At 74.6% G+C, this 55861-nt stretch carries 51 protein-coding genes (1 of these 51 cut by a window edge); 29 read left to right on the plus strand and 22 right to left on the minus strand.

Annotation, left to right across the window (positions count from 1 at the left end; translation table 11 throughout):
• Positions 1 to 312: 312 nt before the first annotated feature.
• Positions 313 to 1095 (plus strand): glucosamine-6-phosphate deaminase, encoded by a 783-nt coding sequence (locus AB0R04_RS21630; protein ID WP_063350602.1) that lies wholly within the window; start codon positions 313 to 315, stop codon positions 1093 to 1095.
• A gap of 77 nt (positions 1096 to 1172) precedes the next feature.
• Here AB0R04_RS21630 and AB0R04_RS21635 read toward each other — a convergent pair whose 3' ends face one another.
• The 3 genes from AB0R04_RS21635 to AB0R04_RS21645 form a co-directional block, all read right to left on the minus strand.
• Positions 1173 to 2303 (minus strand): aminotransferase class I/II-fold pyridoxal phosphate-dependent enzyme, encoded by a 1131-nt coding sequence (locus AB0R04_RS21635; protein ID WP_363373502.1) that lies wholly within the window; start codon positions 2301 to 2303, stop codon positions 1173 to 1175.
• A gap of 7 nt (positions 2304 to 2310) precedes the next feature.
• On the minus strand, positions 2311 to 3045 hold the full coding sequence (locus AB0R04_RS21640) for a PAS domain-containing protein (protein WP_363373504.1): 735 nt from the start codon (positions 3043 to 3045) through the stop codon (positions 2311 to 2313).
• A 155-nt stretch (positions 3046 to 3200) separates the two neighbouring features.
• Positions 3201 to 4850 (minus strand): YncE family protein, encoded by a 1650-nt coding sequence (locus AB0R04_RS21645; protein ID WP_363373505.1) that lies wholly within the window; start codon positions 4848 to 4850, stop codon positions 3201 to 3203.
• 266 nt (positions 4851 to 5116) lie between these two features.
• On the opposite strand from AB0R04_RS21645, the gene AB0R04_RS21650 reads away from it, so the two are divergent.
• The 5 genes from AB0R04_RS21650 (at position 5117) to AB0R04_RS21670 (ending at position 9797) form a co-directional block, all read left to right on the plus strand.
• Positions 5117 to 5560, plus strand: coding sequence for an Rrf2 family transcriptional regulator (locus tag AB0R04_RS21650; RefSeq protein ID WP_363373506.1), 444 nt, complete (start codon positions 5117 to 5119; stop codon positions 5558 to 5560).
• An 88-nt stretch (positions 5561 to 5648) separates the two neighbouring features.
• On the plus strand, positions 5649 to 6827 hold the full coding sequence (locus tag AB0R04_RS21655) for a globin domain-containing protein (RefSeq protein WP_363373508.1): 1179 nt from the start codon (positions 5649 to 5651) through the stop codon (positions 6825 to 6827).
• 86 nt (positions 6828 to 6913) lie between these two features.
• Positions 6914 to 7675 carry a (Fe-S)-binding protein gene (locus AB0R04_RS21660; RefSeq protein ID WP_363373509.1) on the plus strand — a complete coding sequence of 254 codons (762 nt, stop codon included), beginning with the start codon at positions 6914 to 6916 and terminating at the stop codon, positions 7673 to 7675.
• On the plus strand, positions 7672 to 9117 hold the full coding sequence (locus tag AB0R04_RS21665) for a lactate utilization protein B (RefSeq protein WP_363373510.1): 1446 nt from the start codon (positions 7672 to 7674) through the stop codon (positions 9115 to 9117). Before AB0R04_RS21660 ends, AB0R04_RS21665 begins: the two co-directional genes overlap by 4 nt.
• Positions 9114 to 9797 carry an LUD domain-containing protein gene (locus AB0R04_RS21670; protein ID WP_363373511.1) on the plus strand — a complete coding sequence of 228 codons (684 nt, stop codon included), beginning with the start codon at positions 9114 to 9116 and terminating at the stop codon, positions 9795 to 9797. The genes AB0R04_RS21665 and AB0R04_RS21670 overlap by 4 nt, the downstream gene beginning before the upstream one ends.
• Positions 9798 to 9812: 15 nt before the next feature.
• Here AB0R04_RS21670 and AB0R04_RS21675 read toward each other — a convergent pair whose 3' ends face one another.
• From AB0R04_RS21675 to AB0R04_RS21685, 3 genes are all read right to left on the minus strand, one after another.
• A complete protein-coding gene (locus AB0R04_RS21675; RefSeq protein WP_363373513.1) occupies positions 9813 to 10670 on the minus strand; it encodes a hypothetical protein in 858 nt (285 codons plus the stop codon).
• Positions 10671 to 10803: 133 nt separating this feature from the next.
• The gene (gene ddaH, locus AB0R04_RS21680; protein WP_363373514.1) at positions 10804 to 11631 is read right to left on the minus strand and encodes a dimethylargininase; all 828 of its coding nucleotides are present in this window, start codon (positions 11629 to 11631) and stop codon (positions 10804 to 10806) included.
• Positions 11632 to 11859: 228 nt separating this feature from the next.
• Positions 11860 to 12753: an MBL fold metallo-hydrolase gene (locus tag AB0R04_RS21685; RefSeq protein ID WP_363373516.1), complete on the minus strand. Its 894-nt coding sequence runs from the start codon at positions 12751 to 12753 to the stop codon at positions 11860 to 11862.
• Between the two features lie 220 nt (positions 12754 to 12973).
• Here AB0R04_RS21685 and AB0R04_RS21690 point away from each other — a divergent pair, with 220 nt between their 5' ends.
• The gene (locus tag AB0R04_RS21690; RefSeq protein WP_363373517.1) at positions 12974 to 13756 is read left to right on the plus strand and encodes an SGNH/GDSL hydrolase family protein; all 783 of its coding nucleotides are present in this window, start codon (positions 12974 to 12976) and stop codon (positions 13754 to 13756) included.
• 7 nt (positions 13757 to 13763) lie between these two features.
• Here the strand turns inward: AB0R04_RS21690 and AB0R04_RS21695 are convergent, their stop codons facing one another.
• On the minus strand, positions 13764 to 14213 hold the full coding sequence (locus AB0R04_RS21695) for a DUF2809 domain-containing protein (protein WP_363373520.1): 450 nt from the start codon (positions 14211 to 14213) through the stop codon (positions 13764 to 13766).
• A gap of 107 nt (positions 14214 to 14320) precedes the next feature.
• Here AB0R04_RS21695 and AB0R04_RS21700 point away from each other — a divergent pair, with 107 nt between their 5' ends.
• Positions 14321 to 14758 (plus strand): ribonuclease domain-containing protein, encoded by a 438-nt coding sequence (locus AB0R04_RS21700; protein ID WP_363373521.1) that lies wholly within the window; start codon positions 14321 to 14323, stop codon positions 14756 to 14758.
• 42 nt (positions 14759 to 14800) lie between these two features.
• Here the strand turns inward: AB0R04_RS21700 and AB0R04_RS21705 are convergent, their stop codons facing one another.
• Together AB0R04_RS21705 and AB0R04_RS21710 are read right to left on the minus strand one after the other, a co-directional pair.
• Positions 14801 to 15052 (minus strand): hypothetical protein, encoded by a 252-nt coding sequence (locus AB0R04_RS21705; RefSeq protein ID WP_363373523.1) that lies wholly within the window; start codon positions 15050 to 15052, stop codon positions 14801 to 14803.
• A gap of 99 nt (positions 15053 to 15151) precedes the next feature.
• Positions 15152 to 15643, minus strand: coding sequence for a DUF5994 family protein (locus tag AB0R04_RS21710; protein WP_363373525.1), 492 nt, complete (start codon positions 15641 to 15643; stop codon positions 15152 to 15154).
• Positions 15644 to 16249: 606 nt separating this feature from the next.
• Between AB0R04_RS21710 and AB0R04_RS21715 the strand changes: the two genes are divergently transcribed.
• The 4 genes from AB0R04_RS21715 to AB0R04_RS21730 all read left to right on the plus strand — a co-directional run bounded on the left by AB0R04_RS21715 (position 16250) and on the right by AB0R04_RS21730 (position 21222).
• Positions 16250 to 18112 carry an APC family permease gene (locus tag AB0R04_RS21715; RefSeq protein ID WP_363373710.1) on the plus strand — a complete coding sequence of 621 codons (1863 nt, stop codon included), beginning with the start codon at positions 16250 to 16252 and terminating at the stop codon, positions 18110 to 18112.
• A gap of 144 nt (positions 18113 to 18256) precedes the next feature.
• A complete protein-coding gene (locus tag AB0R04_RS21720; protein ID WP_363373527.1) occupies positions 18257 to 19276 on the plus strand; it encodes a LysR family transcriptional regulator in 1020 nt (339 codons plus the stop codon).
• 69 nt (positions 19277 to 19345) lie between these two features.
• Complete coding sequence (locus tag AB0R04_RS21725; RefSeq protein ID WP_363373529.1) at positions 19346 to 20017, plus strand: DUF3592 domain-containing protein; 672 nt, start codon at positions 19346 to 19348, stop codon at positions 20015 to 20017.
• Between the two features lie 140 nt (positions 20018 to 20157).
• Positions 20158 to 21222: a substrate-binding domain-containing protein gene (locus tag AB0R04_RS21730; protein ID WP_363373531.1), complete on the plus strand. Its 1065-nt coding sequence runs from the start codon at positions 20158 to 20160 to the stop codon at positions 21220 to 21222.
• A 251-nt stretch (positions 21223 to 21473) separates the two neighbouring features.
• On the opposite strand, the gene AB0R04_RS21735 is transcribed toward AB0R04_RS21730, so the two are convergent.
• Entirely contained in the window at positions 21474 to 22268 is a 795-nt protein-coding gene (locus tag AB0R04_RS21735) for a TIM barrel protein (protein ID WP_363373533.1), read from the minus strand.
• A gap of 9 nt (positions 22269 to 22277) precedes the next feature.
• Positions 22278 to 24317 carry a DUF2264 domain-containing protein gene (locus tag AB0R04_RS21740; protein ID WP_363373535.1) on the minus strand — a complete coding sequence of 680 codons (2040 nt, stop codon included), beginning with the start codon at positions 24315 to 24317 and terminating at the stop codon, positions 22278 to 22280.
• A 210-nt stretch (positions 24318 to 24527) separates the two neighbouring features.
• On the opposite strand from AB0R04_RS21740, the gene AB0R04_RS21745 reads away from it, so the two are divergent.
• The 8 genes from AB0R04_RS21745 (at position 24528) to AB0R04_RS21780 (ending at position 33893) form a co-directional block, all read left to right on the plus strand.
• On the plus strand, positions 24528 to 25862 hold the full coding sequence (locus AB0R04_RS21745) for a sugar ABC transporter substrate-binding protein (protein WP_363373538.1): 1335 nt from the start codon (positions 24528 to 24530) through the stop codon (positions 25860 to 25862).
• Between the two features lie 83 nt (positions 25863 to 25945).
• Positions 25946 to 26809 (plus strand): sugar ABC transporter permease, encoded by an 864-nt coding sequence (locus AB0R04_RS21750; protein WP_363373713.1) that lies wholly within the window; start codon positions 25946 to 25948, stop codon positions 26807 to 26809.
• A gap of 2 nt (positions 26810 to 26811) precedes the next feature.
• The gene (locus AB0R04_RS21755; protein WP_363373715.1) at positions 26812 to 27708 is read left to right on the plus strand and encodes a carbohydrate ABC transporter permease; all 897 of its coding nucleotides are present in this window, start codon (positions 26812 to 26814) and stop codon (positions 27706 to 27708) included.
• A gap of 65 nt (positions 27709 to 27773) precedes the next feature.
• A complete protein-coding gene (locus AB0R04_RS21760; protein WP_063351656.1) occupies positions 27774 to 28754 on the plus strand; it encodes a hydroxyacid dehydrogenase in 981 nt (326 codons plus the stop codon).
• Between the two features lie 79 nt (positions 28755 to 28833).
• Positions 28834 to 29985: a Gfo/Idh/MocA family oxidoreductase gene (locus tag AB0R04_RS21765; RefSeq protein ID WP_063350581.1), complete on the plus strand. Its 1152-nt coding sequence runs from the start codon at positions 28834 to 28836 to the stop codon at positions 29983 to 29985.
• A complete protein-coding gene (locus AB0R04_RS21770) occupies positions 29985 to 31157 on the plus strand; it encodes a dihydrodipicolinate synthase family protein (protein ID WP_363373540.1) in 1173 nt (390 codons plus the stop codon). The genes AB0R04_RS21765 and AB0R04_RS21770 overlap by 1 nt, the downstream gene beginning before the upstream one ends.
• Entirely contained in the window at positions 31154 to 32035 is an 882-nt protein-coding gene (locus AB0R04_RS21775; protein ID WP_363373542.1) for a sugar phosphate isomerase/epimerase, read from the plus strand. The genes AB0R04_RS21770 and AB0R04_RS21775 overlap by 4 nt, the downstream gene beginning before the upstream one ends.
• Before the next feature lie 52 nt (positions 32036 to 32087).
• A complete protein-coding gene (locus AB0R04_RS21780; protein ID WP_363373545.1) occupies positions 32088 to 33893 on the plus strand; it encodes a beta-galactosidase family protein in 1806 nt (601 codons plus the stop codon).
• Between the two features lie 99 nt (positions 33894 to 33992).
• On the opposite strand, the gene AB0R04_RS21785 is transcribed toward AB0R04_RS21780, so the two are convergent.
• The gene (locus AB0R04_RS21785) at positions 33993 to 34784 is read right to left on the minus strand and encodes a methyltransferase domain-containing protein (RefSeq protein WP_363373547.1); all 792 of its coding nucleotides are present in this window, start codon (positions 34782 to 34784) and stop codon (positions 33993 to 33995) included.
• 200 nt (positions 34785 to 34984) lie between these two features.
• Between AB0R04_RS21785 and AB0R04_RS21790 the strand changes: the two genes are divergently transcribed.
• A complete protein-coding gene (locus AB0R04_RS21790; RefSeq protein ID WP_363373548.1) occupies positions 34985 to 35959 on the plus strand; it encodes a DUF2690 domain-containing protein in 975 nt (324 codons plus the stop codon).
• 66 nt (positions 35960 to 36025) lie between these two features.
• On the plus strand, positions 36026 to 36586 hold the full coding sequence (locus tag AB0R04_RS21795; RefSeq protein WP_363373550.1) for a DinB family protein: 561 nt from the start codon (positions 36026 to 36028) through the stop codon (positions 36584 to 36586).
• A 38-nt stretch (positions 36587 to 36624) separates the two neighbouring features.
• Here AB0R04_RS21795 and AB0R04_RS21800 read toward each other — a convergent pair whose 3' ends face one another.
• Together AB0R04_RS21800 and AB0R04_RS21805 are read right to left on the minus strand one after the other, a co-directional pair.
• A complete protein-coding gene (locus AB0R04_RS21800; RefSeq protein ID WP_363373552.1) occupies positions 36625 to 39075 on the minus strand; it encodes a polysaccharide lyase 8 family protein in 2451 nt (816 codons plus the stop codon).
• A gap of 101 nt (positions 39076 to 39176) precedes the next feature.
• Positions 39177 to 40184 carry a LacI family DNA-binding transcriptional regulator gene (locus AB0R04_RS21805; protein ID WP_363373554.1) on the minus strand — a complete coding sequence of 336 codons (1008 nt, stop codon included), beginning with the start codon at positions 40182 to 40184 and terminating at the stop codon, positions 39177 to 39179.
• 250 nt (positions 40185 to 40434) lie between these two features.
• Here AB0R04_RS21805 and AB0R04_RS21810 point away from each other — a divergent pair, with 250 nt between their 5' ends.
• Positions 40435 to 41883 carry a DUF2252 domain-containing protein gene (locus AB0R04_RS21810; protein WP_363373556.1) on the plus strand — a complete coding sequence of 483 codons (1449 nt, stop codon included), beginning with the start codon at positions 40435 to 40437 and terminating at the stop codon, positions 41881 to 41883.
• Positions 41884 to 42009: 126 nt separating this feature from the next.
• Here the strand turns inward: AB0R04_RS21810 and AB0R04_RS21815 are convergent, their stop codons facing one another.
• The 3 genes from AB0R04_RS21815 to AB0R04_RS21825 are packed head-to-tail and all read right to left on the minus strand — an operon-like array spanning position 42010 to position 44773.
• A complete protein-coding gene (locus tag AB0R04_RS21815) occupies positions 42010 to 42696 on the minus strand; it encodes an alpha/beta fold hydrolase (RefSeq protein WP_363373559.1) in 687 nt (228 codons plus the stop codon).
• A 38-nt stretch (positions 42697 to 42734) separates the two neighbouring features.
• The gene (locus tag AB0R04_RS21820; RefSeq protein WP_363373561.1) at positions 42735 to 44213 is read right to left on the minus strand and encodes an MFS transporter; all 1479 of its coding nucleotides are present in this window, start codon (positions 44211 to 44213) and stop codon (positions 42735 to 42737) included.
• Entirely contained in the window at positions 44210 to 44773 is a 564-nt protein-coding gene (locus tag AB0R04_RS21825) for an XRE family transcriptional regulator (RefSeq protein ID WP_063350572.1), read from the minus strand. The genes AB0R04_RS21820 and AB0R04_RS21825 overlap by 4 nt, the downstream gene beginning before the upstream one ends.
• A 280-nt stretch (positions 44774 to 45053) precedes the next feature.
• Between AB0R04_RS21825 and AB0R04_RS21830 the strand changes: the two genes are divergently transcribed.
• Positions 45054 to 46391, plus strand: a complete 1338-nt coding sequence (locus AB0R04_RS21830; RefSeq protein WP_363373564.1) for a DUF5685 family protein — start codon at positions 45054 to 45056, stop codon at positions 46389 to 46391.
• 187 nt (positions 46392 to 46578) lie between these two features.
• Here AB0R04_RS21830 and AB0R04_RS21835 read toward each other — a convergent pair whose 3' ends face one another.
• Positions 46579 to 46746, minus strand: a complete 168-nt coding sequence (locus AB0R04_RS21835; RefSeq protein ID WP_363373566.1) for a hypothetical protein — start codon at positions 46744 to 46746, stop codon at positions 46579 to 46581.
• Between the two features lie 187 nt (positions 46747 to 46933).
• Between AB0R04_RS21835 and AB0R04_RS21840 the strand changes: the two genes are divergently transcribed.
• The gene (locus AB0R04_RS21840) at positions 46934 to 48130 is read left to right on the plus strand and encodes an alginate lyase family protein (protein WP_363373569.1); all 1197 of its coding nucleotides are present in this window, start codon (positions 46934 to 46936) and stop codon (positions 48128 to 48130) included.
• 141 nt (positions 48131 to 48271) lie between these two features.
• Here AB0R04_RS21840 and AB0R04_RS21845 read toward each other — a convergent pair whose 3' ends face one another.
• The gene (locus tag AB0R04_RS21845) at positions 48272 to 49111 is read right to left on the minus strand and encodes an HAD family hydrolase (protein ID WP_363373571.1); all 840 of its coding nucleotides are present in this window, start codon (positions 49109 to 49111) and stop codon (positions 48272 to 48274) included.
• Between the two features lie 248 nt (positions 49112 to 49359).
• On the opposite strand from AB0R04_RS21845, the gene AB0R04_RS21850 reads away from it, so the two are divergent.
• Positions 49360 to 50625, plus strand: a complete 1266-nt coding sequence (locus AB0R04_RS21850; protein WP_363373574.1) for an ROK family transcriptional regulator — start codon at positions 49360 to 49362, stop codon at positions 50623 to 50625.
• Between the two features lie 15 nt (positions 50626 to 50640).
• Here the strand turns inward: AB0R04_RS21850 and AB0R04_RS21855 are convergent, their stop codons facing one another.
• Positions 50641 to 51210, minus strand: a complete 570-nt coding sequence (locus tag AB0R04_RS21855) for a TetR/AcrR family transcriptional regulator (protein WP_063350567.1) — start codon at positions 51208 to 51210, stop codon at positions 50641 to 50643.
• Positions 51211 to 51311: 101 nt separating this feature from the next.
• On the opposite strand from AB0R04_RS21855, the gene AB0R04_RS21860 reads away from it, so the two are divergent.
• Positions 51312 to 51782, plus strand: a complete 471-nt coding sequence (locus AB0R04_RS21860) for a nuclear transport factor 2 family protein (protein WP_363373577.1) — start codon at positions 51312 to 51314, stop codon at positions 51780 to 51782.
• A 141-nt stretch (positions 51783 to 51923) separates the two neighbouring features.
• Positions 51924 to 53012, plus strand: coding sequence for a hypothetical protein (locus tag AB0R04_RS21865; RefSeq protein ID WP_363373578.1), 1089 nt, complete (start codon positions 51924 to 51926; stop codon positions 53010 to 53012).
• A gap of 75 nt (positions 53013 to 53087) precedes the next feature.
• On the opposite strand, the gene AB0R04_RS21870 is transcribed toward AB0R04_RS21865, so the two are convergent.
• Positions 53088 to 53414, minus strand: a complete 327-nt coding sequence (locus tag AB0R04_RS21870) for a hypothetical protein (RefSeq protein ID WP_363373579.1) — start codon at positions 53412 to 53414, stop codon at positions 53088 to 53090.
• 360 nt (positions 53415 to 53774) lie between these two features.
• On the opposite strand from AB0R04_RS21870, the gene AB0R04_RS21875 reads away from it, so the two are divergent.
• The gene (locus AB0R04_RS21875) at positions 53775 to 54971 is read left to right on the plus strand and encodes a hypothetical protein (protein ID WP_363373582.1); all 1197 of its coding nucleotides are present in this window, start codon (positions 53775 to 53777) and stop codon (positions 54969 to 54971) included.
• Positions 54972 to 55074: 103 nt separating this feature from the next.
• Here AB0R04_RS21875 and AB0R04_RS21880 read toward each other — a convergent pair whose 3' ends face one another.
• Positions 55075 to 55861, minus strand: the 3' portion of a protein-coding gene (locus AB0R04_RS21880) for a phospholipase (protein WP_363373584.1). The gene runs 209 nt beyond the window's last position; only the last 787 of its 996 coding nucleotides appear in the window; its start codon lies off the right edge, out of view; it ends in the stop codon at positions 55075 to 55077.

Raw genomic sequence — 55861 nt, forward strand, 5'->3', positions numbered from 1 at the left:
GATCTTGGCGGATCAGCCCGCGGCGTTGGGCGCCCGGCTGGGCGTGCGCCCGGATCGCCCTCGTACTGGACGTACTTGGGCGATTCGGGCGTGCGGCCAGGCGGGATGCCCGGCGTCGCGGGCCCGCCAAGATCGGCCGGACAGGGCCTAAGGCCGGCCGCCAGCGCACCCGGCGGCCGGCCCGTCGGCATGTGCAGCCCCGCAGAGCGGCTCCGACCAGGGCCCGAGTGGACCTGGGGCACCCGTTCACGGCAAACTGGTCTAGACCTCAAGGGTCTAGACCAAGCACCCGGCTCAGAACGGTGGACCAGTATGGAAATCGTGATCGTCCCTGACGCCTCAGCGGCCGGCGAACTCATCGCCGCGGCGATCACCGATCTGCTGACCGGCAAGCCCGAGGCCCTGCTCGGCGTGGCGACCGGCTCGACGCCGCTGCCGATCTACCAGGCCCTCGCCGAGCGGGTCCGCGACGGCCGGCTCGACGCCTCCCGGGCGCGCATCTGCCAGCTCGACGAGTACGTCGGCCTTCCCGCCGGCCACCCCGAGTCCTACCGTTCGGTGGTGCTGCGCGAGGTCGTCGAGCCGCTGGGCCTGACCGAGGACTCCTTCCTCGGCCCGGACGGCAACGCGACGGACATCGCCGCGGCGGCCGCCGCCTACGACCGCGCGCTGGCCGCGGCCGGCGGCGTGGACCTCCAGCTGCTCGGCATCGGCACCGACGGCCACATCGGCTTCAACGAGCCCTGCTCCTCGCTGGCCTCCCGAACCCGGATCAAGACGCTCACCCGGCAGACCCGCGAGGACAACGCCCGGTTCTTCGACAGCCTCGACGAGGTCCCGCACCACGTCATCACCCAGGGCATCGGGACCATCCTGGAGGCGCGCCACCTCGTCCTGCTCGCCACCGGCGAGGCCAAGGCCGAGGCCGTCGCCCTCTCCGTCGAGGGGCCGCTGTCCGCCGCCGTCCCCGCCTCGGCGCTGCAGCTCCACCCGCACGCCACCGTGGTGGTCGACGAGGCCGCCGCCTCCGGCCTCAAGCTCGCCGACTACTTCCGCGACACCTACGCCGCCAAGCCGGCCTGGCAGAAGCTCTGAGGCCGGCGGGCCCGTGCGGGAGGCGACTGCCTCCCGCACGGGCCCGAACCACATTCCTTTCCAGCAGCACCCGGCGGTCAGCGCCCGCGGAGCCAGTCGCCGAAGGCCGCCAGGGCCGGGCCCGGGTCGCGGCGCCCCAGGCCGATCCGGAAGCGGTCGACGGGGGCGGGTGTCAGGTCGGAGTGGAACATGCTCGCGGGCAGCAGCAGGACGCCCGCCTGCTCGACCAGCGCGGTGCAGAAGTCCTCGACCCCGTCCGCCCCGAGGTAGCGCGGGTAGGCAACGCAGCCGCCGTCCGGGGCGCGCCACTCGAAGAGGTCGCCGAACTCGGCGAAGAACGCGTCGAACCGCGGCAGGTTCTCCGCGATGATCGCGCGGTTGCGCGCCAGGATCTGCTCGCGGGCGTTGATCGCGATCCGGGCCAGCACCTCGCTCGGCGCCGAGTTGCAGATCGTGGTGTAGTGCTTGGCCCGCTCCAGCCGGGAGCGCAACTCCCGGTCGCGGCAGGCGATCCAGCCGATCCGCAGGCCGGGCAGGCCGAGCGACTTCGAGGTGACGTTGAGCGAGAGGGCGCGCGTGGAGAGGTCGGCGGCCTGCGGCAGCGCACGGTCTGGGTCGCGCTCCAGACCGCGGTAGACCTCGTCGGAGAAGAGCCGGATGCCGCGCTCGTCGCACAGCTCCACCAGACGCGTGAAGTCGGCCGCGTCGATGACCTTGCCGGTCGGGTTGTGCGGGAAGTTCACCGACAGCACCCGGGTGTTCGGGCGCAGCGCGGCCGTGACCGCGTCGAGGTCGAGCGCCCAGTCGTCCTTCTCGTCCAGGGCGACGCCGGTGACCTCGCAGAGCGAGAGCGGGATGGTCTCGGCGGACTGGTAGTTGGGGGTCACCACCACGGCGTGGTCGCCCCGGTCGAGGAGCACCTGCATGGCGAGGTTGAGCCCCTCCTGCGCGCCGCCGAAGCAGAGCACGTCGTCGGCGTCGACCTCCTGGTACATCCCGGCGATGGCGCGGCGCAGCTCCGGATCGCCGTAGGTCTCGGTGTAGCCGAGGGCGAGGCCGTCCCAGGCCCGGCGGTCCTCGGGGCCGGCCAGGGCGAGGAGTTCGGCCATCGTCATGGTCTGGGCGTCGGAGGCGGCGAGGTGGTGGCGGGCGCTGAACTCCCAGCGCGAGAAGTAGGTTTCGAGCCGGAAGTCGGGGAGCCTGGTCATCTCTCTGTCACTCGCTCTCGTCGGCGCCGGCGTCGGCGTCGGGGTGCCGGTGCTGGGGCTCGGGGGCTTGCTGGTTCTCAAGGGCCTGCCAAGGCTCAGGGGCTTGCCGGGGCTCGGGGGCCTGCTTGAGCTCGGCGAGCAGGGTGTAGGCGGTCGAACGGGAGACCCGCAGTGCGGTGGCGACGGCCGGGACGGCGCGGCGGACGGCGAACACCCCGGCCTGGTCGAGTTCGCGCAGGACGGCGAGCCGGTCCTCGCGGCCGAAGCGTTCGAGCGGGCGGCCGTGCGCGCGGACGTAGCCGCCGATCACGTCGTTCATCCGCTCCGTCCAGTCGCGCTCGAAGAGCGGTTCGGGGCGGGGCGCGGTGGGCGCGGCGAAACCCGCCAGCAGGGCGGCGGCGTGCTCCAGCGGGCCCCGGTCGAGGTTGACGCAGAGCACCGCCGAGGGCCGTCCGGCGTCGTCGCGCAGCACAGCGCTGACGGAGGAGAGCCGGCGCCCGTCGGGCAGCAGCTTCTCGTAGGGCCCGTAGACGTCGGGGGCGGACGGGTCGAGGGTGTCCAGTTCGCCGAGCAGCGACGGGTCGCCGGGGGTGCGGGGGGTCATCGGGTTCCAGATGGCCAGCACCTGGTCGGCGGTGGCGTCGTGCAGCACCACCTCGGCGTACGGCCCGAGCAGCAGGGCCACGGCGCGGCAGACCGGTGTCCAGGTCCGGACGCGCGGGTCGGGGGTTTCGGTGGTCATGTTCGGACTGTACGTCCAGACCAGACGTTTGGTCCAGATCTTTCGTTCAGGCGTTTCGTTCAGGCGTTTCGTCCGGTCGTCCGGGCATCCGGCACCTGCGGCGACGGCGAAGGCCCCGCCGTGACGCCGGCGGGGCCTTCGGTGCTCGGGGAGGGTCAGTGGCAGGTGATCAGCAGTCCGAGGACGGCGGTGCAGCTGCGGGTGTCCCGGCTGGTGGCCGGGGTCGGGTCGGCGGGCACGCCGGCGGTGCGGGCCACCGTGACGTCGAAGCTGCGGATCAGGCTGAGCAGGCCGACCGAGATCGAGAAGTGCCGGGTGGTGCTCGCCCCCTTGGCGAGCGGCCCGGTGAGCTTGCAGGTGAGCTTGGTGCCCGCGATGGTGCAGTCGCTGGAGGTCGCCGCGAGGCCGGCCGGGAGGTCGGCGGAGACGGTGCCCGAGGTCAGCGTGTCGGGGCCCTGGCCGGTCAGCGTGACGGTGTAGTCGACCCGGCCGCTCAGCAGGTTGGACACCGGCGTGGCGGTCAGGGCGACGCCGAGGTGGGCGCTGGGGGCCGTGTAGCTGAAGCGGTCGGCGGCGACGGCGGCGCTGGTGCCGCCGGGCGCGGTGACCCGGACGTCCACCGGCCCGGTCACCGTGGTGGCGGGGGCGGTGGCGGTGCAGCTGGTCTTGGTGCAGTTGAAGGCGGTGGCGGCGCCCGCCGCGCCGAAGGTCACGGCGGTGGCGCCGTTCAGGTCGGTGCCGGTGACGGTCACCGTCGTGCCGCCGACCCCCGAGCCGCCGGACGGACTGATCCCGGTGACGGCCGGGACGGGCAGCGGGAAGTCGAGCACGTCGACGGCGCTGCCGGTGAAGTCGGTGAGGTAGCCGCGCCGGCCGTCGCCGGTGATCGCCAGGCTGTACGGGCTCGCGCCGACCGGGACGGTCGCGGTGACCGTCCGGCTGGCGGTGTCCACCACGCTGACCGTGTTGTCGGCGTAGTTGGAGACGTACGCCGCGCTGCCGTCCGGGGCGAGCGAGACGGCGTACGGGCCGGCGCCGACGGCGACGGTGCCGACGAGCGTGTTGCCGGTGGTGTCGAGGACGCTCGCGGTGGCGTCGTCGGCGTCGGCGGCCCACAGCCGGGTGCCGTCCGGGCTGAGCGCGAGGCCGAAGACGCTGTGGCCGACGGGAACGGTGGCGCTCACCGTGCTGCTCGCGGTGTCGATCACGTTCACCGCCTTCGCACCGGAGGCGGCGACGTAGAGCCGCTTGCCGTCCGCCGAGACGGCCAGCCCGTGCGGTTCGGCGCCGACCGGGACGGTGGCGGTGACCGTGTTGGTGGTGGTGTCCAGCACGCTCACCGTGTTGGCCCCGGCGTTGCCGACGTAGGCGCGCGAGCCGTCCGCGGAGAGCGCGAGGCCCCACGGCTGGGCGCCGACCGGGACGGTGGCCGTCACGGTGTTGCTCGTGGTGTCCACGACGCTGACGGTGCCGTCGAGGTGGTGGGTCAGGTACGCCCGGTGCCCGTCGGGGGACAGGGCGACCGCGTAGGAGCCGGTGCCGGCGGTGAAGGTGGCGGCCACCGTGTTGCTCGTGGTGTCCAGCACGCTCACGGTGCCGCTGCTCTGGCTGGTCACGTAGGCGTGGCCGCCGTCCGGCGTGAGCGCCACGCCCGCCGGGTAGGGCGCCACCGGCACGTGCGCCTTGACGGTCGGCGGCGGTGTGGCGGCCTCGGCGGTGGCGGGCTGCGACAGCAGTGCGGCCGTGGCCGCGGCTATCGCGGTCACGGCCGTCCAGGTGCGCCCGGGTGCGCGACGTGTTCTCACGAGTCTCTCCAGCATGGTCGGTCAAGGGATGCAACGCCGGTCGCTCCAGCCCCCTGCGGATCCGGAGCCGCACGAAGCGTAGAAGCCGGTATGACCATCCGTCAGGGACTGATCGGTAATGTCGCCAACTGTTCAGATTCGACCGGGATTCGGACAGCAGCAGCCCCGCAACCCCCCTCCCCGTCGCGACCAGGGGCCGGGCACGGGCCGGTCGGGGGCGTGCAGGAAATTGGAGTTGTGGAGTCGTATTCGATAGCGTTTCGAACGTGAGGCTGACCAAGAGCACCGACATCGCCCTGCGGATCGCCATGCGGCTGGCCGTCCTGAGCGAGGACGCCAACCCGACCACCCGCGAGGTGGCCGAGGCGGTCGGCGTGCCGTACACCCACGCGGCGAAGGTGGTCAGCCGCTTGCAGCACCTCGGGGTGGTGGAGGCCCGGCGCGGGCGCGGCGGCGGGCTGCTGCTCACCTTCGCCGGCCGGACCGGCTCGCTCGGCCTGCTCCTGCGCGAGCTGGAGGGGGTCGGCGACGTGGTCGGCTGCGAGGACGACCCGCCGTGCCCGCTGCGGGCCGCGTGCCGTCTGCGCGGTGCGCTGCGGACCGCCCAGGAGGCGTTCTTCGCCGCGCTCGACCCGCTCAGCATCGACGACCTGGTGGCCGCGCCCACCGGGCCCGTACTGCTCGGCCTCACCACCAGACCCACCGCCTGATCCCCCACTCCCCACTCCCCATCCCCCGGGGCCGGGCTCACGCACGGCCTTTAATGCGAATCTCACATACCAGTTAGGAGCCGGACTGATGCTGTCCGCCAAGTCCGCCGAGGTCATCGAGGCCACCCTGCCCGTCGTGGGCGGCGCCATCGGGGACATCACCCCGCTCTTCTACGACCGGCTGTTCGCCGCCCACCCGGAGCTGCTGCGCGACCTGTTCAACCGCGGCAACCAGGCCAACGGCACCCAGCGGCAGGCGCTCGCCGGGTCGATAGCCGCCTTCGCCGGCGCGCTGGTCGCCCACCCCGACCAGCGGCCGGACGCGATGCTCGCCCGGATCGCCCACAAGCACGTCTCCGTCGGAATCGACAGCAGCCAGTACCGGATCGTCCACGAGCACCTCTTCGCCGCCATCGTCGACGTGCTCGGCGAAGCCGTCACCCCCGAGGTCGCCGCCGCCTGGGACGAGGTGTACTGGCTGATGGCCAACGCCCTCGTCGCCGTCGAGGACCGGCTGCGCGCCGAGGCCGCCGCCGGCGGCGACCAGGCCGACCTCTGGCGCCCCTACACCGTCGTCGCCCGCTACCAGGAGACCGACACCGTCACCACCTTCCTGGTGCGCCCCGCCGACGGCGGCCCCGTCCCCGCCGCCCGACCCGGCCAGTACGTCTCGGTGCGCACCGAACTGCCCGACGGTGCCCGGCAGATCCGCCAGTACAGCCTCTCCGGCACCGCCGACGGCGCGCTGCGCTTCACCGTCAAGCGCGAGCCCGGCGGCGAGGTCTCCGCCCACCTGCACGACCACCTGCACACCGGCGGCCTCGTCCACCTCGCGCCCCCGCTCGGCGACATCGCCCTCGCCGACGGCGACGGGCCGGTGCTGCTCGCCTCCGCCGGCATCGGCAACACCCCGATGACCGCCATGCTCGACCACCTCGCCGCCACCGGCTCCCCCCGGCAGGTCGTCTCGGTGCACGGCGACCGCGACCAGCTCACCCACGCCTTCCGCGCCGACCTCGCCCAGCTCACCGCCAAGCTGCCGAACGCCACCGCCCACGTCTTCTACGAGCGGCCGCTCGGCGACTGGCCCGCCGAGCGCACCGGCCTGGTCGACCTCTCCACCGTCGACGTCCCGGCCGGCACCACCGCCTACCTGTGCGGCCCGCTGCCCTTCCTGCGCGCCGTCCGCGAGCAGCTCCTCACCGCGGGCGTCCCGGCGGCGGACATCCACTACGAGGTGTTCGGCCCCGACCTCTGGCTCGCCTGAGACCCCCTGAGGTCCCCGACATCCCCCGGCCCGCTCGGTACGATCACGAGCGGGCCGGCCGGTGTCGCCGGACGAAAGGAGGGCCGATGCGGGTCGCACTGTTCGCCACCTGCGTCAACGACGCGCTGTTCCCCGCCACGGCGGTCGCCACCGTCCGGCTGCTCGAACGCCTCGGCGTGACCGTGGACTTCCCCGCCGGGCAGACCTGCTGCGGGCAGCCGCAGTACAACACCGGCTACCGGCGGGCGTGCGAGCCGCTGCTGCGGCGCACCGCACGGGCCTTCGCCGGGTACGAGCACGTGGTGACGCCCTCCGGGTCGTGCGTGGCCATGGTCCGGGACAACTACCCGCGGATCGGAGCCCGGGCCGCCGCCGACGGCCGGGGCGGCGAACTCGACTCCATGGCCGCCGCGTTGACGCCCCGGGTGTACGAGCTGACCGAGTTCCTCACCGATGTGCTCGGCGTCGAGGACGTCGGCGCGCACTTCCCGCACACCGTCACCTACCACCCCTCCTGCCACGGCCTGCGGGTGCTCGGCCTCGGCGAACGGCCGCTGCGGCTGCTGCGCGCCGTCCGGGGACTGGAACTGGTCGAACTGCCCGGCGCCGACGAGTGCTGCGGCTTCGGCGGCACCTTCGCCGTCAAGAACGCGGCCGTCTCGGCGGCCATGGCCGAGGACAAGATCGCCCACGCGCTCGGCACCGGCGCCCAAGTCCTGTGCGGCGCCGACAACTCCTGTCTGCTGCACCTCGGCGGCACGCTGCGCCGCCGGGGCGCGGCCCTGCGCCCGCTGCACCTGGCGGAGATCCTCGCCAGCACCGAGGAACACCCGTGGAGGCCCGCATGACCGGCACCTTCCTCGGCATGCCCGCCTTCCCGCAGGCGACCTCTGCGCAGGCGACCTTCCCGCAGGCCGCAGCGGAGGCCGTCAAGGACGAGCGGCTGCGCGCCAACCTGCGGCACGCCACCCACACCATCCGGGACAAGCGGGCCCGCGCCGTCGCCGAACTCGACGACTGGGCCGAACTGCGCGCCGCCGGCAAGGCGATCAAGGACCACACGCTGCGCCATCTCGACCGCTACCTCGTCCAGTTGGAGGAGGCCGTCACCGCGGCCGGAGGCATCGTGCACTGGGCGGCCGACGCCGAGGAGGCCAACCGGATCGTCGCCGACCTGGTCCGTGCCACCGGCGAAACGGAGGTCGTCAAGGTCAAGTCGATGGCCACCCAGGAGATCGGACTCAACGAGGCGCTCGCCGCCGAGGGGATCACCGCCTACGAGACCGATCTCGCCGAGCTCATCGTGCAGTTGGGCGACGACCGGCCCTCGCACATCCTGGTGCCCGCGATCCACCGCAACCGCGCCGAGATCCGGGAGATCTTCGCCGAGCGGATGGCCGCCTGGGGCCGCCCCGCGCCCGAGGGCCTGACCGACTCCCCCGCCGAACTCGCCGAAGCGGCCCGGCTGCACCTGCGGGAGAAGTTCCTGCGCGCCCGGGTCGCGGTCTCCGGCGCCAACTTCATGGTCGCCGAGACCGGCACCCTGGTGGTCGTCGAGTCCGAGGGCAACGGCCGGATGTGCCTCACCCTGCCGCGCACGCTGATCTCCGTCGTCGGGATCGAGAAGGTCGTGCCGACCTGGCGGGACCTGGAGGTCTTCCTGCAACTGCTCCCCCGCTCCTCCACCGCCGAGCGGATGAACCCGTACACCTCGCTGTGGACCGGCACCACGGAAGGCGACGGCCCGTCCGCCTTTCACCTCGTACTGCTCGACAACGGGCGCACCGCCGCGCTCGCCGACCAGGTCGGCCGCCAGGCGCTGCGCTGCATCCGCTGCTCGGCCTGCCTCAACGTCTGCCCGGTGTACGAGCGGGCCGGCGGCCACGCCTACGGCTCGGTCTACCCGGGCCCGATCGGCGCCATCCTGACGCCCCAACTGCACGGCACCACCAGCCCCTTGGAGGCCTCGCTGCCGTACGCCTCCTCGCTCTGCGGGGCCTGCTACCAGGTCTGCCCGGTGGCGATCGACATCCCCGAGGTGCTGGTGCACCTGCGCGAGCGGGTCGCCGAGCAGGGCGGACACCCGCTGGAGCGGGCCGCGATCGCGGCCGCCGGGTACGTGCTCGACCACCCGGCGGCGCTCGCGGCCGCCGAGCGGCTCGCCGGGCGCACCCGCGCGCTGCACCCTCGCCGGCTGCCCGGCCCGGGCCGGGCCTGGACCGACACCCGGGACCTCCCGGAGGTGCCCGCCGAACCGTTCCGCGACTGGTGGCGAAGGAACCGCTCATGACCGCACGGGAGTTGATGCTCGCCCGGATCCGCGCCGCACTCGCCGACCCCGACCCCGGTCCCGACCAGGACTGGCGCCGGGACCGGGACCCCGATCGGGACCGGGCAGCGGAGGAGCCGGTCACCCGGGACTACCTGCGCACGCACAGTCCGGACGATCCGGCGGCCCTGCTCGACCTGCTGCACCACAACCTGGCCGACTACCGGGCCCGGGTGCACCGCTGCACCGAGGCCGAACTGCCCGCCGTCCTGGCCCGGTTGCTGGCCGAACGCGGCAGCCGCACGGTCGCCGTGCCGCCCGGACTGCCGCCCGCCTGGCTCAGCGCCACCGCCGTCACGGCCGTCCCCGACGACGGCACGCTCACCGCCGCCCGGCTCGACGCCGTGGACAGCGTCGTCACCGGCTGCGCGCTCGCGATCGCCGAGACCGGGACGATCGTGCTGGACGCCGGGCCGGGCCAGGGGCGGCGGCTGCTCACCCTCGTCCCGGACCACCACCTGTGCGTCGTCCGGGCACCCGGGCAGGTCGTCGCCTCCGTGCCGCTCGCACTGCCCCGGCTCGACCCGGCCCGCCCGCAGACCTGGATCTCCGGGCCGTCCGCGACCAGCGACATCGAGCTCGACCGGGTCGAGGGCGTGCACGGCCCGCGCACCCTGGAGGTGCTGCTGGTCGAGGGCTGACCGGACCGCCGCGGCTCAGCTCATCGTCACGACGCTGTACCTGTCGTCCTGCGAGCTGTCCCAGGCGACCTGCACCCGGCAGTCGACCGGCCGCCCGGAAGCGGCCAGCCCCTGCCCCGCGATGGCCGCCGACGGGTCGGCCAGCGTGCTGAACAGGCCGCCCGCCGGCGGGGCGCCGCCCGGTGCGAAGCCCAGGTCCGCGGGCGCGACGGCCGTGGGGTAGAACACCGCCCGGCCCGTGATCGTGTACGTCCCCCGGGTGGTGTCCTTGCGCTTGCGGCCGGGGATGACCGAGCACAGCGAGAAGGTGTCCTCGGCGCCGTCCGAGACGTTGCCCGCCGCGTCCACCGTCCACAGCTCCCAGTAGCGGGCGACCGTGGCGTGGGCGCTCGACCCCTTCGCGGTGATGTACGAGTCGATCCGGCTGCCCGACATCGCGTTCCAGTTTGTGCCGTCCCACTCCTCCACGGCGAAGACGCGGTTGATCTCCTGGATGATGACGCCCTGCTGGGGCGCGGCGACGCTCAACTGCCGCCTGCGCTCGAAGTAGCCGCACTCACCTTCCAGGTCGTCAGCTGTCAGGTGGGTGAGCGCGATCTGCGTCGCCGGCCCGGCCCCGGGCGTGGGGGCCCGCTGGACCGGCGCCCCCGCGCCGCCGGAGGCCTCCTGGCCGTGCCGCTGCTGCTCGACCAGCCGGGCCACCGCGGCGTTGCCGAGGGTGCGTTGCAGGGGCAGGGCCGTCGAGGGGGACAGCGGGCCAGCGGCCGCAGCCTCCCGGGCGCCCTCGGCCGGGAGGTCCGTGCTCCGGCGCTCGGGCGCCGCCCTGCGCCGCCGCGCCGCCTCGTCCTCGGATGTGGACGCCTGATCGCGCATGTGGCCCTCCCGTCGGCACGGCACCGCCCCGGATGCCCTGACCAAGCTCTACCGGACGGCGGGACGGCCGGGAAGGTCCGCGAGGGCAGCGCGGAGGGCAGTGCGAAGGGCAGCGCCGACGGCAGGGCCGGGCTCAGGCCAGCCGCAGCTCCAGCGTGCAGCACTTGGCTCCGCCGCCGCCCTTCAACAGCTCCGAGACGTCCACCGGGACCGGCTGGTAGCCGTGCTCGACGAGCCGCCCGGCCAGGTGTTTCGCCGCCTCGGGCAGCAGCACCCGGCGCCCGTCCGAGACCGCGTTGAGGCCGAACACCTCGGCGTCGGCCCGGTCGGCGAGGATCGCGTCCGGGTACAGGGTGCGCAGCACGGCCCGGCTGTCGGCGTCGAAGGCCTCCGGGTAGTACATGACGTGGTCGTCGGCGAGCACGGCCAGCGCCGTGTCCAGGTGGTAGAAACGCGGGTCGACCAGGGTCAGGCCGACCACCGGGACGCCGAAGAACTCGCCCGCCTCGGCGTGCGCGGCCCGGGAGGTGCGAAAGCCCGTCCCGGCGAGCACCCGGCCGCCGGCCACCAGGTGGTCGCCCTCGCCCTCGTTGACGTGCCCGGCGCGGTGCACCTCGCGGTAGCCGTGCGAGCGGAACCAGGCCTGGTAGGCCTCGGACTCGGCGGCCCGCTCCGGGTAGCGGAAGGTCGCGACCAGCGCCCGGCCGTCCAGCACGGTCGCGCCGTTGGCGGCGTAGACCATGTCGGGCAGGCCGGGCACCGGGTCGATCAGCTCGACGGTGTGGCCGAGGCGGCGGTACAGCCAGTACAGCCGCTCCCACTGGCGGACGGCGAGCGCGGTGTCGGTGGGCTGCGCCGGGTCCATCCACGGGTTGATCGCGTAGTCGACGGTGAAGTACGTCGGCCGGCACATCAGGTAGCGCCGCGGCCTGGCGGTGCGCTCCGGGGTCTGCGTGGGCATTCCTCAACCGTCCTCGGGTGCAGGGGAGTTCGGGGATTCCGTTCCCCAGGCCGCTGCCCCGGCGGGGCTGTTCGCACACCCGCGCGGGCGCCCCCGGCGGGCGCAGGCCCCCGCGCACCCGGCGCGGGCTCCGGCGCACGCGCGGCCGAGCGCCATCGGGGCGGACCGCGTCGAGCGTCACCGGCAGGCCGCGCCGAACGTCACGAGCGGGCCGTCACCAGCAGACCGTCACCAGCGGACCGCGCCGAAGTCCACCGGCGCGGTCCGCAGGCCCCGACAGCGGTCGGCGAGCGCCCGCAGCCGGGCCGCCGCCTCCTCGGCGGGCATCCGGTGCCGCTGGCCGTGGCCGGGCAGCAGCCACTCGAAGCGCAGCGCCTCCAGGCTGCGGTCCAGCGAGGCGGAGAGCTCCTCGATCGAGTACCAGGTGACGGTGTCGTACACCTCCAGGTCACCGGTGGTGCGGGACCAGTACAGGGTGTCGCCGGTGAAGCAGTACCGCTCGTCGACCAGGTAGAGCACGCTGCCGCGGGTGTGGCCCGGGAAGGGGTGGGCGGTGACGCCGGGGGCGACCTCCACCGGTTCGACGCCGTGCAGCACCCGGTCGGCGTCGGGCGCGGCGTCCAGGTCGCCCTCGTGGATCCAGAGCCGGGCGCCGAGCCGGTCGGCGTACGCCCGGCCGTGTGCCGCGTGGTCGCGGTGCGTCAGCAGGATGTCGGTGACCGGGCCGAGGGCCTCGTACCGGGCCGCGAGCGGCTCGGCGTAGCGGGGCGTGTCGACCATCAGCCAGCCCGCGGGTCGGCGGCAGAGGTAGGAGTTGGCCCCGGCGTTGTGGCGGGAGTTGTGGCCGAGCAGCAGCAGGCCGTCGTCGAGGGCCAGCGGGAAGGGGTCGGTGGCCGGGTCGAGCGGGCCGGCGCCCGGCCGGATGGAGCGGGTGGGGCAGGCGTGGGCGGCGGCGAGCAGCTGGCCGTGCTCGGCCTCGTCGCGCGGCTGGCGGACCAGCTCGGAGCGGCCGGCGCGCTCACGGATCAGTCCGGGCGCGAGCTGCCGGGCCACGTCGCAGTTGGTGCAGCGGTCGTCGACGGACCACTGCCCGGGCAGGCCGGAGGTCGGATTCAGAGCCATGGATGTCTTCCCCCTGGAAGGACGGCGGCCGGGCCGGCCGCGCCCTTCGAGCATCGGCCGGGCGGGCCCAAAAGCGGAAGGGGGGCGGGATCTTGTGGTTTCCGGGGGCCGCCGCTCTGCACTCCGGCCGTATTCCGGGTGGGGCACGTGGCCCATCTCACGTGCCGCCGGGGTCACCTACGGTGGCGTAGGTCACTTGAATGGGTGAACTATCTCCTTCATGCCGAACCTCCAGGAGACCCTTGACCTCAGTTCGTATGCCGCCCTCGGCGACAGCTTCACCGAGGGCCTGAACGACCCCGGCGCCGACGGCGCCTTCGCCGGCTGGGCCGACCGCCTGGCCGGGCTGCTCGCCGACGGACGGCCGCCGGGCGGGTTCCGCTACGCCAACCTGGCGGTGCGCGGCCGGCTGCTGGACCAGATCATGGCCGAGCAGGTGCCGCAGGTCCGCCGGCTCCAGCCCGACCTGGCCACCTTCTGCGCCGGCGGCAACGACATCCTGCGGCCCGGCAGCGACCCGGACGAGGTCGCCGAGCGCTTCGAGGCGGCCATCGTCCAACTCACCGCCTCCGCCGGGACGGTGCTGATCTGCACCGGCTTCGACACCCGGGACGTACCGCTGTTCAAGCACCTGCGCGGCAAGATCGCCACGTACAACGGGCACATGCGGGCGGTCGCCGACCGCAACGGCTGCAAGGTGGCCGACCTGTGGTCGCTGCGCGCCGTCCAGGACCGCCGGGCCTGGAGCGAGGACCGGCTGCACCTCTCCCCCGAAGGCCACCAACGGGTCGCCCTGCTGGCCGCCCGCTCCCTGGGGCTGCGCACCGAGCAGGACCCGGAGGCGCCCTGGCCGACCACCCCGGAGCTGTCCGCCGCCGACCAGCGGCGCGAGAACCTCCAGTGGGCCCGCGAGTACCTGCTGCCCTGGGTCGGCCGACGGCTGCGCGGGGAGTCCTCGGGGGACCACGTCGAGGCCAAGCGGCCTGATCTGCTCCCGCTCTGACCTCGCGTCAGGCGGCACCGGGTGCTGCGGTCCTCCTCGCAGTCCTTGCGGCCCTCGCGGTCCACGCGGCCTTCGCGGTCCGCAGCACCCGGTGCACCAGCGCGGCGAACGCGGCGCCGACCAGGTACCAGAACAGGTCCGGCGGGTTGAACGTCGACCCCAGCACCAGCCGGGCCAGCCCGCTGCGCCGCCCCAACTCGTCGGGCACACCGGTGATCTGGAACAGCTCCACCGCCCAGCTCAGCCCCGCCGCCACCACCGCCGCCCGCCCCGGTCGCACCCTGGGCGCGACCAGCACCACCAGCGCGTACACCAGCACCGTGTAGAGCGCGTCCCCGGCGTACTTGGCGACGTCCCCGCCCAGCCCGGCCCGCACGCCCAGCCCGGCCGCCACCGTCGCCCCGGCCGCCAGCAGCGGCACCGCCCGCACCCGCAGGCGCCCCCAGAGATCATCCACCCGCCCCACCCTACGGCCAGGGGCTGGGCCGAACAGGTGGCGCTGCGCATCCGTGACGCCCGGGCGTCGTTGGCCGCTGCGTGACCGCACACCGAAGCCTGCTCCGCATGGCCGCCGCCGCCCTGTTCCTGACGGCCGCCGCCGCTCCCTCCGCCGCCCCGGCCGGCGCCGCCGTCCCCTCCGCCCACCCCGCACCGCGGATCGTCCGCGGCATCCTCGAACCCCCGCTGCCCGTCGACCAGTTCCCGCCCCAGGTCGAGGAGGCGTGCCACATCTGGCACGACCTGCACTGGCCGACCGCGAACGCCCCCCGGGACTACCCGGTGGCCGACTCCCCCTACGTGATCCGCGGCAGCAACGTCTACGGCAACCGCAGCGGCGACCTCCCCCAGACCGGCCACTACCGCGAGTACGACGTCAACCCGCGCTCGCCCGGCCAGCACCGCGACGCCGAACGCCTGGTGCGCGACCCCGCCACCCAGCACATCTGGTACAGCGACGACCACTACGCCAACTTCCGTGAGATCAGCTCGGGATGCTCCTGATCCGACCCCACGGACACCGCCCGCAGGCCGGGGCCAGGCGCGTCACTCGCGTGACCACTCGGTCTCGGCCTCGGGCTCGCCGACGGCGTCGGACCCGTCCCAGACCCGGACCCTGACCGCCCGGGGCCCCGGGGCCGGTCGGGAGAGCGTGCGCACGAACACCTCGCGGACGTGGTTGGCGGCCTGCTGGGGCGGCCCGTCGTACTCCAGGGGGTTCGGCATGGGCGCGCCGCCCTGCCGGGCCCAGTGGCCGTCGTCGTCCTGGGTCTCCAGGACCCATCGGTAGTGCCGCATCCTGACCTCCTCCGGCCCGGGGCCGCTCCTCGGTACAGTCCGGCCAGCGCAGTCCGGTCACGGCAGTCCGGCCAGCGCACTCCGGTCAGTGCATTCCAGTCAGGGCAGTCCGGTCGTGGGCTCGGAGCCGATGCCGGTTTCCAGGAGGATCTGCCGCGCCGAGTCGGTGCCGCCGGCCCGGACCGCGCGGGCCATCGCGGTCAGGGCCGCTTCCCGGCCCGCCTGCGGCGGAACCACGAGCAGACTGAAGTGATCACGGTCGCCCCGCGTGACGATCACCGTGTCGTCGCCGACCGGATACCGGTCGATACGCACCGACCGGCCGTCGACGACGATCCGGGCCGGCACCTCGTCCCAGGCGTCCGTGTCCAGGCCCACGCTCGCGACGGGGCCGAGGTGTTCGGTCAACGCGCCGACCAGACCGGGCAGTTCGGCGCCGATGTTCCGCGACCGCGGCCACCAGGCGCCGTCCAGTGCGCCCTCGCGGGACCGCGTGGTCTCCAGGCGCAGCAGGACCGTCCCCGGTTTCACCGCCTGCCGGAAGTGGTCCGGCAGAAGCCCTGAGTGCGGGGCACCGGCATCGTCCGACATGGCTCGTCGCCTCTCCGCGGGCGCGGATCGGGCCCGCTGAACGGGGCCGGCCCTTCGGTTCCGCAGCTCGGGCCGCCCCGCGCTCCCACGGTACTCCGACCGCACCGGGGCCGAACGGGCGCAAACGGGCGCCGCCGGACGCCCGCGCGGGAGGGCGCGGCCCTGCTCGACGACCCGGCGGCGGTCCTGCGCCACCGGAAGCCGCGATGCGTAACACTGTGTGTCGTGTCGAATACGAAGAATGACGGCGGTGGCGCCGGGGCGGGCGGCGCACCCAGTCCCGACGCCACGCTGCCGGTCCTCGACCGGCAGCAGGTCGGGGTACTGCGCCGGGTGGGCCGGGAATGGGGCCGGGCGGCCGGGGATCCGCAGGCGTGGCGCCGGGCGCTGCCGGTGGACCCGGAGCTCGGCCGTTTCCCGGCCTCCTCCGAGATCCGGCCGGTGCGCTTCGGCCGCTTCGTGCGGGTGGCCACGGTCGGCGGGCAGCCACCGGTCGAGGCGGGCGGCGAGGACACCCCGACCTCCCGACTCGGCCGGGCGGGCGCCGGGGTCAGGCACGTGCTGCTCGGGGCCCCGCTGCGCAGTACCGCGATCGCGCACGAGCGGATGCGCAAGCTGGTGGCGCTGCCGGTGCTCTCCGCCGACGCGCTCTCGTCCGTCGCCTACGGGCCCGAGGCGATGCTGGCCGTCCTGGTCCTGGCGGGCACCGCCGGCCTGCGCTACTCGGTGCCCATCGCCGCGACGATCGCGTTCCTGATGCTGGCGGTCGGGGTGTCCTACCGTCAGACGATCCGCGCCTACCCGCACGGCGGCGGCTCGTACATCGTCGCCACCGCGAACCTCGGCCGCCTCCCCGGGCTGGCGGCGGCCGCCGGTCTGCTGACCGACTACATCCTCACGGTCGCGGTCTCGATCGCCTCCGGCATGGAGGCCGTCACCTCGGCGGTCCCCTCGCTGCGGGGCGACGTCGTGCCGATCGGCCTCGCCGTGATCGGCGTGCTGCTCGCCGGGAACCTGCGCGGCGTACGGCAGGCGGGCGTCCTGTTCGCCGCACCGACCTACGCCTTCGTCGTCGCCCTCCTCGCCCTCATCGCCTTCGGCCTGTACGACGCGGCCGGCCACGGCTTCCAACCCACCGCGGCTCCGCAGTCGACCGCGACCGAGGGGGTCGGCGTGCTCCTGGTCCTGCGCGCCTTCGCCTCCGGCTCGACGGCGATGACCGGCATCGAGGCGATCTCCAACGCCGTCCCGGCCTTCCAGCCCACCGAGTGGCGCAACGCCCGTACCACCCTGACCTGGATGGTCGGCCTGCTGATCGTGCTCTTCGCCGGCACGGTCGCGCTGGTCCACCTCGACGGCGTCGTCCCCGACGCCCAGGAGACGGTGCTGTCGCAGCTCGCCCACCGCGCCTTCGGCCCGGGCTTCGGCTACGTCTTCACCCAGGCCGCCACGGCCGCGATCCTGCTCCTGGCGGCCAACACCGCCTACAACGACTTCCCCCGCGTCCTCTACCTCCTGGCACGCGACAACCAGGCGCCGCGGATCTTCCTGCGGCTGGGCGACCGGCTGGCCTTCAGCAACGGCATCGTCGTGCTCTCGGTCGCCGCGGCCGCGATCTACGCGGCGTTCGACGGCATGACGGCGCCGCTGATCCCGCTGTACGCGGTCGGCGTGTTCCTCGCCTTCACGCTGTCGCAGACCGGGATGGTCGTGCACTGGTGGCGCCTGCGCGACCGTCACTGGCGCAAGAGCCTGATCTTCAACGCCGTCGGCGCGCTGCTCTCGGCGATCGTGCTCGTCACCGCCGCGATCACCAAGTTCACCTCGGGCGCCTGGTTCGCCGCGCTCGTGGTGGGCCTGTTCATCCTGGTGGCCACCAGGATCCGGCACCACTACGAGCAGGTCGCCGCGGCGCTCGCCCTGCACCCGCACGCCGTCGAGGTCCCCGGCCGCGCTCTCACCCGGCCACGCCCACGGGCCGGCGCGCCGCCCGCACCCTCGGCGGAGGCGAAAGCGGAGGGTGAGCGCGAGGCGGAGAGCGAGGCCGAGAGCGAGGAGACTCCCGAGGAGATCCACCCCCTGCTGATCGTGCCGATCGCCGCGCTGGACCTGGCCGGCATGCGCGCCCTCGCCTACGCCGCCTCGCTCCGCCAGCCCGTCCTCGCCCTGCACATCAGCGCCAGCGAGGAGGAGGCCCGGCGCTTCCGCGCGTACTGGAACCTGTGGGGCGACCACCTGCCCCTGAAGATCCTCCTCTCCCCCTATCGCACGATCGTCGCGCCCCTGGTCAACTACATCGAGTCCCTGCACGACCAGCGCCCGGACCTCACCCTGACCGTCGTCCTCCCGGAGATCGTCGTACGGCACCGGCGCCATCGCCTCCTGCACAACCGCCTCGCCCCCCGCCTGCGCAGGGCGCTCCGCCCGCTGCCGAAGATCGTCGTCACCACCGTCCCGTTCCACGTCTGAGGCCCGCCCGGGTGTCCGTACGGGTGCCACTGACCCGCTGATCCCCCGACCGGCCAGGCCTGCCGCCCGGCCCGGGCCGCCGCATCCGGCCTCTGCCAGGATGGGCGTCCTCGACCCCGGGCGCGGCGAAAGGGCGGCACAGCGGTGGAACTCGACCCGAAGAGGCTGCTGATCCTGCGCCGGATCGCCGACGCCGGCAGCGTGGCGGGCGCCTCACGCGCGCTGGGACACACCCCCTCCGCGGTGTCCCAGCAGCTGGGCCGGCTGGAACGCGAGGTCGGCGTCCCACTGGTGGACCGCACCGGCGGACGGGCCGAACTGACCGCCGCGGGCCGCCTGTTGGCGGGTTACGGCGACCGGATCGGCCAGGCGCTCCAGGATGCCGCCCGCGACCTGCGCGCACTCGGCGCCGCCGCCGCCGGCCCGGTCGCCATCGGCGTGCCGCCGCCCGCCATCACGTTCTTCGCCACCACCGCCGTCCACCTGCTCGCCCGCACCCACCCCGACCTGGCCCCCCGCCTGGTGGAGACCGGACGGCAGGAGGGCCTGCGCGCGCTGCGCCTGGGCGAACTGGACGTCCTGGTCATCGAGGACGACCGGCAGGAACCCACCCCGCTGCCGCCCGGCGTCGAGGCGAGTGTCATGTTCGAGGACGCCTACCGCCTGGTCGTCCCCTCCGACTGGACCCCGCCCACCGACCCCGCCCAGCTGTCCGGCCGCCCCTGGATCGCCGCCCCGACCGGCTCACCCCGGCAGCTGGCCTTCCGACGCCTGGCCTCCCGGCACGACATCGTGCCCCTGGTCGAACACACCGCCCGCTACCGCTTCGCCGTCTACACCATGCTCGCCGCCCGTCTGGGCGCGGCGATCCTGCCCGCGAACGCCGCCGCCCTGATCGGCCCGGGCGCCGGCACCGTCACCACGCTGCCGGTGCCGGGCGCCTACCTGGTGCGCCTGCTGCGCCGCACCGGACCGTGGGGGGCGCCGCCGGCGGTGCGGGCGGCGGCCGAGGCGCTGCAGAGCGCACTGCTGGCGGCGAGCGAGCGGCTGGCGGCCCAGGGGCTGACCGAGAGCGAGCCGCGCGTGAACGGCCACCTGGTCGACCCCAGCGAGCCGAGCACACCCGAGGGCCCGCCCGCCGAGCCGCCCTCCGGGGCGCCGTAAGCGCTGCTGAACGCCGGGGGTGAGCGCCGCTTGCTGGTGCCCGGCCCGGCCCTCTGCCAGCGTGGCCGGGTGACCACCATCGCGGACGAGCGACCCCCCGTCCCTGCTTCTCCCCCCTCCGGCCGGCTGCGCCGCCGGGCGCGCGCCGCCACGCTTCTGCTCCAACGGGCGGCCTGGGCCGCCGCGCTGGTCGGCACGGTGACGACGGCCTGCGCGCCGTGGGGATCCACGCCCTGGTACGCCGGCTGGATCGGCGCGGCCGGCGCGGCGGCACTCGCGGCGCTGGCCTCGCCGGTGCGGCCGGCCCTGGGCGAGAGCCCCCGCTCCGGCTCCGTCTCCGCCCTGTTCCACGGCGCCATGCTCGCCCTGATGCTCTGCACCTTCGCCGGCTGCTTCGCCTTCTCCCTCAGCGGCTGGTTCCACGAGCGCGACCTGGACCGGCACGCCACGCTGCGGGTGTCCGCCACCGTCACCGGCTGCCACAGCAGCGGTGACACCAGCACCGAGTGCACCTTCCTCTGGACGGCGGACGGGCGCGAGTACCGCGCCGCCGAGGGCACGGACGTGCAGTGGCCCGACGGGCACCGGGTCGACGTGCGGATCGATCCCGTCCACCCGCAACGGGCCCCCGTCACCGGCGGCAACTACTGGCCGCTGTGGATCGCGGTCGTCGTGGGCGGGCTCGGCACCCCGTTCAGCCTGGGCGTCTGGTGGGTCCTGGAGGAGTCCGCGAACTACTGACGCCGCACCAGGGCGGCACCCGCGACGGCGGGCCCGGTGGGGTATGAGGTGCGGCATCGCGGTCATACTTGATCGGAAGTCGATCGAAAGATATGGTCCGATCAACCAGCCACGGTTCGGAGCAGTACGGGGGACAGGCGATGACCATCTCGGCCGAGGAACGTCGGGACCTGATCCTCAAGGCCGTCGGCGAGGCGAGCGGGCCCCTGCGGCTCGCCGACCTCGCGACGCGGCTCGCCATTCCGGCGGTGACCGTGCGGCGGGACGTCGCCGCACTGGCCGAGGCCGGCCGGGTGGGGCGCTCGCACGGGTTCGTCGTCCGGCGCACACCGGAGAAGCCGACGGACGCCGAGGGCGGGACCCGCACCCTCGGGCTGCTGGTGCCCTCCGTCGGGTCGTACTTCGACGAGCTGATCAACGGCGCCCGGGCCGCCGCGACGGCGGCGGGCGCCCGACTGGTCCTCGGCATCGCCCCCTACGAGGCCCGCGACGACCGCACCCAGGCCGAACGGCTGCTGGAATCCGGCCTCGACGGGCTGCTGCTCGCACCCAACCTCCTGCCGGGCCGGCCCGCGCAGGCCCACGACTGGCTGGACGACCTGCCGGTGCCCGCCATCCTGGTCGAACGCGGCGCGCCCGAGTACGGGGGCCCCGGCGCCGGCCTGGACTCCGTCGGCTCGGACCACCGGCAGGGCGTCCTCCTCGCGCTGCGCCACTTCGCCGACCTCGGCCACGACCGGGTCCTGCTCGCGGCCCGCGGCGACTCCTGGACGGCCCGGGAGGTCCGGGCCGGCTACCAGCACGGCACCCGGCTGCTCGGACTGGCCGCCCTGCCCGTCCTGGACACCCTCGGTGACGACGGCCGCCCCGCCGACTCCGACCGGCTCGCCGGGCTGATCGCCGACGCCGTGTCCGACGGCGTCCGCGCCGCCCTCATCCACAACGACCAGGACGCGATCCAGCTGCTCCCGCTGCTCCGCGCCCGCGGCCTCGCGGTACCCGACGACCTCGCGCTGATCGCCTACGACGACGTGTTCGCCGCCCTGGCGGCCCCGCCGCTGACCGCCGTCGCCCCGCCGACCCGCGCGGTCGGCGAGACCGCCGTCGGCCTCCTGCTGCGCCGCCTCACCGCCGGGCCCGACCTGCCGGTGCACCGGATCTCCCTGCTCCCGGCCCTGCGCATCCGCACCTCCTGCGGCGGCTGAACCCCCAGCCCCCGACCGGGGAGCCCGCCAGGTCCTGTCCGGTCTGTCTTGGCGGATCAGTCCGCGGCTCCCCCAGCCTCCGGCCGGGAGGTACCCCCACTACGCGCCCGGCTGGGCGTGCGCCCGGATCGTCCTCGTACTGGACGTACTTGGGCGATTCGGGCGTGCAGCCAGGCGGGATGCGTCATGGGGGTACCGCCCGGCCGGAGGCTGGGCGCGTCGCGGGCCCGGCGAGATCGGCCGGACAGGACCTACCGCCGCAGTCCCGCCAGCCAGGCGGCGGCGGCACCGAGCAGCGGAGCCAGCGGGGCGGCCTCGGGGTACCACGGCGCCTCGTACTCCCAGCAGACCCAGGCGTCGGCCGGCAGCAGGGCGAGGCAGGCGGCGATCGGCAGGGTGCCGGCGCCGAGCGGCAGCGGCGTGCGGTCGGCGGCCGAGGCGACGTCCTTGACCTGGACGTGGCCCAGCCGGCCGGCCAGCGCCCGGTGGGTGGCCTGCGGCGGCTCCCCGCCGAGGACGGTGTGCTGGAGGTCCCACAGGGCGCCGACGGCCGGGTGGTCGACGGGGGCGAGCAGCCGTGCGAGGTCGCGGCCGGTCGGGTGCGAGTCGTGCGTCTCGACCAGGACCCGGACGCCGAGCGCGGCCGCGCGGCCGGCGACGGCGGCCAGCCGCCGGGCGGCGCGCCCATCAGCCCGTTCGTCGGCCGCCGCCGGGCCGGGCGCGGCGCTGCCGCGCGGGAAGACCCGGACGGCCGGGCAGCCCAGGTCGGCGGCGAGTTCCAGGTGCCCGCCGAGGTCGGCGAGCAGCGGGGCGTCCGCGCCCGGGGCGGCGATGCCGAGGTAGGAGGCCAGCGCGAGCGGAACCGTCCCGGTGGACGCCAGTGCGCGCACGGCGGCGCGCCGCTCGTCGGCGGTCAGGCCGGGGTGGACCGGCTGGCCCGGGGCGCAGCGCAGTTCCAGCCCGTGCCAGCCGTGGTCGGCGGCGAGGCGCGCGGCGGCGGCGAGCGGCAGGTCGGGCAGGCCGAGGGTGGAGAGGGCGAGCGGCACGGGTGCTCCTCAGGTCCGGGCGCCGGGCGGAAGCCGGCGGGCGGAGGCCGCTCCCGGCGACAGCTCCACCTCGTGGACGGCGCCGTCGGGCCACCGCACCCACAGCCGGTAGGCCTCGTCGGGAGCGGCCGCCACGTCCGCCGTCAGGCCGTCGAGCGACGGGAGTTCGTCCCCGGCGGCGGTGAGACGGGCTGCGGCGAGGTGAGCGGCGGTGAGACGGGCGGTGGTGAGGCGAGCGGCGGTGAGGCGGGCGGCGCACACCAGCAGGTGGACGGCCCCGCCGGTGGCACCGGTCAGGACCGGCAGGGCGGCGGCCGCTCCGAAGGCCGTGCCGTCCGGGACGGGGCTGGTGCGGGCGGCGGTGTAGCCGTGCAGGGCGCGCAGTTCACTGGTCAGCAGCCGGCCGTCCAGCGTGTGGGCGGTGGCAGTGGCGGCGGCGGCAGTGCCGGTGCCGGGCCGGGCGGGCGGCAGGTGGTCTCCGGCGACGGCCCAGCCGCCCTCGCGCAGCGGGGTGCCGGGCGGGGCGCCGACGACCAGGTGGGCGCGGACCTCGTCGGCGCCGTGGGCGAGGGTCAGCGAGGTGACGGTGACGCCGGGCAGGGGGTGTCCGGCGGCCCGGGGGCGGTGGGTGGAGGCCGCCCAGCCGTCGCCGGTGGCGAGCGGGGTGATGGGGCCGCGTTCGGTGGGTTCGCCGTCGACCAGCAGGGCGAGGTGGTTGTCGGCCGGTCCGGTGTGGACGGGGCCGGTGGCGGTGGAGTGGGCGAGCCGCGCGTAGTGCGGGTCGTCGGGGTGGACGCGGTCGGCGGGCTGGTCGTCGCTGCCGTGGTTGTGGAGGCGGACCAGGCCGTCGGCGGCGGTGGACTGGACCAGCCAGCCGGGGCCGGGCAGCGCCCGGACGGTGTCGCGGCGTTCGGCGGGCGCGGGCTCCTCGCGGTCGGTCCAGGCGGGGTGGTCGGCGGGCAGCAGCAGGCCGAGGAAGCCGGAGGCCGCCCAGTAGGGCGAGGCGGGGCCGGAGTAGGGCTGGACGAGCGGGGGGTGGGGGCCGTACCAGCCGAGGGTGAGCAGGCCGTCGGGGCCGGTGGCGCCGCGGTCGAGGAAGTGGCGCAGGGCGCCGGAGGCGAGTCGGCGGGTGGTGCCGGGGGTGAGCGGGGTGTGGCCGGTGAGGGTGCCGGCCCAGAGCGGGGCGGCGGCGGCGAACCGGTAGATCAGCGAGCGGCCCTGGTGCACCGGCGCGCCGTCGCCGCCGAACAGGTGGGCGTAGTCGGCGAGGTGGGCGGCGAGCCGGGGGCCGTATTCGGCGAGCAGGGCGCGGTCGTCGGCGAGGTGGGCGTGCAGCACGGGGTAGAGGTGCAAGGCCCAGCCGTTGTAGTGGTCGAAGGCGCGGGGGCGGCCATCGGTGTACCAGCCGTCGCCGAGGTAGAAGCGGTCGATGCGTTCGAGGCCGCGCCGGACGGCGGCGCGGGCGGCGTGCTCCTCGATGCCGGCCTCGGCGAGGAAGCCTCCGACGGCGAGCGGGAAGAGCCACCAGTTGTTGTCGTTGGGTGTGCGGTGGAGGGCCTCGGCGAGCCATCGGGCGGTTCTGGTCCGGACGTCGGCGGGGAGGCGGTCCCAGAGCCAGGGGCGGGTCAGCCGCAGGGCGAACGCGATGGCGGCGGCCTCGACCATGGCCTGGCCGCGGTCGGTGACGACGGGCCAGGACGCCGGGTCGTCGTCGGTGAGGTCGCGTGCGGTGGTGGGGTGGCGGGTGCCGGCGTCGAGTCCGGCGGCGTAGCGGTCGAGCAGGCCGTGCGGGTCGGCGCCGCCGGCGCCGGCGATCCGCAGGGCGGCGAGGAGGAAGGTGCGGGCGAAGCCTTCGTGGGCGTCGGAGCGGCGGCCGGACCAGCTCGGCGCAGCACGGGGGAGGTCGATCAGCGCGTGTCCGGGGCCGGCCCAGGGGAGGACGGCGTCGAGCAGCCCGTCGGCGGCGGCCTCCCAGTGGGCTCTGGTCCAGCCGGTGCGGGGGCTGAGGGCGTGGTCTTCCGGGGGCAGCAGCACGGCGGTGTCCTCCATGGCCCGGGGCTCGGGAGTCGTGCCCCGTGCGGGGAATCTAGAAAGCGGTTGATCGTTCGTCAAGGCTTTTGATCGCAACGGATCATTTGATCCAGATCTCTTGACTTCGATCGATCGCCCGCCCAGGATGGCGACCACTTGCCCGCCCGGTCGCGGCCACCGGCAGCCCCACTGACCCCCCGGCCGCGCCCCCCTCTCCCGGAGTCGTGCATGCCCTCACTCCCGCTCCCCCTCCCCCACCCCCGGCGCAGACTCCTCCGCGCCGCCGCCGGCGGCCTGCTGTCCACCGTCCTCCTCGCCGCCTGCGCCAGCGGCGGCGGGGCCCCGAAGGCCGACGACGGCAAGCCGGTCACGCTGACCTTCTGGGCCTGGTCCAAGGGCACGAAGGAGGTCGTCGCCGCCTTCAACGCCTCCCACCCCGACGTCAACGTGGTCTACGAGGAGATACCGTCCGGCACGGCCGGCGGGTACGCCAAGATCTCCAACGCGGTGAAGGCCGGCAACGCCCCCGACGTGTTCAACGTCGAGTACGCCCAACTGCCGGACTTCGTCAGCCAGGGCGCCGTCCAGGACATCTCCGGGCTCGTCCCCGGCGAGCTCAAGGCGAAGTACCTGCCGCAGACCATGGACCTGACCACCCTCGGCGGCCGCACCTGGGCGCTGCCGCTGGACGCCTCGCCGCAGGCCTTCTACTACCGCAAGGACCTCTTCGACCGGGCCGGCCTCACCCCGCCGAAGACCTGGGACGAATTCCGCACCGCCGCGCAGAAACTGAAGCAGGCCCAGCCGGACACCCGGATCGCCACCTTCTTCCCCGACGACCCGGCCACCTTCGAGGCGATGGCCTGGCAGGCCGGCGCCCACTGGTTCACCGGCCGCGACGACGCCTGGAGCGTCGACCTCAACGGCGCCGGGACCAAACCGATCGCGGACTACTGGCAGCAGCTGATCGCCGAGGACCTGGTCCGCGTCCAGCCCTCGTTCAGCCAGCCGTGGACGGCCTCGCTGCAGAAGGGCGAGACCGCCGGCTACCTCGGCGCCTCCTGGGGCGGCGGGGTGCTGAAGGGCACCCTGCCCGACGCGGCCGGCACGTGGGCCGTCGCCCCGGTGCCCAGCTGGGACGGCGCCCCGGCCAGCGGCATGGTCGGCGGCACCACCTTCGCCGTCTCCAAGAACAGCAGGAAGGCCAAGGCCGCCGTCGAGTTCGCCACCTGGGCGACCACCACGCCGGAGGGCATCAAGGCCCGGATCGCCTCCGGCACCTCCTCCGCCTTCCCGGCCGCGCCCGCGCTCGTCCCGGTGGCCGAGGAGGCCTTCAAGGCCGACTTCTACGGCGGCCAGGACGTGTACGCGCTCTACACGGACGCCGCGAAGTCGATCAAGCCGAACTGGCAGTGGGGCCCGACGATGAACGCGACCAACAACGCGCTCAAGGACGCGTTCGGCAAGCTCACCCAGGGCGGCACCGTCCAGGCGGCCCTCGACGCCGCGCAGCAGTCCACCCTGGCCGAGCTGAAGAACCGCGGCCTCAAGGTCAAGCAGTGACCGCCCAGCCGCCCCGCACCGGGCCCGGGCCCGCCGTCGCCGCCCGCGCCCGCCGGCGCGGGCGGTACGGGGCGCCGGCCGTCCTGCTCGCCCCGTTCGTGCTCCTGTTCACCGCCTGCACGCTCGTCCCGATCGGCTACGCCGTCCACCTCAGCCTGTACACCGAGCACCGCTCCGGGCTCGGCTTCGGCGGCGGCGAGACGGTCTTCACCGGCCTCGGCAACTACGCCCGGGCGCTCGGCGACCAGGCGTTCCGCTCGGGCTTCTGGACCACCGCGCAGTACTGCCTGCTCTACATCCCGCTGATGACGGGGCTGGCGCTGCTCCTCGCGCTGCTGCTGGACTCGGCGCTGGCCCGCGCCCGCCGCTTCTTCCAGCTGGCGCTGTTCCTGCCGCACGCGGTGCCCGGCATCATCGCCGCGCTGATCTGGGTCTACCTGTACACGCCCGGCATCAGCCCGGTCATCGACCTGCTGAACGCCGGCGGCGCCCACCCCGACCCGTTCGGCGCGCCACTGCCCGCCGTGGTCAACATCGCACTCTGGGAGTGGACCGGCTACAACATGGTCATCTTCTACGCCGCGCTCCAGGCCGTCCCGCGCGAAGTCCTCGAAGCGGCCGTCGTCGACGGCGCCGGACCGCTGCGGACCGCCGTCAGCGTCAAGATCCCGCTCATCCGCGCCTCGATCGTGCTGGTCGGCCTGTTCACCCTGATCGGCTCGCTCCAGCTCTTCACCGAACCGATGATCCTGCACGGCGCCTCCTCCGGCGTCGTCTCCACCTGGACGCCCAGCATGTACGCCTACACCGCCGCCTTCGACCGGGGCGACTACGGCCTGGCCGCCGCCGCCTCGGTGCTGCTCGCGCTCGCCGCCGCCGCGCTGTCCTTCCTCGTCACCCGGGCCACCCGCCCGCGCCCGGACCGCCGGACGGAGGCCACCGGATGACCATGCTCGCCCCCGGACGCCGTCCCCGGCAGCGCTCCGCCGCCCTCAGCCACCCGCCCCGCCGCCCGTGGAGCCTCTCCAAGGCCGCCGTCAACGGCGCCCTCGTCCTCGCCACCGCCTACACCCTGCTGCCGCTGCTGTGGCTGGTGACCGCCGCCGCCAAGAACACCGGCGACCTGCTCGGCGGGCGCGCCCTCTCCCCCGCCACCTGGCACCTCGGCGAGAACCTGCACGCGCTGGCCACCACCGGGGACGGCATCTACTTCCGCTGGTACCTCAACTCCCTGCTGTACGCCGGGCTCGGCGCACTGGCCTGCGCCCTGGTCTGCGTCTGCGCCGGGTACGCGTTCCACGTCCACGCCTTCCCCGGCAAGGAGAAGCTGTTCGGCCTGGTGCTGCTCGGCGTGCTGGTGCCCACCACCACGCTGGCCCTGCCGATGTACCTGCTCGCCTCGGACCTCGGCGTGGTCAACACCTTCTGGGCGGTCTTCGTGCCCTCCCTGGTCAACCCCTTCGGCGTCTACCTCGCCCGGGTGTTCTGCGCGGGCTACGTCCCCGGGGAGGTGCTGGAGGCGGCCCGGATGGACGGCGCGGGCGAACTGCGCACCTTCTGGTCGATCGGCCTGCGGATGATGACACCCGGCTTCGTCACCGTGTTCCTCTTCCAGTTCACCGCGATCTGGAACAACTTCTTCCTCCCCCTGGTGATGCTCTCGGACAACCGGCTCTTCCCGGTCAGCCTCGGCCTGTTCAGCTGGAACGCCCAGACCCACGCCTTCCCCGAGTACTACCCCCTCGTCGTCAGCGGCTCGCTGCTCGCCGTCCTCCCGCTGGTGGCGGCCTTCGTCGGCCTGCAACGCCACTGGCGGGCCGGCCTGACCGCAGGAAGCGTCAAATGACCACCACCACAGCCGACATCCGCTCCCCCGCCGCCCCGGCCCGCCGGCCCCGCGCCCTGCTCGCGATGGACCGCGCCCTGCCCGCCCGGCTGCTCGACCGGCACGCCGTCCAGCGGCTCACCGACCTCGCCGACCTCGACCCCGACCTGGTCGTGGACGACTTCGCCACCCCCGAGGCCGCCGCCGCGCTGGCCCGCACCGAGGTCATCATCAGCGGCTGGGGCTGCCCGCCGCTGGACGAGGCCGTACTGGCCGCCGCGCCCCGGCTGCGCGCCGTCATCCACGCCGCCGGCTCGGTCAAGCACCACGTCACCGACGCCTGCTGGCGGCGCGGCCTCCAGGTGACCTCGGCGGCCTGGGCCAACGCGCTGCCCGTCGCCGAGTACACCGTCGCCGCCGTGCTGCTCGCCAACAAGCGGCTGCTGGCGATCCGCGAGGACTACCGGCACCGGCGCGCCCCGCACGACTGGCAGGGCGCCTACGCCGCCGCCGGGAACTACCGGCGCACGGTCGGCGTCGTCGGCGCCTCCCGGATCGGGCGCCGGGTGCTCGAACTGCTCGGCCCGCACGACCTCGACCTGCTGCTGTACGACCCGTACGTCGAGGCCGCCGAGGCCGCCGCGCTCGGCGCCCGGGCCGTCGGCCTGGACGACCTGTGCGCCTCCTCCGACGTGGTCACCGTGCACGCCCCCGAACTGCCGGAGACCCACCACCTGGTGGACCGCCGCCGGCTCGCCCTGATGCGCGACGGCGCCACCCTGGTCAACACCTCCCGCGGCTCGCTGGTCGACCAGCAGGCGCTCACCGACGAACTCGTCGCCGGCCGCCTGGACGCCGTCCTCGACGTCACCGTCCCCGAGGTCCTGCCCGCCGACTCACCGCTGTACGAGCTGCCGAACGTCCTGCTCACCCCGCACGTGGCCGGCTCGCTCGGCGGCGAGCTGCACCGGATGGCCGCCGCCGCGGCCGACGAGCTCGCCCGCTACGCGCGGGGCCTGCCGTTCGCCCACGCCGTCCACCCCGAAGGCATCCACCGCACGGCCTGACCGCGCCCCCCGTCACCAGCTGCACGGCCTGACCGCGCCCCCGCCAGCACCAACACCACCAGCTGCAAGGAGAACACCCGTGGACCGCAAGGTGATCGGCGTCGTCCTGAACGGCGTCACCGGCCGCATGGGCCACCGCCAGCACCTCGTCCGCTCGATCCTCGCCATCCGCGAGCAGGGCGGCCTCGACCTCGACGACGGCCGGGTGCTCTGGCCCGAACCGATCCTGCTCGGCCGCAACGAGGCCAAGCTACGCGCCCTGGCCGAACGCCACGGCCTGGAGCACTGGACCACCTCGCTCGACGAGGCGCTCGCCCACCCGCTCACCGAGGTGTACTTCGACGCCCAGGTGACCCCCGCCCGGGAGGCCGCCCTGCGCGCCGCGATCGCCGCCGGCAAGCACGTCTACACCGAGAAGCCCACCGCCGAATCCCTCGACGCCGCCCTGGAGCTGGCCCGCCTCGCCCGGGCGGCCGGCGTCCGCAACGGCGTCGTCCAGGACAAGCTGTTCCTGCCCGGGCTGCGCAAGCTCAAGCGGCTGATCGACGGCGGGTTCTTCGGCCGGATCCTGTCCGTGCGCGGCGAGTTCGGCTACTGGGTCTTCGAGGGCGACTGGCAGAGCGCCCAGCGCCCGTCCTGGAACTACCGCGCCGAGGACGGCGGCGGCGTGATCCTCGACATGTTCCCGCACTGGCGCTACGTGCTGGACAACCTCTTCGGGCCCGTCCGCACGGTGTACGCGCACGCCTCCACCCACATCCCCCGCCGCGTCGACGAACAGGGCCGGGCCTACCCCGCCACCGCCGACGACGCCGCGTACGGCGTCTTCGAGCTGGCGGGCGGCGTCGTCGCGCAGATCAACTCCTCCTGGGCGGTGCGGGTCGACCGGGACGAGCTGGTCGAGTTCCAGGTCGACGGCACCGAGGGCAGCGCCGTCGCCGGGCTGCGCGAGTGCCGCATCCAGCACCGCGCCACCACCCCCCGCCCGGTCTGGAACCCGGACCTCCCGGCCACCGACCCCTTCCGCGCCCAGTGGCAGCCGGTGCCCGCCAACGAGGAGTACGACAACGGCTTCAAGGTGCAGTGGGAGCTGTTCCTGCGCCACGTGGCGACCGGCTCCGCCTACCCGTGGGACCTCCTGGAAGGCGCCAAGGGCGTCCAGCTCGCCGAACTCGGCCTGCGCTCGGCGCGCGAGGGCCGCCGGCTCGACGTCCCCGAGCTGGTGCTCTGATGGCCGAACTCGACCTGCCCGGACACGGCCGGCTGCGGCTGCGCGAGCCCGCACCGCTCGACCTGCCCGCGCACCCGCCCGCCTCCCGCACGGCCTTCGCGGCCGCCCACGTCGTCGCCGACCCGCTCGGCGCCAACGCCGCCGGCGCCCCGGCCGCCCTGGACTGGGACGCCACCCTCGCCTTCCGCCACCACCTCTGGTCGCTCGGCCTCGGCGTCGCCGACGCCATGGACACCGCCCAGCGCGGCATGGGCCTGGACTGGGCCGCCACCCGCGAACTCATCACCCGCTCCGGCGCGGCGGCCCGCGCCGTCGGCGGCCGACTCGCCTGCGGCGTCGGCGCCGACCAACTCACCGACCCGGCAGGCTCCTTGAGCGACATCACGGCCGCGGCCCTGAGCGAGGTCGCAGACGCCTACGAGGCGCAGCTCGCCGTGGTCGAGGCGGCCGGCGCGCAGCCCGTCCTGATGGCCAGCCGGGCCCTCAACTCCCGCGCCCGCGGCCCGGAGGACTTCCTCCGCGTCTACGACGGGCTGATCCGGCAGTCCGCCCGGCCGGTGATCCTGCACTGGCTCGGCGCCGCCTTCGACCCGGCACTGGACGGCTACTGGGGCTCCGCCGACCTCGACGCGGCCACCGACACCGTCCTCACCCTCATCCGCGAACACCCCGGTCGGATCGACGGCATCAAGGTGTCGCTGCTGGACGCCGACCGGGAGGTCGCGCTGCGCCGCGCCCTGCCCGCCGGGGTGCGGCTCTACACCGGCGACGACTTCCACTACCCCGAACTGATCAAGGGCGACGAACTCGGCCACAGCGACGCCCTGCTCGGCGTCTTCGACCCGATCGCCGGCCACGCCGCGGCAGCCCTGCACGCCCTGGACGCCGGCGACACCGCCCGCTACGACGCGCTGCTCGGCCCGACGCTGCCGCTGGCCCGGCACCTCTTCGCGGCGCCGACCTTCCAGTACAAGACCGGCGTGGTCTTCCTCGCCTACCTGGCCGGCCACCAGGAGCACTTCACCATGGTGGCCGGCGCCCAGAGCGGCCGGTCCGTACCGCACCTCGTCGAACTGCTCCGGCTCGCCGACGCCGCCGGGGTGCTCCCCGACCCCGACCTCGCGGCCGGGCGGATGCGCCGCTACCTCGCCCTGGCCGGGTGGTCGGCATGACCACACCTCACCCCGCCGAACGGGGTACCGCCGCCCCCGGACTGGAACGGCTCTCGCTCAACCAGATCACCACCAAGCACTGGTCCCTGCCCGAGGCCGTCCGGGGCTGCGCGCAGGCCGGCATCCCGGCGATCGGCCTGTGGCGGGACAAGGTCGCCGAGACCGGAACGGCCCGCGCCGCCCGGCTGGTCCGCGACAGCGGCCTGACCGTCAGCAGCCTCTGCCGGGGCGGCTTCCTCACCGCCGCCGGAGCCGAGGGCCGCCGCGCCGCGCTCGACGACAACCGGCGGGCCGTCGAGGAGGCCGCCGAACTCGGCACCGACACCCTGGTGCTGGTCGTCGGAGGCCTGCCCGAGGGCAGCCGCGACCTGCCCGGCGCGCGCGCCCGGATCTCCGACCTGCTCGCCGAACTCGCACCGTACGCCGGACAGTTCGGTGTGCGACTGGCGATCGAACCGCTGCATCCGATGTTCTGCGCCGACCGCGCCGTGGTCTCCACCCTCGGCCAGGCGCTCGACCTCGCCGCGCCGCACCCGGCCGCCCAGGTCGGCGTGGTCGTCGACAGCTACCACGTCTGGTGGGATCCGGCGCTGCCCGAGCAACTCGCCCGGGCGGGCCGGGACGGCCGCATCGCCGCCTACCAGGTGTGCGACTGGACGCTGCCGCTGCCCGCCGACGTCCTGCTCGGGCGCGGCCACGTCGGCGACGGCCACATCGACTTCCGCTCCCTCACCGACCAGGTCACGGCGGCGGGCTACACCGGCTGGATCGAGGTCGAGATCTTCAACGAACGGATCTGGGCCACCCCCGGCGCACAGACCCTCACCACCGTGGCCGACCGCCACCGCACCCACGTGGTCACCGCGCCACACCGGTAGCCGTTGGCCTACCCTGGCAGCCCGTGCCACACCCTCGAAAGCTGGTCACGCGATGATCGAAACGATCGAACTCGACTACGACGACTCCGGATTCCGCCGCAACGGGGCCCCGCACCGGATCGTCGCCGGCGCCCTGCACTACTTCCGCGTCCACCCCGAGTTCTGGGACGACCGGCTGCGCCGCCTGCGCGCCCTCGGCGTCAACACCGTGGACACCTACATCCCCTGGAACTTCCACGAACTGCCCACCGGTGAGATCGACTTCACCGGCTGGCGGGACGTGGCCCGGTTCGTCCGGCTGGCCCAGCAGCACGGACTGGACGTCATCCTGCGGCCCGGCCCCTACATCTGCGCCGAATGGGAGTTCGGCGGCCTGCCCGCCCGCCTCCTCGCCGTCGACGGCCTGCGCCTGCGCTGCGCCGACCCCGCCTTCCTCGCCGCCGTGGACGGCTGGTTCGACGCCCTCGTGCCCGAGCTGCTGCCGCTGCTGGCGAGCCGCGGCGGCCCCGTCGTGGCCGTCCAGGTCGAGAACGAGTACGGCAGCTACGGCACCGACGCCGGCTACCTCGCCCACCTGCGCGACGGCCTCCTCGCGCGCGGCGTGGACTGCCTGCTGTTCACCGCCGACGGCGCCGAGGACTTCATGCAGCAGGGCGGCGCGATCCCCGGCCTGCTCGCCACCGCGACCTTCGGCTCCCGCGCCCCCGAGCGCTTCGAGGTGCTGCGCCGCCAGCAGCCCAAGGGGCCGCTGGCCGCCATGGAGTTCTGGATCGGCTGGTTCGACCGCGTCGGCGGGCCCCACCACGTCCGCGACCCGGAGGAATCCGCCCGCTCCCTGGACGCACTCCTCGCCACTGGCGCCTCCGTCAACCTCTACATGGCCCACGGCGGCACCAACTTCGGCCTCTGGTCCGGCGCCAACCACACCGGCACCAGCCCCGACACCCCGGGCTACGAACCCACCACCACCAGCTACGACTACGACGCCCCCATCGGCGAGGCCGGCGAACTCACCGCCAAGTTCCACGCCCTGCGCGACGTCATCGGCCGGTACCTCCCCCTGCCCGACGGCGAACTCCCCGCCGAGCCGCCCCGCCTGGCCCCGCGCCGCATCGACCGCAGGACCGGCCGGGCCCGCCTGTTCGACTCCCTGGACGCCCTGGCCACCCCGCACCACCGGCCCGTCCCGGAACCCATGGAGAACCTCGGCCAGTCCCTCGGCCTCATCCACTACCGCACCCGCGTCCCCGGCCCCCGCCCCACCCTGCCGCTGCGCATCGACGGCCTCGGCGACCGCGCCCAGGTCTTCGCCGACGGCCGCCCCCTCGGCACCCTCGACCGCAACGACCCCGGCGCCACCCTCCCACTGGCCACCGCGCCGGCCGGCACCACCCTGGACATCCTGGTCGAGGCGCTCGGCCGCACCAACTACGGCCCCCAGCTCGACGACCGCAAGGGCATCCGGCGGGGCGTCTCGCACGAACGCCAGCGCCTCCACGACTGGGAGATCCGCCCGCTCCCCCTCACCGACCTGAGCGGCCTGGCCTTCGACCCGGCCACCACCGCCACCGACGGCGACCCGGCCTTCCACCGCTTCGAGACCGACCTCGACACCCCCGCCGACGCCTTCCTCGCCCTCCCCGGCTGGGGCCACGGCCTGCTCTGGCTCAACGGCTTCCTCCTCGGCCGCTACACCGACGAGGGCCCGCAGCGCACCCTCTACGCCCCCGCCCCGCTCTGGCACCCGGGCACCAACACCCTCGTCCTCCTCGAACTCACCCGCCACGGCGAAGCCCTCGACCTGCGCGACCGACCCGACCTCGGCCCCGTCACGGACGCCCCCAGCTCCGAGTTCTGAAACTCCGCCTCACCGGCATCGTGACCGCCCTGCTCACCGGCTACGCCGTCGCCTCGACCCGGCTGGCCGGCCGGGGACTGAGCGTCCTGCGGTGGCCACCTACCGGCGCCGGCCCCGGCAGGTGATCAGCGGGGCGGTGGCCACGTCCAGTTCGGTGTCGCGGAGGTTGGCCAGGTGCCGGTCCAGGTCGGCGGCGGGGAGGTCGGGGCCGACCAGCTGGTCGCGGAGCTGACGGACCGTCGCCGCCTCCAGCTCCCGGCAGGCCGGGGAGGTGACGGGGAAGTACGCCTCGGCGGCGACGTCCGTCAGGCCCGCCTCGCGCAGCAGCCGGGGCAGGGTGCGGCCGAAGGCGAGGTCGGCGCCGCGCTCGGCGAGCCGGGCCCGGAACGCCCGGCGCACCCGGTTCGCCAGCTCCTGGTCCGGTCCGTGCTCGTCCGGGCAGGCGAGCGGTTGCAGGGCCGGGTCCGCGTCCTCGACCACCAGCCAGCCTCCGGGCCGTACCGCCGACGCCAGCCGCCGCAGCACCTCGGCCCGGTCGGGCAGGTGCACCAGCACCAGGCGGACGTGCACCAGGTCGAACAGCCCGTCGGGCAGCGGGTCGCGGGTGACGTCGTGCCGGCGGACCTCGACGCGGTCGGCGGGCAGTCCGGTCAGCCAGCTGGTGTCGAGGTCGCTGGCCAGGACCCGGCCCGCCGGCCCGACCCGCTCGGCCAGCGCCAGCGGGATGCCCGGGCCGCCCGCACCCACCTCCCAGCAGTGGTGCCCGTCGGCCGGGCCCAGCCGGTCCAGGTGCTCCAGCGTCCACGGGTCGAACAGCTCGGCGATGCCCTCGAACCGTCGACCCGCCTCCCGCTGCCGGTTGTCCAGCAGGTAGCCGCGCTCGTCGCCCATGCTCCGCGCCTCTCGGATCGCCCTTGCCCGTCGCCCCGCCCGTCGCTCGACGCGGCCGACCGCGATGCTAGGCGATCGGTGCCGGGTGCGCGAAGGCGCCCCGGGCTGCGGGCGGTGGCCGAGGAAAGCCGACCGATTAAACTGATCATCCGAAAGTGGATCAGTTTGCATCCTCCGCCGACCCACCCGAGGTACCCGCGATGAGTCAGTCCTGGAAGCCGCTCCCTGACGATCTTTCGGAGCCCGCTCGACGTCTGGCCGAGGAACTACGCGCGGTCAAGGACGCGCACAGGATCTCCCTGGCCGAACTCGGGAAGAGGACCTACCTCAGCAAGGCCTCCTGGGAACGCTGGTTGAACGGGAAGCGCCTGATCACCCCGCAGGCCCTGGCCGGCCTGATCGCCACGGTCGAGTGCGACGCCGATCTGCTCACCTCCCTGCTGCGGAAGGCCGAGGCCGCGCGCGACGCGGACGAGGTGCCCTCCTCCGAGGCCGCGCACGACACGGACGAGGCGCTCTCCCCGGCGCCCGCGCCCGCAGCGCCGGCCGAAGCGCCCGACGCCGCCCCCGCCTCGCCGCGGCCTGCCCCGTGGCGGCGGCCGGCGGCCGGCGTGGGAGCCGCCGTGGCCGCCGTGCTCATCCTGTTCGCGGCCCTGTACCTGCGCGGCCCGCACGGCGGCAACGGCACGGCATCGGCGGCGACGCTCCCGCCGAAGACAGCGGCGGCGACGGCAGCGGCGACCGCCGGGCCAGCGCCGCTCTGCGAGGGCGTCGGCTGCGCGGGCAAGGACCCCCAGGACATGCGGTGCGACGTCGACCAGCGCACCCTGCTGACCGGCAACGTGGGCAAGGTGGTCCTCTACGTCCACTACAGCCCGCGCTGCCGGGCCGCCTGGTCGGGGATCACCGACGGCTCCCCCGGGGACAGCGCCACCATCACCACCAACCACGGCTGGCAGGAGACCGCCCTGATCCACTGGGGCTACGACAACTACTCCGTGATGGTCGACGCGAGCCCCGGCGACACCACCTTGCAGGTGTGCGGCCACCAGAAGGACGGCGACAACTGCACCGGCGTCGTCACCGACCCCGCCGCCCGCGCGAGCGCCCTCCCCAGCCCCCCGCCTCCGGCCGCCGTTCCGGCACCCACGCCGACGCCGACGCCCACGCCCTGAGGCACCGTCGCCCATCGCGGCAAAACCCACTGGCGGCTCGGGCCCGCACGGGCGAGCATGGCCCGCATGAGCGACCAACCCGAACGATGGACCCAGGCGACCGTCTACCCCGACATGTGGGCCGACCCGGACGACGACCCCCGCAACAGCGAGGGAGTCTGCCCGGACGGCGAACTCCCCACCCTGAACGACTTCCTGACGAACTACCGCCACACCCTGCGGATGAAGTGCGAAGGCCTGGACCCGGAGCAGCTGGCCCGCCGGTCCGTCCCGCCGTCGACGATGTCGCTGCTCGGCCTCGTCCGGCACCTCGCCGCAGTGGAACGGGACTGGCGCGGCTGGATCAGCGACGGTGATCCGCTGCCGAAGCTCTACGGCAAGCGGGACGCGGACTTCGACGGAGCCGTCGCCGAGCAGGCCGAGGTCGACGCGGCGTTCGCCGACCTGGCCCGCGAACAGGCCGCCACCGACGCCGCCCTTGCCGCGCACCCGGACCTGGGCACGCGGCTGGGGAAGAGCGGCATCGCGGTGCGAGAGCTGCTGGTGCACAGGATCGACGAGTACGCCCGTCACTGCGGGCACGCCGACCTGTTGCGCGAGTGCCTCGACGGGCGGGTCGGCCAGTGAGGCCCGTCCCGGTGCGCTGACCTCGGCGGCCGGCCCCGTCAGGCGGCGCCCCGCTGGAAGCCGGCGCTCCGCCGGAAGACCGCCGACAGGCTCGCTCCCCCGGTGCCCGCCACCGCGCAGCGCAGCACCAGCGGCCCGGAGTCCGAGAGCACCGTGATGCCGGTGCCGCCGCTCGCGAGCCGGTAGCCGTCCAGCGCCAGCGTCAGCTGGACGGTGGACGCCTTCCGGGTGGGGTCGGCGACGGCGACGGAGAGGTCGCCGCCGTTCTCGCGGAGCAGGACGGAGCAGGGGGCGGAGACGGTCAGCGGGCCGACGGTGCCGGGGGCGAAGAAGTTGGCGAGGGTGAGTCCGAGTCCGGGCGCGCTGATCGCCTGGGCGTCGGCCGTGTTGGCGAGCACGGTGGCCGTCGGGGCCGCCGCGCGGGCCGCCGCCTGGTCCGGGCCGGCCCCGGGCATCAGCACGTAGTGGTACGCCCCGTCGACGGGGTCGGTGCCGTGGTCGAGGCCGATCGACAGGTAGGTCCGGGTGATCGGGTCGGGCGCGCCGCCCCGGTTGATGTCGGCCCACGCCCCGGTCCGCCGTTCGCGGGCGAGGTCGAGGGTGGCGCCGTCGGGGAACACCCAGGCGCCCGACCCGGCCAGCGCCGCCCAGCGGACGCCGTCGGCCCGCTGGCTCCAGCCGGGGTCGGTGGGCTGGCGGACGCCGTCCAGCACGAACTCCCGGTCCTCGCGGGCCCCGAGGTTGCGGTGGTCGACGGTCGTGCGGACGGCGACGCCGTCGGTGCAGCCGATGCCCGCGCCGAGGCAGACGATCGAATCGTCCAGGCAGAACCAGGACTTGCGCCCGACCAGGGTGGAGCCGAGGCCCCGGACGTCCTGGCCGACCACCGACCGGTCGCCGTCGCTCGCCCCGCCCGCCCAGGCGGTCGCCGGGCGGGCCTGGCCCCAGTCGCCGCCGGCGCCGTCGGCCAGCGGGCGCGTCGACACGGTGGTACCGGGCAGCCGGTAGGGGTCGGCGGTGGGCCAGAACGAGTCGCTGTACTGGTCGTCGCCCTGCTCGCCGCCGTACCAGTAGAGCATTCCGCTGCCGCTGTGCCAGGCCCGCAGGTTCTCGCCGTTCCCGCACTCGTAGAAGGCGGTCCGGGACGAGGACAGGCTGAGCTGCGCGCTCCAGCCGGGCCGGCGGTGGACGGCCCGGTCCATGGTGAACACCCGGCTGCCCGTGCCCTCGTCCGCCGCCCGGGTCCCGGAGTCCGCCAGGAGGGCCTGTGCCCGGGCGAGTTCGGGGACGTCGGCGAGGACGTTGGACAGGTAGGGGAGCACCTGGTCGCGTTGGAGGGAGCCCTTCACGGCGGCGCGCCAGGCCGCCGCCTGGGCCGCCGGCACCGACCCCGAGTCGGCCAGCCGCAGGACGTCCCCGAGCAGGGCGTGGCCGCGCACGTGGTCGTCCAGGCGGGCCCGCCGCGCGTCGCCGGCCTGCACGCCACGGCTGACGGCGCGGCCCGAAACCCCGTCCATCACCAGGCCGTTGAACAGGAACGGCAGGAATCCCCGGTCCACGGCGGTGAAGACGTTGCGCAGCGCGGGGTCGGTGACGGCCCAGGGCGTACCGGCGAGCAGGCGCAGCAGCCGGCTCAGGCTGCCGAGCAGCACCTCGCCGTAGCTGCCGGTGTACGGCACCCAGGTGTGCTGGACGAAGCTGCCGTCGGCGTAGATCCCGTCGCCGGTGGTCACGTAGCGGAACACCGGTGACAGCCCCCGCTGCGCGGCGGCGACCGGGGCCGCCGAGCGGCCGATGACACCGCGCAGCGCGAGCACCCGGCACAGGTCCACCCGGTTGGCCCCGGTGCTGGTGCCGGTGTACTTGTCGACCACCGAGGACGGGACGAAGTGGTCCACGGCCGCACCGCACGCGGCCGCCCGTTCGGCCGTCAGGAGGTCGCCGAGCAGCACGCACACGTCCAGCAGGGCCTGGGGGGCGCCGATCTGCCAGTCCCACCAGTTCCCGTACGACGTGGTGGTGGCGGTGTAGGCGCGCTGGAGCACCCAGTCCAGGCCGGTCGCGACGGCGGCGCCGAGGCCGGGGTCGCCCGTCGAGCCGGTGGCCGGCCGGATGAGGGCCAGGGCCATGAGCCGCAGCCGCCCGACCGTCGACGTGACGGCGGCGGAGGCCGAGCCGACCGGCAGGTCGGGCCAGAGCGACCCGGCCTGCGGGCTCAACGCGGCCTGGTGGCGCCGTGCCTGGTCGCCCAGCGCGGTGAGCGCGCGGGCGAACGGCGGCGCGGCCGGGTCGTACCCGGTGCCGGTCAGCTGCTCGGACCAGGCCGCGCGCATCGCGTCGTAGTTGTCGGCGGCCCGGGCCTCGGTGGGCCCGCCGAGCCACCACGCGGCCGCCGCGGCGGTGGCGGCGGCGCTGGTCCTGAGCAGTCCGCGCCTGCTCAGGACCGGTATCGCCGCCGGGTCACCGGTCTTCGTCCACGAGCTGTCCATCGGGCCGTCCTTCCTCGCGAACTCCCTTGCCTGACCGGAGAGTAAGCGCTTTCTATCGCGAGGACAACGCTTCCGGCACGGGCTCGTGGCCGGAGTGCCTGCTACCCCACCGGCCCCGTCGACCCGCGGGGCACCAGCTCGGTGGCGAGGACGGCCCGCTGCGGCTCGGGGCCGGGGCGGTGCAGCGCGAGGCGCAGCGCCGTGCGGCCGAGGTCGAGGTGCGGGATGCGCACGGTGGTCAGACCGGGCCTGAGGTCCTCGGCCCCGGGCAGGTCGTTGAAGCCGATCACCGAGACCTGTTCGGGCACGGAGATCCCCTGCTCCCGCAGGACCGTCAGCACGACGGCCGCCACGTCGTCGTCGTGCGCGAAGACCGCCGAGAAGTCCGGCGGGCCCTGGGCCAGGCGGCGGCGCAGCCAGGCCCGCGCGCCGTCCCGGGTGTGGCACCCCTCCACCGTCAATTCGGCCGGTTGGCACAGGCCTTGGGCCGCCAGCGCGGCCTGGTACCCGGCGAGGCGCTCCCGGGTGGTGGTGGTCGCGGCCGGTCCGCCGAGGAAGAGGATCCGCCGGTGGCCCAGCGTCAGCAGGTGGTCGACGGCCGCCCGCGCACCGCCCGCATTGTCGTAGTGCACGGCCGTCAACGGCAGTTCCTCCCCCGGGGCGGGCCGGCCGCAGAGCACCAGCCGGGAGCCGGCCGCGTCCAGGATGCCCGCCAGCCGGGCGATCCGGGAGCGGTACCCCGGGCTGTCCTCCACCCCGCCCACCAGCACGACGGCCTCCACGTCGCGCGCCCGCATCTCCTCGACCAGCGTCAGTTCGCGGTCGGGGTCGTCGTCGGTCGCCGCCACCAGGCAGAGGCAGCCCTCGTCCACCGCCTGCCGCTCCACGCCGTGCGCGACCCGGTTGTGGAAGGGCGCCGCGAGGTTGCCCAGCAGGATCGCCACCGTCCGGGACCGCCGGCCGGCCAGCGCCCGCGCCTGCGCGTTGACGACGTAGTCGAGGTCGCGCACCGCGCGCAGCACCCGCTCCCGGGTGGCCCCGGCCACCGGGTAGTCGCCCGCCAGCACGCGCGACACCGTCGCCATCGACACGCCCGCCAGCGCCGCCACGTCGTTCACCGTGGGCCTGCCCCGCCGGGCTCTCCCCCCGTCGCTCACCGCTGTCCCCCCGGTCCCGACCGACTCCGCGCCCGGCCTTCGACGGCGGGCCGTGCCCCGAGGATACGGGCGGCTGCCGCCTCGCGTCCGCCGGGCTCAGGAACCGTCGTCAGGCGCCGGACGTCACTCCCCCTGCAGAACCGTTCGCGCAGGTCGCGGGCGGGTGGGAGCCGGAAGGGACGGGTGGGGAACGGTGACGCAGGTGACCGAGGTGGCGGAGGTGGCGGACGGGGCCGCGGCCGGCGTGGACGGAGCTGCGCCGCAGGGGCGGCGGGCGTTCGCGGTGGCCGGGTTCGCGTCGGGGCAGGGCGGGCGTTCGCGGGAGCGGGGGAAGGCGCTGCGCGGGCGCATCCCCCGGGAGCGGCACGCGGAGTTCTCGCCGGTGCCCGGGCGGCCGACGGCCGTCGAGGCGATCGAGGCGTCCAACGCGGGCCGGATCGCCGCGTTGGTGCCGATCCGGGTGGGGCGGATGGCCGCCACGCCGTTCGCGTTCCTGCGCGGTTCGGCCGGACTGATGGCCGCCGACCTGGCGGGCACCCCGGCCACCGGGGTCGGCGCCCAGCTGTGCGGGGACGCGCACGCCGCCAACTTCGGGCTGTACGGGGACGCCCGCGGGCAACTGGTGATGGACATCAACGACTTCGACGAGACCGTGCCCGGCCCGTGGGAGTGGGACCTCAAGCGGCTGGCCGCGAGCCTGGTGCTGGCCGGCCGCGAGACCGGGGCCGACGAGACCACCGCCCGGGAGGCCGCCCAGCACGCGGCCGGCTCCTACCGCCGCACGATGCGCACGCTCGCCAAGCTGCCCGCGCTGGACGCCTGGAACGCCGTCGCGGACGAGCAGTTGGTCTCCTTCACCGAGGCGCACGACCTGGCCGAGGTGCTGCGCAAGGTCGGCGCGAAGGCGCTGGGCAACACCAGCGCCAGATTCGCCGCCCGCAGCACCACCCGTACGGCGGACGGCGGTCGGCGGTTCACGGCCGCTCCGCCGGTGCTCACCGAGGTGACCGACGCGACCGCGCGGGCCGTCGCGCAGTCACTCGGCCCGTACGTGGCGACGGTGCCCGCCGAGGTGCGCACCCTGCTGTCCCGCTACCGGGTCCAGGACGTGGCGTTCCGGGTGGTGGGCACCGGCAGCGTCGGCACCCGCTCGTACGTGGTGCTGCTCACCGACCACCGGGACCAGCCGCTGGTGCTCCAGGTGAAGGAGGCCCGCCCGTCCGTGCTGCTGCCGCACCTGGAGCGCGCGGGCCACCCGGTGGCCGGTCAGGACGGCCACGAGGGCCGCCGGGTGGTGCTCGGGCAGAAGCACATGCAGGTGGTCAGCGACACCCTGCTGGGCTGGACGACCGTGGACGGACTCCCCTACCAGGTCCGGCAGTTCCGCAACCGCAAGGGCAGCGTCGACCCGGCCGCGCTGCTGCCGGGCCAACTGGACGACTACGCCCGGATCACCGGCGCCCTGCTGGCCCGGGCGCACGCGCACACCGCCGACCCCGGCCTGCTGGCCGGCTACTGCGGCAGGAGCGAGGCGCTGGACGAGGCGGTCGCGGCCTTCGCCGTCGCGTACGCGGACCGGACCGAGGCCGACCACGCCGACCTGGTCGCGGCGGTGCGCGCCGGCCGCCTGCCGGCCGAGTTCGGCGTCTGACCGGCGCGTCCGCTCCGAGGCGTCCGTATCAGGACGTCCGTATCAGGACGTCCGGGTCAGGACGTCCGCGTCAGGACGTCCGCGTCAGGACGTCCGCGTCAGGACGTCCGCGTCAGGACGTCCGCGTCAGGCGGACAGGAACGGCGCCACCGCGGCGACGAACTCGGCGGGCCGGGCACTGTGCACGAGGTGCCCGGCCTCGATGGTGACCATCCGGCAGTCCGGGATCAGCCGGGCGAGCTCGGCGAGCCGCTCCTGCGGGACGTGGCTCGCCGAGCCGCCCGCGACCACCAGGGTGCGGGCGGTGATCCCGGCCATCCCCGCCAGCCAGGCCGGGTCGGGGGTGTCGACCTGCGTCTTGACGGCCTTCACCACGGCCCAGTCGAAGTGCACCGGCTCGTCCGGCGCGTCCGGCACCGCACCGGCCGGGCGCGGGTGCGGTGCCGGGATGTCCTCCAGGACCAGCCGGCCGATCCGCTCCGGCCGGGCCTGGGCGACCAGGTAGCCGACCACGCCTCCCATCGAGTGGCCGACCAGGTCGACCCGCGCCAGGCCGAGCACGTCGAGGAAGGCGAGCACGTCGTCGCGCATCTCCTCCAGGCCGTACCGGGCGGTGCGGCCGCTGTCGCCGTGGCCGCGCAGGTCGAGCGCGTACACGCGGTGCCCGGGGGCGAGGCCGGGCAGGACGACGTCCCAGTCCGTGGCGCGCTCCCCGAGGGCGTGCAGCAGCACCAGCGCCGGGCCGTCCGGCGGGCCGCTCTCGCGGTAGGCGAGCGCCACTTCGGGCAGGTCCACGATCCGGTTCTCGGTCATGACCGCCACCGTACGTGCGGGCCTGCGCCGGACAGAACTCAGCGGACCGCTGTTCGCCCACGGCTCACCGCGACGGGCTCGCCGGTCGCCTCCCGGGCCGCGCGCCGGCCGGCGAACACCGAGGCCAGGACGGCGAGGGCGGCGACCGCCGCGCACACCACGCTGGTGGCCAGGTAGGCGGAGCGGTGGTCGCCGCCCCCGGCGGTCTGCCGCAGGTAGACGCCGGACAGCGCCGAGACCGCGACCGCCGCCGCGATCCGCTGCGCCATCTGCAGGATGGCCCCGCTCACCCCGGCCGCCTCGGCGGGCGCGTGGCGCAGCACGTACGCCTGGTTGGTGGCGCCCATCACGCCGATCGAGGCGCCGCCGAACAGTTGCAGCAGCGCCAGCAGCCAGGGCAGGACGGCGGCGGGCGCCCAGTGCGCGACCAGTCCGCTCGCCAGCATGACCAGGGCGGAGCCGGTCATGCCCGCGGTGACGGTGCGCCGCCCGAAGCGCTGCACCACCCGCCAGGCCAGCGCGGAGGCGACGCCCATGGCCACCGCCGAGGGCAGCGCAACGAGTGCGGCGCCCATCGGGGAGAGCCCGAGGCCGTCCTGGAGGAACATGGTGAGCACCAGTCCGGCGGCGAGCGAGGAGCCGAACTGGGCCATCGCGGTCACGGTGCCGAGCGCGTACGGCGCGGAGCGGGTGAGTGCCGGGTGGATCAGCGGGTGGCCGCCGGAGCGGGCGTAGCGGCGCTGCCACCAGGCGAGCGCGCCGAGCAGCAGGACGGCGACGGCGACGAAGGCCAACCAGCCGGTCCAGCCGGGCGGTTGGACGAACGGCAGCATCAGGGCGAGGGTGAGCGCGGCGACCAGCAGCAGGCCGACCAGGTCGAGGTCGGCGTGCCGGGCACTCGGGCGCGGCCTGGGCAGGTGACGCACCGCCAGCGCGACCGTGGCCAGTCCGAACGGCACGTTGAGCAGGAAGGTCAGCCGCCAGCCGTGCTCGGGGCCGGCCGCCGCCAGGACCGCGCCGCCGATCGGCGGGCCGAGCGCGAAGGCCAGGCCGCCCGTGACGGCGTACATGCCGAGGGCGCGGGCCCGCAGCTGGCCGTCGAACACGTCCTGGAGGGTGCCGATCATCTGCGAGTTGACGAGCCCGGCACCCACGCCCTGGAGCAGCCGGGCGGCGATCAGCACCTCGGGCGCGGTGGCGGTCGCCGAGACCAGGCTGACCAGGGTGAACAGGGCGAGGCCGGTGACGAAGAGCCACTTGCGGCCCCTGACGTCGCCCAGCCGCCCGCCGGGGATCAGCGCCAGGCCGAAGGCGAGCGAGTAGCCGGCGACGATCCACTGGAGGTGGGCGGGCTGGGCGTGCAGGCTCTCGCGCAGGGCCGGGATGGAGGTGTTGAGGACGGACTGGTCGAGCAGCGTGGTGAAGCCGCCGGCGACGCAGACCAGCAGGACGCGGCGCCCGGCGGCGTCGAAGCGCTCGCGGGGCGCGGCGGCTATCCGGGTCTTCGGGCGCCTCACGGTTCCACCACCACCAGGGCGTACCGGGCGTCGTCCGGGCCGGGGGCGCGGAAGCGGCTGGTTCCGGAGACGTAGCGCAGGCAGTCGCCGGGGCCGAGCAGGTGTCGCTCGCCGTCGACGGTGAGCTCCAACACCCCCTCGAACACCCACAGGTGGTGTTCCAGGTCCGCCACGCAGGGGCGGTCGTAGGCGATGTCGGCGCCGGCGGGCAGCCGGCCCTCGACGATCTCGGCGCGCAGCGAGCCGTGCGGCGGGGAGACGGAGCGGCGGACGAAGCCGGTGGTCTCGTCCCGCCAGATCCGCTGGTCCGCGGCCCGCACCAGCCGGGCCGGCGCCGACTCGACCTCGGCGAGCAGCCGGGACATGGTCCGCCCGTAGACGGCGCAGAGCCGCCCGAGCAGCGCGGCGGTCGGGCTGACCTCGGCCCGTTCGACGCGCGACAGCGTGGAGCGGCTGACGTCCGCCAGCCGGGCCAGTTCCTCCAGCGTCCAGCCCCGTTCCAGTCTCAATTCGGCGAGCCGGTTGGCGAGCCGCTCGTCGGCGGCCGTCTCGATTCCCATATTCGCGATGCTATCCCGGATATGAGATCACTCCCAGGGGCGCGGGCTGCTGCGGGCGGGGCGTGGGGAAGGGCGGACGGCGTGGACTCGGCCGGGACTGCGCGCTGCGCTCGACTGCGCGCCCCTGCGCTCCTCGCACCCTCTCCCTTTCCTCCGGCTCCTCCACCCCTTCGGCTCCTCGACCCCTCGGCTCCCTCGCCCCCTCGGCCCGGGAGGGGCGGTGATCATATGATGTTCGGCGGATCAGGGCTGGTCAGCGGCCCACCGGCGAGGGGGAATCATGTTCGGCATCATCAGACCGTGCAAGCACCGGCTGTCCGAACGGCTTCAGGCATCGTGGCTGGCGCACCTGTGCGGGCTCTGCCTCGCGCTGCGCGACGACCACGGCCAACTCGCCCGCACCGCCACCAACTACGACGGCCTGATCATCTCGGTCCTGGTCGAGGCCCAGGCCGCGCGCGAGGACGCCTCCTGGCGGCGCACCGCCGGGCCCTGCCCGCTGCGCGGCATGCGCACCGCCTCCGTCGCCCGGGGCGAGGGCGCCCGGCTCGCCGCCGCCGTCTCGCTCGCCCTCGCCTCGGTCAAGATCCGCGACCACGTCGAGGACCGTGACGGCGTGTTCGGCCGCCGCCCGGTCGCCGTCGGGGCCCGCGCGGTCACCCGGCGGTGGGACCGAAAGAGCGCCGGCAGCGCCTCGGCGGTCGGCTTCGACACCGGCGTGCTGCTCGAAGCCGCCTCCCGGCAGGGCGAGTTGGAGCGGTCACTGCCGCCCGGCGGTTCCGTCCTGCTGGTCACCGAGCCCACCGAGACCGCCACCTCGGCCGCGTTCGCGCACACCGCCGTCCTCGCCGGGCGCCCCGGCAACACCGCCCCGCTCGCCGAGGCCGGCCGGCTCTTCGGCCGGCTCGCCCACCTCCTCGACGCCGCCGAGGACCAGGCCGCCGACGCCGCCGGCGGCGCCTGGAACCCGCTGACCGCCACCGGCACCGACCGCGCCGAGGCCGAACGCCTGTGCCGCGACGCCGTCCACGGCATCCGGCTCGCGTTGCGCGAGGTCGAACTGACCGACCGGGCCCTGGTGCACCTGCTGCTCGCGCACGAGACCGAGCGGGCCGTCGAGCGGGTCTTCGGCACGGCCGCCCACGCAGCCGCCTGCCGCACCCGGAACGCCGGACCCGTCGCCGACGGGTCCGCCCCCGACGGATCCGTGTACGCAACGACCGGCGGGCACCCGCACGACGCCGCCGGGGAGCACCCGCACGACGCGCCGCCGCGCCAGGCGCCGCCCGGGCAGACCCCCGGTCAGGATCCCGGCCAGACCCCGCTCCCGCCATGGGTGCCCCAGGGCCCCGGCTTCACCCCGATCGGCAGCAAGCCGCCGCGACCGCGCAACCTGCTGGCCGGCTGCGCCGTGTGGGCGCTGATGGCCTGCACCTGCCAGCTGCTCTGCTGCGACCACAACGACCCGTTCAGCCGGGAGCGCCGGGAGGGCTGGTGCCAGCGGCACGACTGCGACTGCGGCGACTGCTGCGACCCTTGCAACTGCTGCAACGGTTGCGATGGCTGCGACGGATGCAGCTGTTGTGACGGCTGCGACTGCTGTGACTGCAGCTGCTGACGTGCCGTACCGTCAGCGGTCCGGATTCCACCGCGCCGACGGCAACGGCGGCAGCGGCGACGCCGCCACCTGATCGACCGCCACCGGCCCGGAGTGCCCCCGCGGCACCCCGGGCCGGTCCGCCGGCCCGTACGACTCACCGCGCCGCCAGAGCGGCAGCACCACCACCGGGCGCCGCTCCGGCCCGTCAGGCATCGGGCCCGGCCGCCGTCCGGCGCCTCGCCCGGTCCGCCGTCCGGTCCGCCGCCAGCGAGTTCTCCAACCGCGTCAGCAACTCCCGGAACCGCTCGGTGTCCTGCTCCGTCATCCGCCCCTCGGGCGCCGCCCCCGGCCACTCGGCCGTTATCTCGTTCATGAGTCCGACGTTACGCCCCGACGATCAACAGGCGATAAATGCGGAACGCACGCCTACGGGTGCGGCGGTGAACGGAGCCGGTCCTCTTGGCGCGCGCGGGGCTTGGTGGTTCACTTCTCATGTTAGGCAACTTTCCTAACATGGCATCAGCGCTCGACCGCCTCCCCCGCGAGAGGACCAGCTCCCCATGGGCCGTAGCCGCACCAGGACACTGATCGCCGCGGCGGCACTCGCCGCCCTGCTCCCGCTCGCCTCCGCGCCCGCCGGGGCCGCCGCACCCGCCGCGCACGGCGCCCGGGCCGCCTTCCGGCACCCCGGCGTGCTGGTCGGCGACCAGCAACTCGCCTTCCTCAAGGGCAAGCTGGCGGCCGGGGCCGAACCCTGGACGTCCGCCTTCGCCGACCTCCGGTCGAGCACGTACGCCTCGCTGGACTGGCGGCCCCGACCGCGCGCGAACGTCGAGTGCGGGTCCCGCTCCCACCCCGACAACGGCTGTTCGGACGAGCGCAACGACGCGATGGCCGCCTACGCCCACGCCCTGCAGTGGGTGCTCACCCGCGACCAGCGGTACGCCGACAAGGCGATCGAGATCATGGACGCCTGGTCGGCCGTGATCCAGGAGCACACCAACAGCAACGCCCCGCTGCAGACCGGCTGGTCGGGCAACAACTGGTCCCGGGCCGCCGAGTTGATCCGCCACTCCGGGGCGGGCTGGCCGACCGCCTCGATCGACCGCTTCGCCACCATGCTGCGCACCGTCTACGTGCCGCTGCTGTCGCCCGGCAGCCCGCGCAAGAACGGCAACTGGGAGCTGATCGAGACCGACGCCCTGATGGGCATCGCGGTCTTCCTCGACGACCGCGGCCTGTTCGACCAAGCGGCAGGAATGTGGCGCAAGCGCCTGCCCGCCTACGTCTACCTGTCCTCCGACGGCGCCCTGCCGGTGCCGCCACCCAAAGCCGGGATCGAGGGCAAGGCCGCGCTGGTGAAGTACTGGTCCGGCCAGTCGACCTTCGTGGACGGGCTGTCGCAGGAGACCTGCCGCGACTTCGGGCACACCGGCTGGGGCCTGGAGGCCGCCGCCCAGACCGCCGAGACCGCTCGGCTCCAGGGCCTCGACCTGTGGGGCGAGGGACGCGAACGGCTGGTCAAGGCCCTGGAGTTCCACACCGCGTACGAGAACGGCGCGAAAGTGCCGAACTGGCTCTGCGACGGCGCGCCGAAGACCGGTCTCGGCCCGGCCGTCCAGCTCGCCTACAACGAGTACCACCTGCGCGAGGGCGTGGCGATGCCGCAGACCGGGCGGTACGTGGCCGCGCACAGCCCGTTCGGGGCCGACCACTTCATCGGCTGGGAGACCCTGACCCACACCAGCGCGCCCTGACGGCGCGGGCGGGAAGCGGCGGTTCCGGGAGTGCACCCGCCCGGAGCCGCCGTTCCGGCCGCACCCCTTCCGGGAGCGTCCGTTCCGGGAACAGGCCTTCCTGGAACGGGCGTTCCCGGGAACGCCCGTTCCGCGCGCGGCTCACCCCTCGGGGAACAGGCCCTCCAGGACGGTGGCCACCCCGTCCTCGTCGTTGCTGCCGATGACGTGGTCCACCGTGGCCAGCACCTCCGGGTGGGCGTTGGCGACACCGTACGAGGTGCCCGCCCAGGCCATCATCGGCAGGTCGTTGGGCATGTCGCCGAACGCGACCGCCTGCTCGCGGGTGATCCCGCGCCGCCGCGCCAGGTCGCCGAGCGCGGAGGCCTTGCTGACGCCCTTCGCGACGGCCTCGACCAGCCGCTCCCCGTTCGCGTGGTAGACCGTCACCAGCTCGCCGAGCACCGGACGGGCCAGCGCCAGCAGCTCGTCCGCGGACAGCTCCGGGTGACGGCCGATCAGCTTGGGCGCCGGGCGGCCGAACAACCGTGCGTCGTCGAGGCGTTGCACGGTGGTGTCGGCGTCCCAGGCACCCGCCTCGTAGTGCGCGTCCCCGGCCAGCTCCTGGGCGTACTCGACGGCCAGCCCGATCCCCGGCACGGCCTCGCGCAGCCGCCGGGCGCTCTCGCCGAGCACGTCGACCGGGATCGGGTTCTCGGCGATCACCGCGCGGGTGCGCATGTCGTAGCCGAAGGCGCCGTTGGAGCAGATCGCCACGCCCCGGTGGCCGAAGGCGGCCGCGATCTCGCCCATCAGGCGCGGCGGGCGGCCGGTGACCAGGACGACGAGCCCGCCGGCCCGTTCGACCCGGGCGAGAGCGGCGACGGTGCGGGCCGAGACGGTGCGGTCGCCGCGCACGATCGTCCCGTCGAGGTCGGTGGCCACCAGGCGCGGCGGCCGTATCGGGGTGACGGTGGGTGGGGTGGTGCTCGGGAGGCTCATGGGTCGGTGCTCCGTGCTGGTCGGGGTCTCGGTGGGAGCGGCCGGGCGCGGAGGCGTGTGCGGTACGCGCGCGTACGGCGCGGGCGGTGCGCACGCGGCGTGTGCGTGCACGCGGGGCGCCCGATTCGGTGGTGCAGGGAGCTCGCGGGCCGGGCCCGGCGGTGGCCGGGCGGACGGTCGCCAGACGCTCGGACGGTATCACCGGCGCGGCCCGTTCGGCGGCTGACGGGTGCCCTACGATCGACCGAATGAGCACAGCAGGACGGACTACGGCCACGGACGGGGCGCCGCAGCCCGTCACCCTCGCCCCACTGTCAGGGCCTGGACAACAGCCGTGGAACCGGCAGCGGCTCCGGAGCAACAACGAGTGGCTCCTGCTGGAGCGGCTGCGCTGCCACGGCCCGCTCTCCCGGGCCCAACTCGCCCGCGACACCGGGCTGTCCAAGCCGACCGTCTCCACCGCGCTGGCCACCCTCGAACTCGCCGGACTCGCCCGCGAGGCCGGCAGGTTCGCCCCCGAGCGCGGCCGCACCGCCGTCCTGTACGAGACCGACCCGGCCGCCGGGCACGTCCTCGGGCTCGACATCGGCCGGGCCCGGCTGCGGGTCGCCGTCGCCGACCTGTCCGGATGCGTCGTCGCCCGCCGCGACCTGCCCAACCGCGGCCGCTCGGCCAACGCCGTCGCCGACGCCGTCGTCGCGGCCGCCCGCGAGGCCCTCGCCGAGGCGGGCCTGCCCGGCACCGCCGTCGCCCACACCGTGGCCGGCACGCCCGGGGTCTGGGACGAGCGCAGACGCAGCGTCAGGCTCGCCGCCAGCCTGCCCGGCTGGGGCCGCCCCGGCCTGTTCGACCGAATAGCCGACGGCCTGGGCACCACCGTCACCGTCGCCAACGACGCCAACCTCGCCGCCGTCGGCGAGTACACCTACGGCGCGGGCGCGGGCAGCCGGCTCTTCGTCTACCTGCTGGTCGGCACCGGACTCGGCCTGGGCGTGGTCAAGGACGGCGAACTGCTGACGGGAGCGCACGGCGCGGCCGGGGAACTCGGGCTGCTGCGACTGCCGGGCTGCGCCTCCGCCACTGCCACTGCGACCACCAGCACCGGCACCACCCTGGAGGAGACCGTCTCCGCCGACGCCGTGGTGCGCACCGCCCTCGACCTCGGGATGCGGCCGCCGCTCACCGCCGAGAAGGTGTTCACCCGGGCCCGGCTCGGCGAGCCCGCCGCGGTCGAGGCCGTCCGGCAGGAGGTGGACCGCCTGGGCTACGTCCTCGCCGTCGTCGCCGCGCTGCTCGACCCGGACGTGGTCGTCCTCGGCGGCGGCATCGGGCGCAGCGCCGACCTGCTGCTGCGCCCGTTGGAGCAGGCCCTGTACGAGCGCTCCCCGCTGCGGCCCCGACTGGAGCCGAGCCGCCTCGGCCAGGACGCCGTCCTGCTGGGCGCCGTCGCCACCGCCCTGGAGGCGGCCCGCCCCGAGGTCTTCGAGCGGCGCACGGCCCCCGTCCCGGGCTGACGGCCCCGCGGTCCGTCAGGCGCGGGCGGACAGGGCGGCGTCCAGCAGCACGCGGGCGGCCGCCTTGGCGTCGGCGGCGGCGCTCGGGTCGCCGTGCACGGCGGCGGTGGTCATCGCCCCCTCGGCGAGCAGCGCCAGCTGGGCGGCGGTGGCGGGCGGGGCGCCGGCGGCCTCGGCCAGGCAGGCGAGGTAGGCGTTGAACTCCTCCTTGTGCTGCCGGGCGGTCGCCGTGACCGCCGGTGAGACGGCGCCCAGCTCGCCGAAGGAGTTGACGAACGCGCAGCCCCGGAAGTCGGGTTCGGCGAACCAGCGGCCGAGCCAGTCGAAGACGGCGAGCAGTTGGTCGCGCGGCAGCGTGGCGGCGCCGGCCACGTAGGCGGCGAGGTTCGCCCGCCAGCGCCCGTCCCGACGTCGCAGGTACGCCTCGACCAGGTCGTCCTTGGACGGGAACTGCTGGTAGAGCCGGCGCATCGTCAGGCCGGAGGCCGCCCGGACGGCGTCCATGCCGACCGCCTGGATGCCCTGACCGTAGAACAGCTCCTCGGCCGCGTCGAGGATCAGGCCCCGCGGGTCGTGCTGGTCCATCTGCCGTGCCCTTTGCGTGAGAACGATGGTTCTCCTAGGGTAGCCGCTACAGCGAGAACGACCGTTCTCACCGTCGGCTCCGCCATGCCCGAGGAGATCCCGTGACCGAACAGCGCCCTCCCCTGCCCCCGTTCACCCCGGAGACCGCCCGACGGAAGGTCCGCGCCGCCGAAGACGCCTGGAACACCCGCGACCCCCACCGCGTCGCCCTCGCCTACACACCCGACAGCCGGTGGCGCAACCGCACCGAGTTCCTCACCGGACGCGAGCGGATCGCCGACTTCCTCACCCGCAAGTGGCACCGCGAACTCGACTACCGCCTCGTCAAGGAGCTGTGGGCGCACGACGGCGACCGCATCGCCGTCCGCTTCGCCTACGAGTGGCACGACGACTCCGGCCAGTGGTACCGCTCCTACGGCAACGAGAACTGGGAGTTCGACCGCGACGGCCTGATGGCGCACCGCCACGCCGCCATCAACGACCTGCCGATCACCGCCGCCGAACGCCTCTTCCACTGGCCGCTCGGCCGGCGCCCCGACGACCACCCCGGCCTCACCGCCCTCGGACTCTGACCCGGCGCCAGGCTCCACTCCCGGAAGGGCAGGCCGGGGCGGCCGTTGTTCCACGACCGTGACACGGCTCGCACCGGCCGCTGAACTCCCCCTGGGATGCTGCTCCTCGAACGCGAACCGCACCCGAGGGGGGACCTGGAAATGTCCGTGCGCAACAGATTCGGCACCACCGCCGCGCTCGCCGTGATGACCACCGTCGGCGCCGTCCTACTCTCCGCCTGCGGCCCCGACAACGCCGGCTCGGACGCCGCCGCCCCCGGCAGCGCGGCGCCCGGCGCCACCGCTCCGGGGGCCCCGGCCCCGGGCGGCTCCGCCCGCCCGAGCACCTCCGCTCCGAGCACCCCCGTCCAGGGCACCCCCGCACCGGGCACCCCCGCACCGGGCACCACGGTGGTCAACGGCACCAGCGCCGCCAACCACCTGACCGTCAGCACCGGCACCCGGGCCGTCGCGATGAACGGCACCACCGTCGACTTCGGCACCGTCGTCCGCGACCTCGCCTGGTCCCCCGACGGCAAGCGGGCGGCCTTCATCGACGGCAACGGCGACCTCGTCGTCGCCGACTCCGACGGCGGCGCGAAGGTCACCCTCGCCACGGCCCCCGGCGGCGAGGCCTGGTCCCACCCGACCTGGCAGCACGCCGCGCAGGGCCCCAGCGACCTCCCCGAATCCGCCGAACGCTTCGACACCATCGTCTTCGCCGCCGCCAAGGGCGGCGTCCTGCGCCTGGAGAAGATCCCCACCAAGGCCGTCGGCGGCACCCCCGAGGTGCTCACCCCGCACACCTCCCTGGACGGCAACGCGAACATGCCGCAGCCGCCGCAGACCGGCAACACCTGGGCCGACGCCGGTGGCCGGCACGGCGAGATCGTCTACGCCAACACCCCCGCCGACGAGGTCTACCTCTACGACGACTACATCCGCCCCGCCACCCGCGACCTGGGCCAGGGCTCCCAGCCGGCCCTCTCCCCCGACGGCGAGCACGTCGTGTTCGTCCGCTCCGTCGACGGGCACGACCACCTGTTCACCCGCTCCAGCCGGATCGACCAGAAGGACGAGAAGGACCTCACCCCCGCCGCCGCCACCGACTACACCGAACCCGCGTGGTCCCCCGACGGCAGGACCATCGCGGCCCGCACCCCCGACGGCGTCAGCACCCTCCCCGCCGACGGCTCCGCCGCCCCGGCCCCGGTCTCCACCGTCAAGGGCCTCCCCGCCTACCGGCCGTGAGCCCCCCGGAACAACGTGAGCAACTGATGGCGGAGGGGGCGCGGCAGCTGCCGCGCCCCCTCCGCCGTCGGGCGCTCAGGAGATGCAGGAGATCGTCAGCCTGATGCTGGGGGGCGGGGGCGGCGAGTCGAGGTAGGGGGCGATCCAGACGATGATGCCCCTGCCTCCGTCACTGTCCCTCCACTGCCACCGCTGGTTCGCGCCGAGCCGGGTGCCGTCGCCGTTGGTGATGATCCAGTCGTTGTCCGGGTGCAGGCCCTCGGGGCAGATGGCGGTGACGCCGCTCGGGGAGCCGGTGGCGGACACGGTCTCGGGCAGGTTGTCGGCCTGGGCGGGACCGGCGAGGGTGGCTGTCAGTGCCACCGCCGCCAGGCCTACGCCGGCGAGTCGTCCGGGGTGCATGGATGTCCTCTCGTCGAGCGGCCCCTCGGATGGGGGCCGAACGGTCACATCCGTTGCCACGGCGCCGTATCCGCACGCCCATCGCGCCGCACTCCACTCTTCTGCGCCAGGTGAGGGTGCGCCGGCGCCCCTGGCCGCAGGACAGCCGGGACCGGTGGACGCGGCGCGTTGAACCCGGGCGGCCCGATCGCCCGTCCTTCACAAGGGGCTTGAGGAATCGCCCGCACGGGTTCGGGCCGGCGCACCGCGGGCGTCAGGCCTACGCAAGGGATGCGTATGGATCGAGACAAAGTGGCACTGATCGGCTGACCGGAATGCCATATTTTGTCCCGCCCATCACAGAACTCGCAAGGAGAGCACGTGCGTTCGACGAAGAAGCTGTCGGCCCTGGCCGCAGGAATGAGTGCCGTGGCCGTCCTGGGTCTGGCGGGGCCCGCGATGGCCGACGGCTCGTACGACCCGGCCCAGGAGAACTGCAACGCCGCCAACACGGTGACTCCCGGCTCGACCAGCCTGGTGTGGTGCATCCAGGCGGCGCAGCACACCTCGGAGGCCAAGAACCGGGCCCGCGGCGAGTTCGTCCAGGACACGCTCGACATGCTGATCAAGGCGACCGGCGGCAGCTACAACATCATGGTCTTCGACATCAAGGGCGACAACGCCTTCGGAGACCCCTGGTACGTCCACAACTACGAGCAGAGCTTCCAGAACGTCGCCTTCACGTACGACATCGACTACCACGACCAGACCTCGCGCGAGGACCAGACCTACCGGATCTGGATCTTCTCCGGCGGCGGCAGCTTCGCCAACGGCTTCGACGGCGGCTGGGGCAACTGGGGGTTCTACGGCCTCTTCAACCGGACCACCCGCGAGCACACCTGGACGTACCCGAGGGGCACGGGCAGCGCCGGCCAGCGCTACAACCACACCGACGGCGTCGTGAACTTCTCCCCGATGCCGTTCCCCGGCGTACCGAGGGACCCGGGCATTCCCGCGCCGGGCGGGCTGCCGGCCACCCAGATCGTCCCCGCGATGCCGAAGGACCCCGGCACGCCGTACGACCCCGGGGTGCCCGCCACCCCGGCCAAGCCTCCCCACACCGGCAAGCCCGGCGATCCGGCCGAGCCCGGCACCAAGCCCGGCACCGGCACCCCCACCGGCTCCGGCCGACCCGCGCTCAACACGCCCGTGCACCTGCGGACCGTCAACAACCTCGGCGCCGTCGCCACCGGCTCCGGCGAGGGCGCCTCGGTGATCGCCGGGAAGCCGGGCGACGCGGGCGGCACCTGGACGTTCCACGACGCGGGCGGCGGCCGCTACCGGATCACCAACGCGCTCGGGCGGGACCTCACCGAGAACACCGGCACCTACTTCGCCAACACCAAGGGGTGGAAGGGCTCTTCGGAGCAGAAGTGGGAGGTGAAGAACGTCTCGGGCGACCGGTACGTGATCCGGATCAGCGACCAGGACTGCCTGACCTACCACGAGGACAACAAGGAGCTCGGGGTGTGGACCTGCGACGGCTCCGCCGAGCAGCAGTGGACCATCACCCGCTGACCGTCGCGCCGTCCCGCCCGCCGGCCGCACAGGCAGCTGGCGGGCGGGACGGCGGGTGCCCTTCAGACGGACAAAAGCAGCGGACAAGGCCAGCGGAACAGGCCTAGCGGAACAGGCGGTCGCCGCTGTTGGCCATGCGGTGGGTGCCGCTGTGGCGGTTCACCCAGTCACGGACGAGGTTGATGGCGTTGGCGCACTGCCAGCTGTTGTCGTACTCGCGCACGCCGGTGAAGGCGCCGTAGCCCGCGATGATGCCGTCCACACCCGCGTCGCCGAGCAGCTTGTCGACGTACCACGGGTCGTTGTAGGTGGCCGTCCAGGACAGCGTGGCCGCGAGCCGCCCGGCGGCGCGGTCCCCGGCGCCCTTCTTCAGCTCCGCGCACGTGTTGTAGGTGGCCTCCGTGCAGTTGCCGAAGCCCTTGGTGATGTCGGTGTCGCCGTAGTCCATCGCCCGGTGACCGGCCGGGAATCCGGAACCGGACCGGTTGAAGGCGCCCTGGACCTGGTCGCGGGTGCCGGTGGACGTGATGCCCTCCAGCGGACCGAGCTTGCCTTCCAGGCTCTGCCAGCCCCTGCCGCCGACGTCCGGGGTGTTGCCGCCGTGGTACTCGAAGAAGCCGTAGAGCACCTGGATCCCGGCGGCCGTCAGCCGCTGCGCCTTGTCGCGCAGTCCGGCGACGCTGCACGTGCGGTTGGGCTGCTCCCCGCAGTAGTTCGGGTCCTTGATGTCCAGCCAGACCAGCGACAGCCGGCGTCCGGCGTTGGCGTTGGCGTTGGAGAGGATGCGGTCGATCATGCTGTCGAAGCTGGGGCCCAGGCGGTTCTCACCGGCCGAGGAACAGTCGTGGTAGGCGCGCCATTCGTTCGGGTTCCACCAGGCGCAGACGTCG

Source organism: Kitasatospora sp. NPDC056731 (genome assembly GCF_040687675.1).
Taxonomy (GTDB): Bacteria; Actinomycetota; Actinomycetes; order Streptomycetales; family Streptomycetaceae; genus Kitasatospora.

Excerpts from the sequence above, each read along its gene's own strand:
- AB0R04_RS21850 (WP_363373574.1), top strand. The coding sequence starts at position 49,360 with ATGAGCACAGCAGGACGGACTACGGCCACGGACGGGGCGCCGCAGCCC.
- AB0R04_RS21790 (WP_363373548.1), top strand. The coding sequence starts at position 34,985 with ATGAGTCAGTCCTGGAAGCCGCTCCCTGACGATCTTTCGGAGCCCGCT.
- AB0R04_RS21825 (WP_063350572.1), bottom strand. The coding sequence starts at position 44,773 with ATGGGAATCGAGACGGCCGCCGACGAGCGGCTCGCCAACCGGCTCGCC.
- AB0R04_RS21745 (WP_363373538.1), top strand. The coding sequence starts at position 24,528 with ATGCCCTCACTCCCGCTCCCCCTCCCCCACCCCCGGCGCAGACTCCTC.
- AB0R04_RS21660 (WP_363373509.1), top strand. The coding sequence starts at position 6,914 with ATGCGGGTCGCACTGTTCGCCACCTGCGTCAACGACGCGCTGTTCCCC.
- AB0R04_RS21740 (WP_363373535.1), bottom strand. The coding sequence starts at position 24,317 with ATGGAGGACACCGCCGTGCTGCTGCCCCCGGAAGACCACGCCCTCAGC.
- AB0R04_RS21775 (WP_363373542.1), top strand. The coding sequence starts at position 31,154 with ATGACCACACCTCACCCCGCCGAACGGGGTACCGCCGCCCCCGGACTG.
- AB0R04_RS21665 (WP_363373510.1), top strand. The coding sequence starts at position 7,672 with ATGACCGGCACCTTCCTCGGCATGCCCGCCTTCCCGCAGGCGACCTCT.
- AB0R04_RS21675 (WP_363373513.1), bottom strand. The coding sequence starts at position 10,670 with ATGCGCGATCAGGCGTCCACATCCGAGGACGAGGCGGCGCGGCGGCGC.
- AB0R04_RS21690 (WP_363373517.1), top strand. The coding sequence starts at position 12,974 with ATGCCGAACCTCCAGGAGACCCTTGACCTCAGTTCGTATGCCGCCCTC.
- AB0R04_RS21795 (WP_363373550.1), top strand. The coding sequence starts at position 36,026 with ATGAGCGACCAACCCGAACGATGGACCCAGGCGACCGTCTACCCCGAC.
- AB0R04_RS21785 (WP_363373547.1), bottom strand. The coding sequence starts at position 34,784 with ATGGGCGACGAGCGCGGCTACCTGCTGGACAACCGGCAGCGGGAGGCG.
- AB0R04_RS21800 (WP_363373552.1), bottom strand. The coding sequence starts at position 39,075 with ATGGACAGCTCGTGGACGAAGACCGGTGACCCGGCGGCGATACCGGTC.
- AB0R04_RS21840 (WP_363373569.1), top strand. The coding sequence starts at position 46,934 with ATGGGCCGTAGCCGCACCAGGACACTGATCGCCGCGGCGGCACTCGCC.
- AB0R04_RS21715 (WP_363373710.1), top strand. The coding sequence starts at position 16,250 with ATGCGCAAGCTGGTGGCGCTGCCGGTGCTCTCCGCCGACGCGCTCTCG.
- AB0R04_RS21835 (WP_363373566.1), bottom strand. The coding sequence starts at position 46,746 with ATGAACGAGATAACGGCCGAGTGGCCGGGGGCGGCGCCCGAGGGGCGG.
- AB0R04_RS21635 (WP_363373502.1), bottom strand. The coding sequence starts at position 2,303 with ATGACCAGGCTCCCCGACTTCCGGCTCGAAACCTACTTCTCGCGCTGG.
- AB0R04_RS21760 (WP_063351656.1), top strand. The coding sequence starts at position 27,774 with ATGGACCGCGCCCTGCCCGCCCGGCTGCTCGACCGGCACGCCGTCCAG.
- AB0R04_RS21855 (WP_063350567.1), bottom strand. The coding sequence starts at position 51,210 with ATGGACCAGCACGACCCGCGGGGCCTGATCCTCGACGCGGCCGAGGAG.
- AB0R04_RS21780 (WP_363373545.1), top strand. The coding sequence starts at position 32,088 with ATGATCGAAACGATCGAACTCGACTACGACGACTCCGGATTCCGCCGC.
- AB0R04_RS21700 (WP_363373521.1), top strand. The coding sequence starts at position 14,321 with ATGGCCGCCGCCGCCCTGTTCCTGACGGCCGCCGCCGCTCCCTCCGCC.
- AB0R04_RS21845 (WP_363373571.1), bottom strand. The coding sequence starts at position 49,111 with ATGAGCCTCCCGAGCACCACCCCACCCACCGTCACCCCGATACGGCCG.
- AB0R04_RS21670 (WP_363373511.1), top strand. The coding sequence starts at position 9,114 with ATGACCGCACGGGAGTTGATGCTCGCCCGGATCCGCGCCGCACTCGCC.
- AB0R04_RS21870 (WP_363373579.1), bottom strand. The coding sequence starts at position 53,414 with ATGCACCCCGGACGACTCGCCGGCGTAGGCCTGGCGGCGGTGGCACTG.
- AB0R04_RS21815 (WP_363373559.1), bottom strand. The coding sequence starts at position 42,696 with ATGACCGAGAACCGGATCGTGGACCTGCCCGAAGTGGCGCTCGCCTAC.
- AB0R04_RS21770 (WP_363373540.1), top strand. The coding sequence starts at position 29,985 with ATGGCCGAACTCGACCTGCCCGGACACGGCCGGCTGCGGCTGCGCGAG.
- AB0R04_RS21710 (WP_363373525.1), bottom strand. The coding sequence starts at position 15,643 with ATGTCGGACGATGCCGGTGCCCCGCACTCAGGGCTTCTGCCGGACCAC.
- ddaH (WP_363373514.1), bottom strand. The coding sequence starts at position 11,631 with ATGCCCACGCAGACCCCGGAGCGCACCGCCAGGCCGCGGCGCTACCTG.
- AB0R04_RS21705 (WP_363373523.1), bottom strand. The coding sequence starts at position 15,052 with ATGCGGCACTACCGATGGGTCCTGGAGACCCAGGACGACGACGGCCAC.
- AB0R04_RS21865 (WP_363373578.1), top strand. The coding sequence starts at position 51,924 with ATGTCCGTGCGCAACAGATTCGGCACCACCGCCGCGCTCGCCGTGATG.
- AB0R04_RS21755 (WP_363373715.1), top strand. The coding sequence starts at position 26,812 with ATGCTCGCCCCCGGACGCCGTCCCCGGCAGCGCTCCGCCGCCCTCAGC.
- AB0R04_RS21640 (WP_363373504.1), bottom strand. The coding sequence starts at position 3,045 with ATGACCACCGAAACCCCCGACCCGCGCGTCCGGACCTGGACACCGGTC.
- AB0R04_RS21830 (WP_363373564.1), top strand. The coding sequence starts at position 45,054 with ATGTTCGGCATCATCAGACCGTGCAAGCACCGGCTGTCCGAACGGCTT.
- AB0R04_RS21655 (WP_363373508.1), top strand. The coding sequence starts at position 5,649 with ATGCTGTCCGCCAAGTCCGCCGAGGTCATCGAGGCCACCCTGCCCGTC.
- AB0R04_RS21685 (WP_363373516.1), bottom strand. The coding sequence starts at position 12,753 with ATGGCTCTGAATCCGACCTCCGGCCTGCCCGGGCAGTGGTCCGTCGAC.
- AB0R04_RS21730 (WP_363373531.1), top strand. The coding sequence starts at position 20,158 with ATGACCATCTCGGCCGAGGAACGTCGGGACCTGATCCTCAAGGCCGTC.
- AB0R04_RS21630 (WP_063350602.1), top strand. The coding sequence starts at position 313 with ATGGAAATCGTGATCGTCCCTGACGCCTCAGCGGCCGGCGAACTCATC.